The 42,984-nt window shown below is 70.4% G+C and carries 40 protein-coding genes and 1 tRNA gene; 9 read left to right on the top strand and 32 right to left on the bottom strand.

Annotated elements, in window-relative coordinates; all coding sequences use genetic code 11:
- Positions 1 to 440 precede the first annotated feature (440 nt).
- The 13 genes from EDF55_RS17205 to otsA form a co-directional block, all read right to left on the bottom strand.
- Positions 441 to 1,211 carry a fumarylacetoacetate hydrolase family protein gene (locus tag EDF55_RS17205; RefSeq protein ID WP_123656202.1) on the bottom strand — a complete coding sequence of 257 codons (771 nt, stop codon included), beginning with the start codon at positions 1,209 to 1,211 and terminating at the stop codon, positions 441 to 443.
- A 30-nt stretch (positions 1,212 to 1,241) separates the two neighbouring features.
- The gene (locus EDF55_RS17200) at positions 1,242 to 2,381 is read right to left on the bottom strand and encodes a branched-chain amino acid aminotransferase (RefSeq protein ID WP_123656201.1); all 1,140 of its coding nucleotides are present in this window, start codon (positions 2,379 to 2,381) and stop codon (positions 1,242 to 1,244) included.
- Positions 2,382 to 2,396: 15 nt separating this feature from the next.
- The gene (locus EDF55_RS17195) at positions 2,397 to 3,464 is read right to left on the bottom strand and encodes a 3-isopropylmalate dehydrogenase (protein WP_123656200.1); all 1,068 of its coding nucleotides are present in this window, start codon (positions 3,462 to 3,464) and stop codon (positions 2,397 to 2,399) included.
- 12 nt (positions 3,465 to 3,476) lie between these two features.
- Positions 3,477 to 5,066, bottom strand: a complete 1,590-nt coding sequence (gene serA, locus EDF55_RS17190) for a phosphoglycerate dehydrogenase (RefSeq protein ID WP_123656199.1) — start codon at positions 5,064 to 5,066, stop codon at positions 3,477 to 3,479.
- A 157-nt stretch (positions 5,067 to 5,223) separates the two neighbouring features.
- Positions 5,224 to 5,601: a hypothetical protein gene (locus EDF55_RS17185; RefSeq protein WP_123656198.1), complete on the bottom strand. Its 378-nt coding sequence runs from the start codon at positions 5,599 to 5,601 to the stop codon at positions 5,224 to 5,226.
- The gene (locus EDF55_RS17180) at positions 5,598 to 6,062 is read right to left on the bottom strand and encodes a hypothetical protein (protein ID WP_123656197.1); all 465 of its coding nucleotides are present in this window, start codon (positions 6,060 to 6,062) and stop codon (positions 5,598 to 5,600) included. Before EDF55_RS17180 ends, EDF55_RS17185 begins: the two co-directional genes overlap by 4 nt.
- A 65-nt stretch (positions 6,063 to 6,127) precedes the next feature.
- Positions 6,128 to 7,318 (bottom strand): mannitol-1-phosphate 5-dehydrogenase, encoded by a 1,191-nt coding sequence (locus tag EDF55_RS17175; RefSeq protein ID WP_123656196.1) that lies wholly within the window; start codon positions 7,316 to 7,318, stop codon positions 6,128 to 6,130.
- 213 nt (positions 7,319 to 7,531) lie between these two features.
- Positions 7,532 to 8,557, bottom strand: a complete 1,026-nt coding sequence (gene ilvC / locus EDF55_RS17170; RefSeq protein WP_123656195.1) for a ketol-acid reductoisomerase — start codon at positions 8,555 to 8,557, stop codon at positions 7,532 to 7,534.
- 46 nt (positions 8,558 to 8,603) lie between these two features.
- On the bottom strand, positions 8,604 to 9,104 hold the full coding sequence (ilvN, locus tag EDF55_RS17165) for an acetolactate synthase small subunit (protein ID WP_123656194.1): 501 nt from the start codon (positions 9,102 to 9,104) through the stop codon (positions 8,604 to 8,606).
- Positions 9,101 to 10,924 (bottom strand): acetolactate synthase large subunit, encoded by a 1,824-nt coding sequence (locus EDF55_RS17160; RefSeq protein WP_123656193.1) that lies wholly within the window; start codon positions 10,922 to 10,924, stop codon positions 9,101 to 9,103. The genes ilvN and EDF55_RS17160 overlap by 4 nt, the downstream gene beginning before the upstream one ends.
- A gap of 47 nt (positions 10,925 to 10,971) precedes the next feature.
- Positions 10,972 to 12,666: a dihydroxy-acid dehydratase gene (gene ilvD / locus EDF55_RS17155; protein WP_123656192.1), complete on the bottom strand. Its 1,695-nt coding sequence runs from the start codon at positions 12,664 to 12,666 to the stop codon at positions 10,972 to 10,974.
- 91 nt (positions 12,667 to 12,757) lie between these two features.
- Positions 12,758 to 13,555, bottom strand: a complete 798-nt coding sequence (gene otsB, locus EDF55_RS17150; protein WP_123656191.1) for a trehalose-phosphatase — start codon at positions 13,553 to 13,555, stop codon at positions 12,758 to 12,760.
- Positions 13,548 to 15,140: an alpha,alpha-trehalose-phosphate synthase (UDP-forming) gene (otsA, locus tag EDF55_RS17145; RefSeq protein ID WP_123656190.1), complete on the bottom strand. Its 1,593-nt coding sequence runs from the start codon at positions 15,138 to 15,140 to the stop codon at positions 13,548 to 13,550. Before otsA ends, otsB begins: the two co-directional genes overlap by 8 nt.
- Positions 15,141 to 15,273: 133 nt before the next feature.
- On the opposite strand from otsA, the gene EDF55_RS17140 reads away from it, so the two are divergent.
- Both EDF55_RS17140 and EDF55_RS17135 read left to right on the top strand, forming a co-directional pair.
- Positions 15,274 to 17,760, top strand: coding sequence for a hypothetical protein (locus EDF55_RS17140; RefSeq protein WP_123656189.1), 2,487 nt, complete (start codon positions 15,274 to 15,276; stop codon positions 17,758 to 17,760).
- Positions 17,761 to 17,782: 22 nt separating this feature from the next.
- The gene (locus tag EDF55_RS17135) at positions 17,783 to 18,754 is read left to right on the top strand and encodes a magnesium transporter CorA family protein (RefSeq protein WP_123656188.1); all 972 of its coding nucleotides are present in this window, start codon (positions 17,783 to 17,785) and stop codon (positions 18,752 to 18,754) included.
- A 41-nt stretch (positions 18,755 to 18,795) separates the two neighbouring features.
- Here the strand turns inward: EDF55_RS17135 and EDF55_RS17130 are convergent, their stop codons facing one another.
- Positions 18,796 to 19,947, bottom strand: a complete 1,152-nt coding sequence (locus EDF55_RS17130) for an SLC13 family permease (RefSeq protein WP_123656187.1) — start codon at positions 19,945 to 19,947, stop codon at positions 18,796 to 18,798.
- Between the two features lie 85 nt (positions 19,948 to 20,032).
- Here EDF55_RS17130 and EDF55_RS17125 point away from each other — a divergent pair, with 85 nt between their 5' ends.
- Entirely contained in the window at positions 20,033 to 20,224 is a 192-nt protein-coding gene (locus EDF55_RS17125; protein ID WP_123656186.1) for a hypothetical protein, read from the top strand.
- A gap of 114 nt (positions 20,225 to 20,338) precedes the next feature.
- On the opposite strand, the gene EDF55_RS17120 is transcribed toward EDF55_RS17125, so the two are convergent.
- The 4 genes from EDF55_RS17120 to EDF55_RS17105 form a co-directional block, all read right to left on the bottom strand.
- Positions 20,339 to 21,502, bottom strand: coding sequence for a mechanosensitive ion channel family protein (locus EDF55_RS17120; RefSeq protein ID WP_123656185.1), 1,164 nt, complete (start codon positions 21,500 to 21,502; stop codon positions 20,339 to 20,341).
- 70 nt (positions 21,503 to 21,572) lie between these two features.
- A complete protein-coding gene (locus tag EDF55_RS17115) occupies positions 21,573 to 22,487 on the bottom strand; it encodes a glycine betaine ABC transporter substrate-binding protein (RefSeq protein ID WP_123656184.1) in 915 nt (304 codons plus the stop codon).
- Positions 22,488 to 22,501: 14 nt separating this feature from the next.
- On the bottom strand, positions 22,502 to 23,479 hold the full coding sequence (locus EDF55_RS17110) for a proline/glycine betaine ABC transporter permease (protein WP_123656183.1): 978 nt from the start codon (positions 23,477 to 23,479) through the stop codon (positions 22,502 to 22,504).
- Positions 23,476 to 24,801: a glycine betaine/L-proline ABC transporter ATP-binding protein gene (locus tag EDF55_RS17105; RefSeq protein ID WP_123656217.1), complete on the bottom strand. Its 1,326-nt coding sequence runs from the start codon at positions 24,799 to 24,801 to the stop codon at positions 23,476 to 23,478. Before EDF55_RS17105 ends, EDF55_RS17110 begins: the two co-directional genes overlap by 4 nt.
- A 329-nt stretch (positions 24,802 to 25,130) precedes the next feature.
- Here EDF55_RS17105 and EDF55_RS17100 point away from each other — a divergent pair, with 329 nt between their 5' ends.
- Complete coding sequence (locus tag EDF55_RS17100; protein ID WP_123656182.1) at positions 25,131 to 26,672, top strand: amino acid permease; 1,542 nt, start codon at positions 25,131 to 25,133, stop codon at positions 26,670 to 26,672.
- A gap of 81 nt (positions 26,673 to 26,753) precedes the next feature.
- Positions 26,754 to 27,059 carry a hypothetical protein gene (locus EDF55_RS17095; RefSeq protein ID WP_123656181.1) on the top strand — a complete coding sequence of 102 codons (306 nt, stop codon included), beginning with the start codon at positions 26,754 to 26,756 and terminating at the stop codon, positions 27,057 to 27,059.
- Here EDF55_RS17095 and EDF55_RS17090 read toward each other — a convergent pair.
- On the bottom strand, positions 27,056 to 28,021 hold the full coding sequence (locus EDF55_RS17090; RefSeq protein ID WP_123656180.1) for an aldo/keto reductase: 966 nt from the start codon (positions 28,019 to 28,021) through the stop codon (positions 27,056 to 27,058). The genes EDF55_RS17095 and EDF55_RS17090 overlap by 4 nt on opposite strands.
- 74 nt (positions 28,022 to 28,095) lie before the next feature.
- Here EDF55_RS17090 and EDF55_RS17085 point away from each other — a divergent pair, with 74 nt between their 5' ends.
- The gene (locus tag EDF55_RS17085) at positions 28,096 to 28,671 is read left to right on the top strand and encodes a TetR/AcrR family transcriptional regulator (RefSeq protein ID WP_123656179.1); all 576 of its coding nucleotides are present in this window, start codon (positions 28,096 to 28,098) and stop codon (positions 28,669 to 28,671) included.
- An 11-nt stretch (positions 28,672 to 28,682) separates the two neighbouring features.
- On the opposite strand, the gene EDF55_RS17080 is transcribed toward EDF55_RS17085, so the two are convergent.
- From EDF55_RS17080 to EDF55_RS17040, 9 genes are all read right to left on the bottom strand, one after another.
- Positions 28,683 to 29,519, bottom strand: coding sequence for a VOC family protein (locus tag EDF55_RS17080; protein ID WP_123656178.1), 837 nt, complete (start codon positions 29,517 to 29,519; stop codon positions 28,683 to 28,685).
- Between the two features lie 78 nt (positions 29,520 to 29,597).
- The gene (locus EDF55_RS17075) at positions 29,598 to 30,215 is read right to left on the bottom strand and encodes a PepSY domain-containing protein (RefSeq protein WP_123656177.1); all 618 of its coding nucleotides are present in this window, start codon (positions 30,213 to 30,215) and stop codon (positions 29,598 to 29,600) included.
- Between the two features lie 48 nt (positions 30,216 to 30,263).
- A complete protein-coding gene (locus EDF55_RS17070) occupies positions 30,264 to 31,622 on the bottom strand; it encodes a cell wall metabolism sensor histidine kinase WalK (protein WP_123656176.1) in 1,359 nt (452 codons plus the stop codon).
- On the bottom strand, positions 31,615 to 32,292 hold the full coding sequence (locus tag EDF55_RS17065; protein WP_123656175.1) for a response regulator transcription factor: 678 nt from the start codon (positions 32,290 to 32,292) through the stop codon (positions 31,615 to 31,617). The genes EDF55_RS17070 and EDF55_RS17065 overlap by 8 nt, the downstream gene beginning before the upstream one ends.
- Positions 32,293 to 32,435: 143 nt before the next feature.
- Positions 32,436 to 32,648, bottom strand: a complete 213-nt coding sequence (locus EDF55_RS17060) for an SCO4848 family membrane protein (protein ID WP_123656174.1) — start codon at positions 32,646 to 32,648, stop codon at positions 32,436 to 32,438.
- 119 nt (positions 32,649 to 32,767) lie between these two features.
- Positions 32,768 to 33,691, bottom strand: a complete 924-nt coding sequence (locus EDF55_RS17055; protein ID WP_123656173.1) for a hypothetical protein — start codon at positions 33,689 to 33,691, stop codon at positions 32,768 to 32,770.
- A 5-nt stretch (positions 33,692 to 33,696) separates the two neighbouring features.
- Positions 33,697 to 34,173, bottom strand: a complete 477-nt coding sequence (locus EDF55_RS17050) for an ImmA/IrrE family metallo-endopeptidase (protein ID WP_185017505.1) — start codon at positions 34,171 to 34,173, stop codon at positions 33,697 to 33,699.
- Complete coding sequence (locus tag EDF55_RS17045) at positions 34,170 to 34,610, bottom strand: hypothetical protein (RefSeq protein ID WP_123656171.1); 441 nt, start codon at positions 34,608 to 34,610, stop codon at positions 34,170 to 34,172. Before EDF55_RS17045 ends, EDF55_RS17050 begins: the two co-directional genes overlap by 4 nt.
- A gap of 59 nt (positions 34,611 to 34,669) precedes the next feature.
- A tRNA-Lys gene (locus EDF55_RS17040) sits at positions 34,670 to 34,745 on the bottom strand.
- Between the two features lie 113 nt (positions 34,746 to 34,858).
- Between EDF55_RS17040 and bcp the strand changes: the two genes are divergently transcribed.
- Entirely contained in the window at positions 34,859 to 35,329 is a 471-nt protein-coding gene (bcp, locus tag EDF55_RS17035) for a thioredoxin-dependent thiol peroxidase (RefSeq protein ID WP_123656170.1), read from the top strand.
- Between the two features lie 72 nt (positions 35,330 to 35,401).
- Here the strand turns inward: bcp and EDF55_RS17030 are convergent, their stop codons facing one another.
- Positions 35,402 to 35,824: a hypothetical protein gene (locus EDF55_RS17030; RefSeq protein ID WP_123656169.1), complete on the bottom strand. Its 423-nt coding sequence runs from the start codon at positions 35,822 to 35,824 to the stop codon at positions 35,402 to 35,404.
- Between the two features lie 265 nt (positions 35,825 to 36,089).
- Here EDF55_RS17030 and EDF55_RS17025 point away from each other — a divergent pair, with 265 nt between their 5' ends.
- Positions 36,090 to 36,338, top strand: a complete 249-nt coding sequence (locus EDF55_RS17025) for a WhiB family transcriptional regulator (protein ID WP_017888820.1) — start codon at positions 36,090 to 36,092, stop codon at positions 36,336 to 36,338.
- Between the two features lie 560 nt (positions 36,339 to 36,898).
- Here EDF55_RS17025 and EDF55_RS17020 read toward each other — a convergent pair.
- A complete protein-coding gene (locus EDF55_RS17020) occupies positions 36,899 to 38,398 on the bottom strand; it encodes a sensor histidine kinase (RefSeq protein WP_123656168.1) in 1,500 nt (499 codons plus the stop codon).
- Between the two features lie 118 nt (positions 38,399 to 38,516).
- On the opposite strand from EDF55_RS17020, the gene EDF55_RS17015 reads away from it, so the two are divergent.
- Positions 38,517 to 39,029, top strand: coding sequence for an Rv3235 family protein (locus EDF55_RS17015; RefSeq protein WP_260236095.1), 513 nt, complete (start codon positions 38,517 to 38,519; stop codon positions 39,027 to 39,029).
- A 105-nt stretch (positions 39,030 to 39,134) separates the two neighbouring features.
- On the opposite strand, the gene secA is transcribed toward EDF55_RS17015, so the two are convergent.
- Together secA and hpf are read right to left on the bottom strand one after the other, a co-directional pair.
- Positions 39,135 to 41,915 (bottom strand): preprotein translocase subunit SecA, encoded by a 2,781-nt coding sequence (secA, locus tag EDF55_RS17010; RefSeq protein WP_123656167.1) that lies wholly within the window; start codon positions 41,913 to 41,915, stop codon positions 39,135 to 39,137.
- A 159-nt stretch (positions 41,916 to 42,074) separates the two neighbouring features.
- Positions 42,075 to 42,773: a ribosome hibernation-promoting factor, HPF/YfiA family gene (gene hpf, locus EDF55_RS17005; protein ID WP_123656166.1), complete on the bottom strand. Its 699-nt coding sequence runs from the start codon at positions 42,771 to 42,773 to the stop codon at positions 42,075 to 42,077.
- Between the last annotated feature and the right edge of the window lie 211 nt (positions 42,774 to 42,984).

Here is a 42,984-nt window from a genome sequence, read left to right as displayed (position 1 = left end):
ATTGTCTCCGGACGTCCCACAAGTGGAACGCCACGGGGTCAATAAATTGGCATTGACAATGTGCACGCTGTTGAGTTCTCAAGGACCAGACGCACCGAGCTTCTTCTCCCCTGGAGGAATGCCCGCTCGGGCAACTTCGGTACTGTACCACTACTTCAGTGGCGGTCGAATCGACCGGCTTCATTGGAGTGGGTGGTCCCGCTTGAGGTCGGCGTGGTCGGACTGCATCTTCCGGGGCTTTCGCTCCGGGTGACCGTCTCGGCTTCTCCGCCGCACCTTTGGGGTGACGAGTAAGAACTCTACGGGCGATCGGCGGATCCGGCAAACCGAGCGCGCACGACGGCGTGTCGCCCGGAACGACGGGGATCGTGTCGCGGGAACGACGAAGGGCCCGCTATCCGGGTGGATGACGGGCCCTCGGTCGAACGCAGAAGGAATGCTCAGCGACGCGCGATGACGGGGTTCTTCAACGTGCCGATGCCGGAGATCGTGACCTCGACGACTTCGCCGTCGCGGATCTCCCCCACGCCCGACGGGGTCCCCGTGAGGATCACGTCCCCGGGCAGCAGGGTCCAGATCGCCGACACGAACTCGATGAGCGACGGGATGTCGTGCACCATCTCGCTCGTCGAGGCGACCTGGCGCAGGTCGCCGTCCACACGGGTCTCGAGCCGGATGTCCGACGGGTCGATCTCGGTCTCGATCACCGGCCCGAGCGGGCAGAACGTGTCGAACCCCTTCGCGCGGGTCCACTGGCCGTCCCGCGCCTGGAGGTCACGGGCGGTCACGTCGTTCGCGATCGTGTACCCGAGGATCACGCTGGCGAAGTCCTCACGCTTGACGTTCTTCGCGAGGGACCCGATCACGATGGCGAGTTCGCCTTCGTGGTCGACGCGTCCGATGCCCTCGGGCAGGCGGATGGGGTCGTCCGGACCGATCACCGAGGTGTTCGGCTTGAGGAACACCACGGGGTCGTCGCCCGAGACGTCGTCCATCTCGGCGGCGTGTTCGGCGTAGTTGAGCCCGACGCCGATCACCTTCGACCTCGGGATCACCGGGGCCAGGAGCTTCGCCTCGGACAGGGGCACCCGCTCCCCCGTGGTCTCGAACCCCTGGTACATCGGGTCCCCCGCGAGCACCACCAGGGCGCGCTCGTCGAGGATGCCGTACCGGGGGTCTTCACCCTTGCTGCTGAACCGTGCGATCTTCACCGTTCGACCCTACCGACGCCCGAGCCCGGATCAGGACGCGTCGGTCAGCTTGGTCATCCACCCGTGCGGGTCGGGACGACGGCCGGACTGGATGTCCGTGAGCTCTTCGCGCAGGGACATCGTGAGTTCGCCGGCACCGACGGTCGGCGAACCGATCGTGAAGCCGTCGCCGCGGAGCTCCGCGATCGGGGTCACCACGGCGGCGGTGCCGCACGCGAAGGCCTCGGTGATGGAGCCGTCCGCGACGCCGTCCCGCCACTCGTCGAGGGTCACCCGACGGCGCTCGACCTGCAGGCCGCGGTCCTCCGCGAGCTGCAGGATCGAGTCACGGGTGATGCCTTCGAGGATGGACGGGGAGTCCGGGGTGACGAGCGTGCCGTCGGACTTCACGAGCACGACGTTCATGCCGCCGAGCTCCTCGAGGTACTTGCCCTCTTCCGAGTCGAGGAACATCACCTGCTGGCAGCCGTGCTCGTACGCCTCTTGCTGCGGGAGCAGGGACGCCGCGTAGTTGCCACCGGTCTTGGCCGCACCCGTGCCGCCACGGCCCGCGCGGGCGTAGTTCGACGACAGCCAGATGGACACCGGCTTCGGCCCGGACGTGAAGTACGCGCCGGCCGGGCTCGCGATGCAGTGGTACGCCACCGCCTGGGCCGCACGGACCCCGAGGAAGGACTCCGTCGCGATCATGAACGGCCGCAGGTACAGGCTGGTCTCCGGCGCCGAGGGCACCCAGTCCACGTCGGTCTGCACGAGCTGGCGGATGGACTCGACGAAGACCTCCACCGGGAGCTCCGGCAGCGCCAGTCGCCGGGCCGACCGCTGGAAGCGACGGGCGTTGGCATCCGGGCGGAACGTCCACACCGAGCCGTCGGCGTGCCGGTAGGCCTTCAGCCCCTCGAAGATCTCCTGCGCGTAGTGCAGGACACTGGCGCTCGGGTCGAGCGAGAGCGGACCGTACGGGTGGATCGAGGCATCATGCCACCCGGCGTCGATCGTCCACTCCACCGTGGCCATGTGGTCCGTGAAGTGCTTGCCGAACCCGGGGTCCGCCAGGATCACGTCACGCTCCGCCTCCGCCCGACGCTCGGCAGACGGGGTGGTGGAGAACTCGAGCCCGAAGACGGTCTCGGGGTTCGCGGTCTCGGTGCTGGCGGTGTCGGTGCTCATCGGTGTGGCTCCCTTTCAGGCGGTGGTGGTGCGCTCCGTGGCCGCGGCGGCGATGGCGTCGCCGATCTCGGCCGTGCTGCGCTGCGATGTGCCCCGGTCAGCCAGGTCCGCTTCGACGGCCCGCGTCACCGCCGTCGCCAGGTCCCCACGACCGATGTGGTCGAGGAGGAGGGCGACGGAGAGGATGGCGGCCGTCGGATCGGCCTTCTGCTGACCCGCGATGTCCGGCGCGGATCCGTGCACCGGCTCGAACATGCTGGGGAAGGTGCCGTCCGGGTTGATGTTGCCCGAGGCCGCCAGACCGATGCCGCCGCTGATCGCGCCGGCCAGGTCGGTGATGATGTCGCCGAAGAGGTTGTCGGTGACGATGACGTCGAACCTAGCAGGCTCCCGAACCATGTGGATGGTGACCGCGTCCACGTGCTGGTAGTCCACGGTGACGTCCGGGTACTCCTGCCCGACGGCCGCCACGGTCCGCTGCCAGAGCGCTCCGGCGTGGACGAGCACGTTGCTCTTGTGCACGAGCGTCAGGTGCTTCCGTGGGCGCCGGTTCGCCAGGTCGAAGGCGTACCGGACCGTGCGCTCCACCCCGTACGCGGTGTTCAGGGAGACCTCGGTCGCGATCTCGTGCGGGGTCCCGACGCGGATCGCCCCGCCGTTGCCGACGTAGGGCCCCTCGGTCCCTTCGCGGATGACGACGAAGTCGACGACCCCGGGTGCCGCGAGCGGCGTCACCACGGAGTCGTAGACCTTCGTCGGACGCAGGTTGACGTAGTGGTCGAACGCGAACCGGAGCTTCAGCAGCAGTCCGCGCTCGATGATCCCGCCGGCCAGGCGCGGGTCGCGGGGGTCCCCGCCGACCGCGCCGAGCAGGATCGCGTCGTGCGACGCCACGGCCGCCATGTCGTCCTCGGTGAGGATGTCGCCGGTCTCGAGGTACCGGGTGGCACCGAGCGAGAACGGGGTCTCGTCGATCACGAGGTCGTCCGGGGTGACGGCGTGCAGGACCTTGAGGGCCTCGTCGACCACTTCCGGTCCGATGCCGTCGCCGCGGATGACCGCGAGCTTGAGCGTCTGCGTCATGTGGGTGCTCCCCTACAGCGTGATGTCGATCTCGCGGAGCGAGGAGGCGTCGATCGTCTTGCGGACGTGCTCGAGGATCTCCGCGGGCACCGGCGAGTCGACGGTGAGGACGCTGAGCGCCTGTCCGCCGGCGGCCTGGCGCGCGATCTGCATGGCGGCGATGTTGATGCCCGCCTCGCCGAACTCCTTGCCGTAGACCGCGACGATGCCCGGGCGGTCCGTGTAGTCCATGACCACGTGGTGCTTGTCGAGGGCGACCTCGACGTCGTAGCCGTTGATCTCGACGAGCTTCTCGACCTGCTTGGGGCCGGTAAGCGTGCCCGAGACGCTGATCGCCGGGCCGTCGGACTGGGCGCCGCGGATCGTCAGGACGTTGCGGTACTCCGGGCTGTCCGAGTCGGTGATGAGCCGGACGCTGACCCCGCGCTGTTCCGCGATGAGCGGGGCGTTGACGTAGGAGACCTGGTCGCTGACGACGTCCGTGAAGACGCCCTTGAGCGCTGCGAGCTTCAGCACGCTGACGTCGAACTCGGCGAGCTCGCCGTGGACCTCGACGTCGATGCTGGTGACCGGGGAGGTGGCGAGGGCCGTGAAGACCTGACCGAGCTTCTCGACGAGCGGGATGCCCGGACGCACGTACGGGTCGATGACGCCACCGGCGACGTTGACCGCGTCCGGGACGAGCTCGCCGCCGAGCGCGAGGCGCACGGACTTGGCGACCGAGACGCCCGCCTTCTCCTGCGCTTCGTCGGTGGAGGCGCCGAGGTGCGGCGTGACCACGACGTTCGGCAGGGACACCAGGGGCGAGTCGGTCGGGGGCTCGGACACGAAGACGTCGAGGCCGGCGCCGGCGATCTGGTTGCTGGTGAGCGCACGGTGCAGTGCGTCTTCGTCGATCAGGCCGCCGCGGGCCACGTTCACGACGAACGCGGTCGGCTTCATGATCGCGAACTGCTCGTCCGAGATCATGCCGAGGGTCTCCGGCGTCTTCGGCATGTGGATCGTGACGAAGTCCGCGCGCTTGAGCAGGTCGTCGAGGGAGACGAGCTCCACCCCGAGCTGCTGCGCACGGGCCGTGGTGACGTAGGGGTCGTACGCGATGACCGAGACGCCGAACGCCTGCAGGCGCTGGGTGATCAGGGCACCGATTCGGCCGAGGCCGATGATGCCGACCGTCTTCTCGTAGAGCTCGACGCCGGTGTACGCGGAGCGCTTCCACGCGCCGGCCGCGAGCGACGCGTGCGCCGCCGGGATGTGGCGCGCGAGCGACAGGATGTGACCGACCGTGAGCTCGGCCGCCGAGATGATGTTCGACGTCGGCGCGTTCACGACCATCACGCCGGCCGTGGTGGCCGCCTTGATGTCGACGTTGTCGAGGCCGACGCCGGCACGGGCGACGACCTTGAGGTTCGGTGCTGCGGCGATCGCTTCGGCGTCGACCTTGGTGGCGGAACGCACCAGGATGGCGTGCGCGTCGGCGAGGGAGGCCAGGAGTGCGGGGCGGTCGGTGCCGTCCACGTTCCGGATCTCGAAGTCGGGCCCGAGGGCGTCGACTGTGGCGGGCGAGAGTTCTTCGGCGATCAGGACGACCGGCTTCGGCACAGCTGCTGTTTCCTCACACGAGACGGGCGGTATCCCACCATCGTATCGACGCGAGCAGGCCGTTACGACCGCAACCGGGGCTCTGTGGAGAACCACATGACGGACGGGAGGGTCGTGGCGGTGTCGCCACGAGCCTCCCGTCCGTCATGTGGTTCCGTCAGGAACCGATCCGCAGTGTCGAGGACACGTACTGCAGGAGCGTGAACCAGAGCGCGGAGACCGCGCAGAGCGCGGCGACGAACACCACGACGGTCCGGACGAGCTCCATCCGCCGCGACACCAGCCACGCGGCGACGAACCCCGCCGGCGCGATCGCGACGTCGAGGACGAGGGCCGGCCACGGGGTGGAGGTCTCGAGGCCGGAGCCGCCGTTCTTCCGGACGAACTCGTTGAAGGCGGACACCGACTGCGTGACACCGACCAGGTTGCCGACGGCCTGCCAGGTGACGTAGGCGAGACAGACGGCGGCGACGATCCAGACGACGAGCTTGCCGACGGTGAACACGCGCGGCTGCTCGGAGACGGCGGCGCTCACCCGAAGCTCCTGGTGAGGATGAAGGGCCACGGGATGAGGACGACCGCGCCCACCAGCAGCCAGATGAACTTGGTGCGGTTGCGGGTGCCCTGCCCGAGCCAGAGGGTCGCGGCGAACCAGAACGCCGGGGCCATGATCGCGAGGACGCGCATGATCTCCGACACGATGCTCGCTACGCCGGTGCCGGTGACCGTCAGGAGGCTCGCGCTGACGAGCCAGGCCACCGTGTAGAGGAGGTAGACGCCGCCGAAGACGCCCATGCCGACGAGCGCCCCGGAGCCGAGCGGCTCTTCGGTGTCGTGCTCGCGGCGCGCCTTCACCCGGACGGGGTTGTGGGCGGCGTCGACGTGGGTGGCGTCGTCCGCGTCGTCCCAGGAGAGGGCGGCTTCGTCGTCGTGGTCGACCGCGCCGTCCGGCGGGGACGCCGCGGCGCCGTCGTGTGCGGGAGGTGCCGGGGTCATGCCCTCGATTCTACGAGAGCACGGCGCGACGCGAGACCGCGAGGTCGCTCAGGCGTCGACGCGGCTCAGGCGTCGGCGGCCTGGGACTCGAGGACCTCGGCGACGACGTCGCGGACCGCCGGGAACAGCGGGTGGCTCTCCATGAGTCCGGTGAGGATCTCGGTGAGCGCGTGTGCGGTCGCGCCGGAGCGGAGCAGCGCGTGCAGCTCGATCGACTCGGGGTCGTCCTGGTCGTCGAAGGCGAGGGCCACGCGGATCGCGCCGACGAGGTGCTCGACGGGCATCCCGCGTTCGGCGAGCTGCGCGGCCGGGCCGACGAAGCGTTCCCGCCGGCCGAGCTTCCTGAGCGGGTTCCGGCCGACGCGGACGGTGGTGTCCGGCAGGTGCGGGTTCGCGATGCGGGACAGGTTCGCGGCGACGTAGCGCGCGTGCTCGTCCGGGTCGAAGCCGTGCTTGGCGATGAGGAGCTCGGTGGTCTCCGCCAGGACGCCGTCCACCTCGGCGCGGACGGCGGTGTCCTCGAGGGCTTCGCGGATGAGCCGGATCCCGCGGACGTAGCCGTGGTAGGCGGCCGTCGCGTGGGCGGTGTTCACCGTGTAGAGCTTCCGCTCGACGAAGGGCTGCAGGTCGTCGACCCACGTCACGCCGTCGATCTCCGGCGGCTCGGCATCGGAGGACGCGAACGGCGTTCGCTCGATGACCCACTCGTAGAAGGGCTCGAGGACCACGTCGAGGCCGCCGGACTGGCCGAGGACGCCGGACTGGTCCGGGACGATGCGGTCGATCGCGCAGTTCGCGAAGACCGCGGCGATGTCCCGGTCTTCGAGGATGGGGGCGCGGCGGATGCTGGCGTGCAGCGAGTCCGTCGCGTTGTAGGCGTTCTCGCACGCCACGATCGTGACGTCGCCGCGCTCGAGCGGGCGGGCTGCGAGGCCCTCCGCGATCACCGGGGCCACCAGCGGCAGCGTGCGTGCACCGACCGCGGTGGTGACGACGTCGGCTTCCGCGATGGCCTGGATGACGCGTTCACGGTCGGTCTTGCTGCTCAGCGCGCTGAACCCGTAGACCAGGTGCTCGACGGGCATGTCACCGACTTCGTGCACGACGAACTTGCCGGCTTCGTTGAGTGCCGCGACCACACGTTCGTCGACGTCGACGAAGGTCAGCTCGTAGCCGCTCGCCACGAGGAACTGGCCCACGAAGCCGCGCCCGATCTTGCCGGCGCCGATGTGGACCGCTCGCTTCGTCACCGCCATCCGATGATCATCCCATGCCGATCGGTACGGTTCTGCCACGTCGTGAGCGGTGCGCGCGACGCCTGTCGTGCAACGCCCCGGGGGTCGCCGGAGGGACGCCGGTCCGCGGCGTCGGGGGTGGTGAAGAGATGGTTCATGTCGTTCGGGTCACATCGAGAAGCGGCGGTGCACGGGTGCACACCGCCGCCTCGTCGTCGAGTGGTCTGGGGAAGACTACCGCGCGGCGGAACCGTCGACGTAGTCCGAGTCCGACTGCTTCCACGCGAAGAGCTTGCGGAGCTCGCGGCCGGTGGCCTCGATCGGGTGGCCCTCGCCCTTCTCGCGCAGCGCCTTGAACTCCGGAGCACCGGCGTCCTGGTCGTCGATGAAGCGCTTCGCGAAGGTGCCGTCCTGGATGTCGGCGAGCACGGCCTTCATGTTCTCCTTCACCTCCGGCGAGATCACGCGGGGGCCGGAGACGTAGTCACCGAACTCGGCCGTGTCGGAGATCGACCAGCGCTGCTTGGTGAGGCCGCCCTCCCAGATCAGGTCGACGATCAGCTTGAGCTCGTGGAGCACCTCGAAGTAGGCGATCTGCGGCTGGTAGCCCGCCTCGACCAGGGTCTCGAAGCCGTACTGGATGAGCTGCGACGTGCCACCGCAGAGGACGGCCTGCTCACCGAACAGGTCGGTCTCGGTCTCCTCGGTGAAGGTGGTCTTGATGCCGCCGGAGCGGAGGCCACCGATCGCCTTGGAGTAGGACCAGGCGAGGTCCCATGCGCTGCCGGACGCGTCGACCTCGACGGCGACGATCACGGGGACGCCACGGCCGGCCTCGTACTCGCGGCGCACGGTGTGGCCAGGGCCCTTCGGTGCGACGAGGGACACGTCGACACCGGCGGGCGCCTCGATGTAGCCGTAGCGGATGTTGAAGCCGTGTCCGAAGACGAGCGTCGCGCCCTGCTTGAGGTTCGGCTCGATGTCGTCCTTGTAGACGATGCGCTGGACCTGGTCCGGCGCGAGGATCACGACGACGTCGGCCCACTTGGTGACCTCGGCGGGCGTGAGCACCTCGAAGCCGGCCTCTTCGGCCTTCTGGCGGCTCTTCGAGCCCTCCTTGAGGCCGATCTTGACCTCGACGCCGGAGTCGCGGAGGTTGAGGGCGTGGGCGTGGCCCTGCGAGCCGTAGCCGATGACCGCGACCTTCTTGGCCTGGATGAGGGACAGGTCGGCGTCGGCGTCGTACACGATGTCAGTCACGGTGCGTGATCTCCTTGGTAGTGGTTCGTTCGGAGCCGGGTGGCGCTCAGCGCACCCGGTCGGTGATGCTCTTGGGTCCGCGGCCCACACCGAGGAGGCCGGCGCGCGCCAGCTCCTTGATGCCGTAGGGCTCGAGCACGCGGAGGATCGCCTGGATCTTGCCGGGGTCGCCGGTCACCTCGACGATGAGCGAGTCGTTCGCGACGTCGACGACCTGGGCGCGGAACAGGTTCACTGCTTCGAGCACGGCCGAGCGCGTCTGGTTGTCGACACGGACCTTCACGAGCATGTGCTCGCGCTGGACCGACTGCGAGAAGTCGAGTTCGACGATCTTGATGACGTTGACGAGCTTGTTGAGCTGCTTGGTCACCTGTTCGAGCGGCAGGTCCTCGACGTCGACGACGACCGTGATGCGGGACAGTCCCGCGACCTCGGTGTTGCCCACGGCGAGCGACTCGATGTTGAAGCCGCGTCGGGCGAAGAGCCCGGCGACACGGGTCAGGAGGCCCGGCTTGTCCTCGACGAGGAGGGAGAGGACGTGGCTCATGCGGTTTCCCCCGTCATGTCGGCGTCTTCGTCGTCCCAGGTGGGTGCGATCGTCTGGGCGTACTCGATGGACGAGTTGCTGACCCCCTGCGGGACCATCGGCCAGACCATCGAGTCACGGCTCACGACGAAGTCGATGACGACCGGACGGTCGTTGGTGGCGAGGGCGAGCTGGATCGCGGCGTCGACCTCGTCCTCCTTCTCGACGCGGATGCCGAGGGCGCCGTACGCCTCGGCGAGCTTCACGAAGTCGGGGACACGGCGCGAGGAGTGGCCGGTCTCGAGGTCGGTGAACGAGTGACGGCCGTCGTAGAACAGCGTCTGCCACTGGCGCACCATGCCGAGCGAGGAGTTGTTGATGATCGCGACCTTGATCGGGATGTCGTTGATGACACAGGTCGCGAGCTCCTGGTTCGTCATCTGGAAGCACCCGTCGCCGTCGATCGCCCAGACCACACGGTCCGGTTCGGCGACCTTGGCGCCCATGGCAGCGGGGACCGAGTAGCCCATGGTGCCGGCGCCGCCGGAGTTCAGCCACGCGTTCGGGCGCTCGTACTTGATGAACTGCGCCGACCACATCTGGTGCTGCCCGACACCGGAGGCGTAGATCGCCTCGGGGCCGGTGAGCTCACCGATGCGGCTGATGATCGCCTGCGGTGCCAGCAGTCCGTCCTGCGGCGGGGCGAAGCCGAGCGGGAAGTCCGCACGGACCTGCTCGAGCCGGGTCCACCAGCTGGCGATGCTCGCGCGGGAGTCCGTGGGGATCCCCTTCCAGGCGTCGAGGAGGTCGACCAGCACGTCCTTCGCGTCGCCCACGATCGGGACGTCGGCGAAGCGGATCTTGGAGATCTCCGCCGGGTCGATGTCGACGTGCACGACCTTGGCGTCGGGCGCGAACTCGTCCACCTTGCCGGTGACGCGGTCGTCGAAGCGGGCGCCGAGGGCGATGATGAGGTCGCTCTCCTGCAGCCCGAGGACCGCGGGCACGGTGCCGTGCATGCCGGGCATCCCGAGGTGCTGCTGGTGCGAGTCCGGGAACGCGCCGCGGGCCATCAGCGTCGTCACGACCGGGGCGCCGGTGGCCTCGGCGAAGGCGATGAGCTCGGCGGTCGCGCGGGAGCGGATGACGCCGCCGCCGACGTAGAGCACCGGACGGTTCGACTCCGCGAGGAGCTGGGCGGCCGCGGTGATCTGCTTGCCGTGTGCCTTGGTCACCGGACGGTAGCCGGGCAGGTCGACCTTCGGCGGCCAGACGTACGGCGCCGACTTCTGCTGCGCGTCCTTGGTGATGTCGACGAGCACCGGGCCCGGGCGGCCCGTCGTCGCGATCAGGTGCGCGGCGGCGAGCGTCGCGGGGACGTCGGCGGGGTCGGTCACCAGGAACGAGTGCTTCGTGATCGGCATCGTGATGCCGACGATGTCCGCTTCCTGGAAGGCGTCGGTGCCCATCAGTGTGGAGAACACCTGGCCGGTGATCGCGATGAACGGGACCGAGTCCATGTAGGCGTCGGCGATCGCGGTGACGAGGTTCGTGGCACCGGGGCCGGACGTGGCGATCGCGACGCCGACCTTGCCGGACGCGGACGCGTAGCCCTCGGCCGCGTGGCCGGCGCCCTGCTCGTGCCGGACCAGGATGTGCCGGATGGTCGTCGACGCCATGAGCTCGTCGTAGAAGGGGATGATCGCGCCGCCGGGCAGGCCGAAGACGTCGGTGATCCCGAGGTGCTCGAGCGTCCGCAGGACGGCTCCCGAGCCGGTCAGGACCTCCGGCGATCGACGTGCTCCGGTGGCCGCGGACAGCGGTGTGGCTTCCGTGGGCATGAAGGGTTCCTTGCCTTACGAGATGGCGGTGGTGCGGGTGTCGAACGCTAGCCCGTGACCGCGCCCTTGGCGGCGGACTGGACGAGCTTGGCGTACTTCGCGAGGACTCCGCGGGTGTAGCGCGGGGGCAGCGGTTCCCAGCCGTCACGGCGGGATTCCAGCTCGGCAGGGTCGACCAGTAGGTCGAGCGTGCGAGCCGCGATGTCGACACGGATGCGGTCGCCATCGCGCACGAAGGCAACTGGACCTGCGTCCACTGCTTCCGGTGCGATGTGGCCGATGCACAGGCCGGTTGTGCCGCCTGAGAATCTGCCGTCGGTCAACAGTAGTACATCCTTGCCGAGACCCGCGCCCTTGATGGCCGCCGTGATGGCGAGCATCTCGCGCATGCCCGGGCCGCCCTTCGGGCCCTCGTACCGGATGACGACGACGTCGCCCTTCTGGATCCGACCCTCGGTGAGGGCGTCCATGGCGGAGCGCTCGCGGTCGAACACCCGCGCGGGGCCCTCGAACACCGAGGCGTCGAAGCCCGCGGTCTTCACGACGGCACCCTCTGGTGCGAACGAGCCCTGCAGGATCGTCAGGCCACCGGTCTCGTGGATCGGGTTGTCGAGCTTGCGGAAGACCTCGCCGTCGAGCTCCGGCGGGTCGATCTCGGCCAGGTTCTCGGCGACGGTCTTGCCCGTGACGGTCATGCACTCGCCGTGCAGGAGCCCGGCGTCGAGCAGCGCCTTCATGATCACCGGGATGCCGCCGTTGCGGTCGACGTCGACCATGACGTACTTGCCGAACGGCTTCATGTCGGCCAGGTGCGGGACCTTGGAGCCGATGCGGTTGAAGTCGTCGAGGTCCAGCTCGACCTCGGCCTCGTGCGCGATCGCCAGCAGGTGCAGGACGACGTTGGTGGAGCCTCCGAGGGCCATCGCGACGGCGATCGCGTTCTCGAACGCCTCCTTCGTCAGGATCTGGCGCGCGGTGATGCCGTGCTTGAGCATGTTCACCACGGCCTCGCCGGAGCGGTGCGCGTAGTAGTCGCGGCGGCGGTCGGCGCTGGGCGGCGCGGCCGAGCCCGGGAGCGACATCCCGAGTGCTTCGGCGACCGACGCCATCGTGTTCGCGGTGTACATCCCGCCACAGGCGCCTTCGCCGGGGACGATCGCACACTCGATCTTCTTGAGCTCTTCCTCGCTCATGGTGCCGGCCTTGCAGGCGCCGACGCCCTCGAAGGAGTCGATGATTGTGACTTCCTTCATCGTGCCGTCGGCCTGCTTCACGTAGCCCGGCATGACCGAGCCCGCGTAGAGGAAGACGCTCGCGAGGTCGAGACGCGCGGCGGCCATGAGCATGCCGGGGAGCGACTTGTCGCAGCCGGCGAGCAGCACGGTGCCGTCGAGGCGCTCCGCGTTGACGACGGTCTCGACGCTGTCCGCGATGACCTCGCGCGAGACGAGGGAGAAGTGCATGCCCTCGTGGCCCATCGAGATGCCGTCCGAGACGGAGATGGTGCCGAACTGGAGCGGGTACCCGCCACCGCCGTGGACGCCTTCCTTGGCGCCCTGGGCGAGCCGGTCGAGGCTCAGGTTGCAGGGGGTGATCTCGTTCCAGGACGAGGCGATGCCGATCTGCGGCTTCTCCCAGTCCTCGTCCCCCATCCCGACGGCGCGCAGCATGCCACGCGAGGTGGTTGCTTCGATCCCGTCGGTGACGACTCGGCTACGCGGCTTGACGTCGATATCAGGCATGGAGCGAGTCTAGGACCGATTGGGATACCAATCGTGCACCTTCATGCATATGCATGGTTCCGATCATCGGACGGGAGGCTCGGCTCGGGTCTCAGCGCGTGGCCCGCAGGCGGGCGAGCTGCTTCAGGACATCGGTCAGGGCCGCAGGATCGCTCACGCGGTACCCCGCGAGCGTCTCGCCCTCCCCCACCTTCACGCCGACGTCACCGGCACCCAGCACGCGGAAGGCGTCCTCGTCGGTGACGTCGTCGCCGGCGAAGAACACCCCGTCCGCGCCACGGAGGTCCCGCAGCCGGGCGATGGCGTCGCCCTTCGTGACGTGCCGGACGGCGAACTCGACGATGTCCTTGCCGCCACGCTCGAGGACGTCCGGGTCGGCGTCGTGCGCCGCCTGGCTGGCCGCGGCGTTCGCCTCGGCCGCGACCTCGGCGCTCACACGTCGGGTGTGCACGCCGTGCCCGGCGGGCTTGTGCTCGATGACGACACCGGGGAACCGTGCGCCCACTTCGTCGAGGGCGGCACCGATGCGGGCCACCCGTGCCTGCTCGTCCTCGGTCAGCGCGGCTTCGTCATGGCCGTCGACGCGCCACTCAACACCGTGCGAGCCGACGAGCGACATGTCGTCCGGGGCGTGCGTGACCCGCGCGAGGCTGCCGAGCGGCCGGCCGGAGACCAGCACCACCTCGGTGTCCTTCGCGCGCTGCAGCGTCAGCACCGCGGCCCAGCTGCCCGGCAGGGCGCCGACCTGGGACGGGTCGTCCGCGAACGGCGCCAGGGTGCCGTCGAAGTCCAACGCGACCAGCAGGCGGTCGGCCGCAGCCAGGTCCGCGAGGGCCGTGTCGAGCTCTGGGGTCGTCGTCTCGTCGACGTTGGTGGTCGTCTCAGGCATCACGGGCCTCCCGGGTGTCCTCAGCAGCACGCGCCTTCTGGGCGTCCTGGTCGAAGATCGACATGTTGTCGGTCTGGGCCTCGCGGTGACGGTCCGCGGGATCCGTCGCCGACGGGTCGATGCGGGCGTTCCGTGGGGCGTGGCGGTCGAGCGCTTCGAGGAACGAGCGCGACCAGCGGGCCACGTCGTTGTCCCGGACACGCTTCCGGAGCGCGCGCATCCGCGTGGAGCGCTCGCGACGGGGCATCTCGATCGCGCGCTCGATCGAGTCCTTCATGGCGCCGATGTCGTGCGGGTTGATGATCACGGCCTGCTTGAGTTCGTCGGCGGCCCCGGCGAACTCGGAGAGGATCAGCACGCCGTCGTTGTCGAAGCGCGTCGCGACGTACTCCTTCGCGACGAGGTTCATGCCGTCGCGGAGGGCGGTGACGAGCATGATGTCGGCGGCCAGGTAGAGCGCGACCATCTCCTCGCGCGGGTAGCCGTGGTGCAGGTACGAGATCGGCTGGTGGCCGATCGTGCCGAGGTCGCCGTTGATCCGGCCGACGCTCAGCTCGATCTCGTCGCGGAGGGTCCGGTAGGTGTCGACGCGCTCACGGCTCGGGCTCGCGACCTGCACCAGGGTGGCGTCCTCGACCTTGATGCGGCCGTCCTCGATGAGCTCACCGAACGCCTTGATCCGGTGCCGGATGCCCTTGGTGTAGTCGAGCCGGTCCACGCCGAGGAGGACCGTCTTCGGGTTGCCGAGGCCCTCGCGGATCTCACGGGCACGTTCCTGGACCTCGGGCTTCCGCGCGATGTCCTCGAAGCTCTCCGCGTCGATCGAGATCGGGAAGTGCCGGGCCTCGACGTGGCGCACCGTGATGCCCTTGCGGCTCCGCGGAGCCTGCGGGTCGTCGACGGGGACGTCGATCGTGGTGCCCTTGGTCGTGTAGCCCTTGATGTGCCGGACGGCACGGAGGAAGTCGCTGGCGTCGTCGTGGCGCTGGAAGCCGATCACGTCCGCGCCGAGCAGCCCGTCGAGGATCTGCGCACGCCACGGGAGCTGCGCGTAGATGCCGACCGGCGGGAACGGGATGTGGTTGAAGAAGCCGATCGTCACGTCCGGGCGGAGTTCGCGGAGGAGCGCCGGGACGAGCTGCAGCTGGTAGTCCTGCACCCAGACGATGCCGTCCTGCTCGGTGATCTCGGCGATCTGCTCCGCGAAGCGCTTGTTCACGCTCTTGTACGCGTTCCACCAGTCGCGGTGGTAGCTCGGGTGCTCGATCACGTCGTGGTAGAGCGGCCAGAGGGTGTCGTTGCTGAAGCCCTCGTAGTAGTCCTCGACGTCGGAACCGCTGAGCGGGACCGGGACGATGTGGATGCCCTCGTTGTCGAACGGCTCGACCTCGACGTCGGGCTGGCCGACCCAGCCGACCCAGGCGCCGTCGTTCGCACGCATCACCGGCTCGAGCGCGGTGACCAGTCCACCGGGCGAGTGCCGCCAGCCTTCGTTGCCGTCCTCGTCGACGACGCGGTCCACGGGGAGCCGGTTCGAGGCGACGACGAAGGAGTACTTGCTGGACGAACTGTGAGGTGCTGACACGGGTCGAAACTACCAGCGCGCCGACAGCGGATTCCCGGTGGATCCGCGGCTTCCCATATGCTGCATCCCGTGTCGGGGGGACACAGCGTGCCGGAGGGCGGTGCGCGGCTGCCCGGCCGGAGAGGAATCCGCCGTGAGCGACAACCCTGGCGTGCCCGGTCCGCCCGCACCTGGCTCTGGTGCCGGTCCTGCCGGTTCCGGTGCGAGCGATCCGTTCGGACGGCTGCTCCGGTCGATCGGGGGCCGTGACTGGCTCGCCGCCGTGCTCGCCGGCGTCGGTGCCTGGGTCGCGGCGTACGTCGTCGCCGGGATCTCGCTCCTGCTGACGGTGGCCGTGGCGGCCGCCGGCGGCTCGGGCGACTCGTCCATCGGCGGCGCCACCCTGCCCGACTCAGGGTCGACGCTCGGCAGCGCCGCACCGGACGTGCAGAGCCTGCTCTCCGGCGTCAGCGTGCTGCTCGGCGCGCCCGCACAGCTCGTCGCCCTCGCCGACTTCGGTCGCCTGCACCTCGCCGGGTCGATCCCGCTGCTCGGGGTCTCCGGTGCCGCGTCGCTCGGGTTCGTCCCCGCGCTGGTCCTCGCCGCACAGGTCGTCCTCGCGGTGGTGCTCACCCGCCGGGTCCGCAGCCGTGCCCTCGGGACCTGGCAGCTCGTCGTCACGTCGGTCGTCACCGGCCTCGTGCTCACCGCCGTCACCACGCTCGCCGGCCTCGTGCTCGCGATCCGCTTCCCCTCGTCGTCCGGCGTCGCGATCAGTGCCGTGCACGCCGTCGGCGTCGGCAGCATCCTCGGCGCGTTCGTCGTCGGTGCGCTGTCCGCGTTCCTCGCGAGCCCCGCGGTGCTCGCTCGCGGTCGGGTGCTCGCCACCCGGGTCCTCGGCACCGCCCGGGTGGCCGTGTTCCAGATCGGGGCCGTCGTCGTCCTCGTCGCGGTCGTCCTGATCGTGGTCGCCCTGGTCGCCCAGCCGTCGTGGGGCGCCGCGCTCCCGCTCGTCATCGGCAACCTGTCGATCGCCCTCGTCGCCCTCGGGTTCCTCGGCGGGGTCGGCGTCGCGGGCGCCGGTGGCGTCACGCAGACCGCGTCCGTGTTCAGCGGGTCCTCCGGCTGGCTCTGGCTCGTCGTGCTCCTCGTCCTGGTCACCGCGGTCGCCGCGGGACTCGCGCTCGCCGTCCGCCGCAACGACCGGGCACGCACGACGCTCGACTGGGTCGTCACGCCCGCGGTCTGGCTCGTCGCCGGACTGGTCCTCTTCGTGCTCGGAACCGGGGTGTTCTCGTACAGCGCGACCGGGTCGAGCGCCGTCTCCGGGACCGGGTCGATGGGCGTCGCACCGTGGACGCCGATCGTGTTCGCGCTGTGGGGCGGGGCGATCGAGGTCGTCGCGCGGTACCTCGCGCCGGTGCTCCTCCCCCTGCTCGGTGGTCGCGTGCTGCTGGTGACGTCACGGCTCGTCGGGTCGGACCCGCGGGCCGTCGCCGTGCCGTCGTGGTCGGCCACGCCCGGTGCCGCGGGCGGGGCTGCCGCTGCCGGCGCTGCGGCTGCGGGCGCTGCGGCTGCCGGCGCTGATGCTGTCGGCGCTCCGACCGAGGGCGCTCCGGCCGGCTGGGGTGCCGGGACGTCCGCTCCGTTCGTCGGGGCGTCGGCGAGCGCCGCCGCGCCGATGTCGCCGCGGGCGAAGAAGGTCCTCGTCCGGTCCCTGATCGCCGGCGGTGCCGTCGTCGTCGTGATCGTCGCGGGCGCCGTCACCACCGGGGTGCTCCGCGCGAACGTCTGGGGACCGGCACCGACGGTCCGGAACTACGTCGACGCGATCGCACGCGGTGACGCCGCCACGGCCGAGGACATGAGCGAGGTCCCGGACGACGCCGCGATGCTCGACGCCACCGTCCTGAAGAGCGCGGAGAACCGCCCGAGCGACGTCCGCGTGGGCCGGGTCACCACCGCCGGGGACCGCGCCACCGCGACGGTCACCTACACGCAGGGCGGCAAGAACCGCTCCGGCCAGGTCGAGCTGCGCCGCACCGGGACGAGCTGGCTCGTGAAGGACGAGTGGCGTGTGACGACCCCGCTCGCGGACACCGTGTCGATCACCGCCGCGTCGGCGCTCGAGGGCGCTCCCGTGAGTGTCGGCGGGAAGCGGATCGGGAAGATCAGCGACGGTTCCTTCCGCTCGCTGGCGTACCCGGGCACCTACAGCGTGCAGGTCGGCGGGTCGAAGTACTTCACCGGCGGCACGAAGACGGTGTCCGTCGGCGCCTCCACCAGCCCGTACGTCGACTTCGAGCCGAAGGCCACGAAGCAGCTCACGACGGACGCGGAGGCGTTCGTCACGGACCAGATCACCGCGTGCGCCGCGAAGACCGACGTCTCCGCGCTGGACGGGTGCCCCTGGTACGGCCCCTACGACGCCGACGGCGCCGTGAAGTACCGGGTCACGACGATGCCGGAGCTCAAGGTCGAGACCTCGGGCTCCGGCAGCGTGCAGGTGACGAGCACGTCGGACGGGGTCGTCGCCTACGACTACAAGTCGTTCTTCGGCGACGCCGGTCACGACGAGGACTCCTTCGATGTCTACGAGTACCTGAAGGTCGAGGACGGCAAGCTCGTCGCCGGGTACTGAGCCCGTCAGTAGGCTCGGGCGCATGGTCAGCACACGCTCGTGGCGGAACGGTTCGGCATCGGAGCGGGACTTCCCGATCGAGCGGGTGTCGGACCTCGTCGCCGACGAGGACGTCGTCGTCTGGGTCGACTACACCGACCCCAGCGCCGCCGACCTCGAGCAGATCGAGCAGGAGCTCGGCATCCACGCGCTCGCCGTGGAGGACGCGGTGGAGCGCGGGCAGCGCCCGAAGCTCGACCGGTACCGTGACAGCCTCTTCCTCGTCGTCTACGACGTCAGCGGTCGGGACGACGAGGGAGAGCTCGTCACGCACGAGGTGAAGGCCTTCGTGACGCGGCGCGCCCTGGTCACGATCCACGGCGCCGACGTGGACGCGAGCGCGATGGAGCGGCGGCTCCAGGCGAACGTCGACATGTCGGACCACGGGGTTCCGTGGCTCGTGTGGGCGCTCCTCGATGCCGTGGTCGACCACGCCAGCGCCACGGTCGAGGCGATCGAGAAGGACATCGACACGCTCGAGGACGACCTCTTCGAGCGCGGTGATGCCCGCGAGAAGCAGATCCAGCGCCGCTCGTTCGGGCTGCGCAAGGCACTCGGGGTGCTCCGACGGCTGGTGGTCCCGACGAAGGACAGCGTCGGGTCGCTGCTGCACGGGGACGCGGAGACGATCTCGGACGGGATCCGGCCGTACTTCCGGGACGTCGAGGACCACCTCGTCACCATCGCGGACTCGGTCGACCAGCTGCGGGACGCCGTGTCGAGCGTGCTGGACACGAACCTCAACCTGGCGTCGAACCGCCAGAACACGGTGATGAAGAAGGTGACGAGCTGGGCGGCGATCATCGCGATCCCGACCGCGATCACGGGGTTCTTCGGGCAGAACGTCACGTTCCCGGGCGAGGGGCAGTGGAGCGGACTGCTCGTCTCGGTCGCGCTCATCGTGGTGTCGTCGCTCGTGCTCTACCGGGTCTTCAAGGCCCGCGACTGGCTGTAGCCACGGCACGCTGACGTCGCACGGTGCGAGGCGCAGCCGCGCTACAGCGCGAGCGCCAGGACGCCGGCGACCACCGTGAGCGGGGCGACCACGCAGCCGAGCGCCATGTAGCGCCCCCACGAGAGCCGGATGCCCTCCGCCGACAGCCGCGCGTGCCAGAGCAGCGTCGCGAGCGAGGCCCACGGCGTGATGAGGCACCCGGCGTTCACCCCGATGAGGAGCGCCGCGTAGCGCAGCGCATCATGCCCGGCAGCGGGCTCGAGCACCAGGTACGCGGGCAGGTTGTCGATCGCGTTCGCCGCCACCGCGCCCGCTCCCCCGAGCAGCAGCAGCGACCCGGTCCCGGTGCCGCCGGAGAGCGCCCGGACGATCGGGTCGGTGATGCCGGTGGTGTGCAGGGTCTCGACGACGACGAACAGCCCGGCGGCGAACACCAGCGTCGACCACGGCACGCGTGACGGCCGGAGTTCGGACGGGGCCCGGAACGCCGCGACGACGACGAGCAGCGCTGCCGCGGCGAGCGCGGCGATCCAGACGGTGACGCCGGCGGTCAGCGCGATGACGAGCGCCACGAGGACGACCGACGCAGCGCCGAAGAACACCGGGTCGGACGGCCGCCGGACCGCCACCGGCGTGTACCGGCCGAAGAGCTTCCCGCGGAACACGACGAGCAGCACGGCGCACGGGACGACGACGCCCGCGAGCGCCGGCCAGGCCATCAGCCCGGCGAACGGGATCGGCCCGTCGAGCCCGATCCGGTCCACGGCGAGCAGGTTCGTCAGGTTCGACACGGGCAGCAGGAGGGACGCGGTGTTGGCGAGCCAGACGGTCGTCAGCGCGAACGGCATCGGCGGCAGCCCGACCCGCCGGGCCAGGGCGATCACGATCGGGGTGAGCAGCACCGCGGTGGTGTCGATCGACAGGAACACGGTGCAGAGGACCGCGAGCACGACCACGGCGCCCCAGAGCCCGATCGTCCGGCCGCCACCGATCCGGGCGGCGACGTCGGCCAGGCGGTCGAAGACCCCGGCGTCGGCGGCGAGTTCGGACACGATGGTCAGCCCGAGGACGAACCCGAGGACGGGGAGCACCCGGTCTGCCAGCTCGGCGAGGTCGGGCAGCGGGAGCAGCCCGAACGCGACACAGACGGCTCCGACGAGGAGCAGGGCTCCCCCGATGACGGCTTGACGCAATGTGTCTCCTCGGTGCGCGGCCGCGACCGGCGGCGCTCCAATGTACAGACCAGTACGGTGGTCGGGACGACGACAGGAGGAATCCGTGCGCAAGTTCTTGTTCAACGGTGCGGTGTGGAGTTCGATCATCAGCGGCTACAGCGTGCTGCAGACGACCAGGCGGGGTCCGCGCGACTGGCGCCTGGCGCTGACGTGGGTGGCGTGGCTCTCGACGACGATCGTGGCGATCGGCACGGTCGTCGAGGACGACCGCGCGGTCCGCGCGAAGCAGCCGTGATCTGAGGTCACCACGAGACGGACGGGAGGCCCGGTGCCAGCTGGCACCGGGCCTCCCGTCCGTCCGTGGTGGCGACCGGATCAGCGCGGACGGCCGCGCCGGCTCCCGCGCCGTCTACCGCTCCGACGGCCGGATCCCGGACGTCTGGATCGGCCCGGTGAACAGGGCGGCGCGGTCCTGCTGGTCCGGCGTGAACAGCGCCGAGTCCGACGCGGTCGACGCGCCACGCCGCCGCGGCGTCGCGACCTCGTCCACCATGAGCACCCGCTGGACGGGCAGCGCGTCCGGGTGGGTGCGCTGGATCCAGTCGACGAGCTCCTCGCGGATGTAGCAGCGCAGGTCGAACAGCGACGGCGCATCGTGCGACGTCGCGAGGACCCGGACGCGCACGTACCCCTGCACGGCGTCGGTGACCTGGAGCACCTTGACCCGCTTGTCCCACAGCTCGGTGCGGTCGAGGATCCGGTCGAGCTCGACGCGCATCTCGCTGGGCCGCACCCGCCAGTCCAGGTCGAACTCCACCGCGCCGAGCAGTTCGCTGTTGGTCCGGGTCCAGTTCTCGAACGGCGTCGACGTGAAGTAGGTCGACGGCAGCACGAACCGGCGGTCGTCCCAGAGGTGCACGACCACGTACGTCAGCGTGATCTCCTCGATGCGGCCCCACTGGGTCTCGACCACGACGACGTCGTCGACGCGGATCGAGCCGGAGAACGCCAGCTGCATGCCCGCGAAGACGTTGCCGAGCGTGGACTGCGCCGCGAGCCCGGCGATCACCGAGATGAGTCCGGCGGAGGCGAGGACGCTCGCGCCCGCCGCCTCGACACCGGGGAACGTGAGCAGGATCGCGCCGACGCCGATGATGACGAGCACCGCGACCGTGAGCCGGCGGAGGATGAGCACCTGGGTCCGGATGCGCCGTGCGACGCGGTTGTCGGGGACGTCGACGCGGTACTTGTGGAGGCCGAGGCTCTCGAGGAAGATCGCGAGCCCGCAGGCGAACCAGGTGCCGACGCCGATCGTGACGACGAGGAACACGTGCGAGACGGTGTCCCGCCACGGGTACGCGTCGGTGTCCGGGATCGAGGACGCGAACGCCGTCCACAGCAGCGCGACGAGCAGCAGCGTCCTGGTGGGGTGCTTGGTCCGCCGGGACAGCGACGCGGCCCAGCGCTCCCGGCGGCCCAGCGCGCGGAAGACGAGGTGCAGGACGACGGCGGCGACCGCGGTCACGAGGAGGGCGAACCCGATCGCGACGAGGAGACGGAGGAGGATGTCCATCCCCCCATGGTGCCAACGGACAGGAGGCACGGTGCCAGCCGGCACCGTGCCTCCTGTCAGGGTGGTGCTGCTACTTCGACGACGTGAGCGAGTCCACGTAGTCCTGGTGCTCGGACGCCCACTTCTTCGTGATCGCGGGGTACTCGCTCGCCGTCGCGCCGCTGTTCACGAGCGCGTTCTCGAGCGAGTAGAGCGTGTCGGAGTCCATGGAGAAGTCCCGCATCCACTTCGACGCCTGCGGGAAGTCACTGGCGAAGTCCTTCTTGGCGATGGTGTGGATCTCCTCGTTCTTGCCGAGCGCGCCCTTCGGGTCCTCGAGGTCCTTGATCGGGAACGCGTCGTACGCCCAGTGCGGACGCCACAGGGTCACGACGACGTCCTCCTTCTTGGCGATCGCGGCCTTGAGGTCGGCGAGCATCGCCGGCGTCGAGCTAGTGATGAAGTCCATCCCGCCGAGGCCGTACTGCGGGATGACCTCGTCCTGCACGACCGCGGTCTCACCGGCGGCCGGCTCGATGCCGACGATCTTGTTCCCGAAGTCCGAGGCGTTCGCCTCGAGGTCCTCGATGGAGTCGATCTTCGAGTACTCAGGCACGGCGAGCTCGAGGGACGCCTGCTCGTTCCACGCGCCGAGGTCGGTCAGCTGGTCGCCGTACTTCTCCATGTACTGCTTGTGCGTGTTCGGCAGCCAGGTGTCGAGCACGACGTCGTAGTCCCCGGAGGACAGCCCCTGGTAGGCGGGTGCGACGTCCGCGTTGGTGAGCTGGACGTCGTAGCCCTTCTGGTCGAGGACGTACTTCCAGAGCTGGCTGGCGGCGGTGTCCTCGTCCCAGCCGTTGAACACGACGATGGACATCGACTTCTGGTCGCCGTTGTCGACGGTGCCGGATGCGCCGTAGTAGCCGGGCGGCATGCAGGCGGTCAGGCCGACGGCGGTCGCGGCGGCGAGGGCGAGGGTCGCGACGACCCGCTTGGTGCGCTTCATGGTGGGTTCCTTCCTCACGCGTCGACGGTCTGGCGGTCGGCGGCGGTCGCCTCCGCGGTGGCGGCGGTCTGGGCGGTCGCCGCGTTCGGCGTCGCGGTCACGGCCGGCTTCCGGCTGCGCTTCCACAGCCGGGAGGCTCCGCTCGCCCCGCCGCCGAGCGCTGCGGTCAGGCGGTCCAGCAGGATCGCCAGGACCACCACCGACAGACCGGCTTCGGCACCGAGTCCGACGTCGATGCGGTTCAGCGACGCGACGATCTGCTCGCCGAGGCCGCCGGCACCGACCATGCCGGCGATGACGACCATCGAGAGCGAGAGCATGATGACCTGGTTGACGCCGGCCATGATGCTGGCCTTCGCGAGCGGCAGCTGGATCTGGCGGAGGATGCGCCACGGGCTGGAGCCGAACGCGGCGCCGGCCTCGACGACCTCGCTCGGGACGCCGCGGATGCCGAGCTCGGTGAGCCGGACGCCCGGGGCCATCGCGAACACGATGGTCGCGACGATGCCGGGGACGACACCGACGCGGAACAGCAGCAGCGCGGGGATGAGGTAGACGAACGCCGGGGTCGTCTGCATGAAGTCGAGCACCGGCCGGATCACCCGGCTGGCACCGTCGGAGCGCGCGGCCCAGACCCCGAGCGGGATGCTGAACACCACGGCGAGCCCGGCGGCGACGATGACGAGCGCCAGGGTGTCCATCGCGTTGGTCCACTGCCCGACGCTGACGATGAACAGCAGGCCGATCGCCGCACCGAGGGCGAGCTTCCAGCCCTTCGCGACGAACGCGAGCGCGACGAGGATCAGCGTGATCACCCAGAACGGCGGCGTGGAGAGGAAGTACTCCATCCACGCGTCCATCCAGGTGAACACGTACCGGACGACGTCGAAGAAGCCGGACAGGTAGGTCGTGATCCAGTCGACGACCGCGGCGACCCACGTGCCGAGCGGCAGGTGGAAGTCCCCGAAGGAGTTGGTGCCGGGGGTGATCATGCGTTCGTCCCTTCCGTGGTGGCGAGCGTCTCGTCGAGGTCGTCGTTCGAGATGCGGGTCACCGGCTCGAGCGTCTGGATGGGGCTGGTCGTCGTCGGGACGTTGCCGAGCGCCGCGAGGAGCGTGATGCGCGGGACGACCCCGAGCAGGCGACCCTCGGCGTCGACGACCGCGATGGGCAGCGGCGACTCGACGGCGAGCTCGAACAGGTCGGTGAGCGCGGTGTCCGGCGCGACCCGGGCGTACTCGGTGTTCACGATCGCGTCGAGGTTCGTGTCGCCGGCCTTGACCTGGCGCATCACGTGGCGGTCGCGGACCCAGCCGTCGAGGGTGCGGCCGCGGCCGGTGACGAACACGGCGGCGGTCTGCAGGTCCCGCATGACGCGGAGCGCGCCACGGGGTCCGGCCGTGACCGGCACGACGGCGCGCGCCGGCTCCATCACGCTCGCGGCGGTGAGGACGCGGGCGCGGTCGACGTCCTGCACGAACTGGGCGACGTAGTCGTTCGCCGGGTCGGTGAGGATGTCCTCCGGCGTGCCGATCTGCACGATGCGGCCGTCGCGCATCACCGCGATCCGGTCGCCGAGGAACATCGCCTCGTTGAGGTCGTGCGTGATGAAGACGATGGTCTTGCCGAGCCGCTGCTGCAGGTCGACGAGCTGCTCCTGCATCTCGCGGCGGATCAGGGGGTCGAGGGCGCTGAACGCCTCGTCCATGAGCAGGACGTCGGTCTCCGCGGCGAGCGCGCGGGCGATGCCGACGCGCTGCTGCATGCCGCCGGAGAGCTCGTCGGGCTTCGCGTCCGCCCATGCGTCGAGGCCCACGAGGTCGATGACCTCCCGGGCCTTCGCGAGCCGTGCCGCCTTCCCGACGCCGTTCACCTCGAGGCCGTACGCGACGTTCTCGATGACGGTGCGGTGCGGCAGGAGCGCGAAGTGCTGGAACACCATCGAGACGCTCGACCGGCGGATGTCCCGGACCTCCTTCGCCGGGGCCTTCGTGATGGTCCGGCCACCGATCTCGACCGAGCCCGCCGTCGGCTCGAGCAGACCGTTCAGCATCCGGATGAGCGTCGACTTGCCGGAGCCGGAGAGGCCCATCACGACGAAGATCTCGCCGGGTCGGACGTCGAACGACGCGTCGATGACGGCAGCGGAGCCGAACTCGCGGACGTCGTCGCGCGATGCGCCGGCGGCGAGGCGGCGGACGGCCTCGCCGGGGCGGCGGCCGAACACCTTGGTGACGTCACGGACGCGGACGGCAGGGGTCGCGCTCGGGTCCTCCGGCGTGCGGAGGTCCTGCGCTTCCTGGGGTGGTGCGATGGTCAACGGGACTCCTCGCGTGATCGCGGCGCACGGGCGCACGGCGACACGGTGTGGTTGCGAACGGGTCGTCCGGCACCCTGTTCGTCGTGACCGCGTCGAGCCCGGCGCGTCAGCGCTGGGCGAGCGATCTCGCACGCGGGGGTCGTACTCGGGACGACCCCGGTCCGGCCGACCGTACGGCCCCCGCGGCAGCTGCTGCGGTGGACGCGTCCTGATCGTCGGTGTCCCTGAGGGGACGTTCAACGGTAACGACACTTGTCCCCCATCGCGAATCGAGGGTCCTCGTCGTGGCACCACGATTCCGCTGCACCTGTACCGTGACGGGAATGACAGCGCAGAACGACACCGGCGTGGACCGAGCGCCCGCGAACGACTTCTCGCACGAGCAAGAGGGCTACCAGCACGGTCTGAAGCCCCGGCAGTTGCAGATGATCGCCATCGGCGGCGCGATCGGCACCGGGCTCTTCCTCGGCGCCGGTGGACGACTGAACACCGCGGGCCCTGCGCTCGCGGTCGTGTACCTGATCGCGGGCGTCTTCGGCTTCTTCATCCTGCGTGCGCTCGGCGAGCTCGTGCTGCACCGTCCGTCGTCGGGGTCGTTCATCTCCTACGCCCGCGAGTTCTACGGCGAGAAGTTCGCGTACGCGGCCGGCTGGATGTACTTCCTCAACTGGGCGATGACGTCGATCGTGGACACCACCGCCGTCGCCGTCTACCTGCACTACTGGTCGGCGTTCACCTCGGCGCCGCAGTGGCTCCTCGCGCTGATCGCCCTGCTCGTCGTGCTCGCCGCCAACATGGTCGCGGTGAAGCTGTTCGGCGAGCTCGAGTTCTGGTTCGCGATCATCAAGGTCGCCGCGCTCGTCGCATTCCTCGTGATCGGGCTCATCTGGCTGATCTGGGCGTTCCCGGTGGAGGCCGGCGGCCAGCAGGTGCAGACCGGGTTCTCGATCTGGGCGGACAACGGCGGGCTGCTGCCGAACGGACTGCTGCCGACGGTGCTCGTCGTGCAGGGCGTCGTGTTCGCGTACGCCGCGATCGAGCTCGTCGGCACCGCGTCCGGCGAGACGCAGAACACCGAGAAGGTCATCCCCCGCGCGATCAACTCCGTGGTCTTCCGCATCGCGGTCTTCTACGTCGGGTCGGTCGTCCTGCTCTCGCTCCTGCTGCCGTACACGGCGTACAAGGAGGGGCAGAGCCCGTTCGTCACGTTCTTCTCCTCGATCGGGAACCCGCAGGTCGGCGCCGTCGTCGGCTCGATCATGAACTTCGTCGTGCTGACCGCGGCGCTGTCCTCGCTGAACGCCGGGCTGTACTCCACCGGCCGCGCCCTGCACTCGATGGGCATGAACGGGTCGGCACCGAAGTGGACCACGAAGATGTCCCGCGGCGGTGTCCCCTACGCCGGCATCCTGCTCACCGCCTGCTTCACGGTGGCCGGCGTCGTGCTGAACTACTTCGTCCCGAGCCAGGCGTTCGAGATCGCGCTGAACATCGCGAGCCTCGGGATCATCACGGCGTGGGGCACGATCATCCTCTGCCAGATGCGCCTGCGCTCCTGGGCGAAGCAGGGTCTGGCGAAGGAGCCGACGTTCAAGCTCCCCGGCGCCCCGGTGACCTCGTGGCTGACCCTCGCGTTCCTGGCGTCCGTCATCGTGCTGATGGCGATCGACTACCCCGTCGGCACGTACACGATCGCGTCCCTCGTGATCGTGATCCCGCTGCTCATCGTCGGCTGGTTCCTGCAGCGCGACCGGATCCTCCGCATCGCGGCGCTCCGCCAGGGCGTGACGGGTCCGTACCCGATCACCGGCCGCGACCCGGCGAACCAGGTGCGCCGAGCGCCGGAGGACGACGACCAGCACTGAACGCGTCCCCGGTTGTCCGCGCAGCGCGACGAGCGTCGCACGGTCGCCGGGAGGTCCGGCATCCGCCAGTACGATCAGCGGGTGCCGGACCTCTCTGCATCACCGACCCTCGACCTGCAGCTCACGTGGCGTGGGAGCGTCGGACGCGTCCGGGTGTTCCCGGACCGGGTGCACGCCGAGACGAGCTACGAGCGGGACGCGGTCACCGCGGTGCCGATGGACGCGGTGCGCGGCTGGCGCATCGAGCCGTGCGACTTCGACGCCGTGTGCGTCGAGTTCCTGACCCCGGACGACACCTACCGCGTGCTGCTCGACACGTCCGACGAGCAGGTCGCCGCCCTGGCGCTCCGTCGGGTGCTCGGCGCGCCGACACCCGCGTCGTCCTAGGCGGTCCACTCGGGTTCGGCAGCTGCCGCGTGCGCGTGCCGCTCGGCCCACACGGCGTCGAGTGCGGTCGTCTGCGCGGCGTCCAGCACGATCGACCCGACGGCGACGTTCTCCTCGAGGTGCTCGATGCTCGACGTCCCCGGGATGAGCAGGACGTCCGGTGCGTGGCCGAGGAGCCAGGCGAGTCCGACCTGCGCGGGCGTGACCCCGAGCTCCGCGGCGATGCGCTGCACGGCGGGCTCGTCCGCGACCTTCGGCAGCCCCGGGAACGCCCCGCCGAGCGGGAAGAACGGCACCCAGGCGATGCCCTCGGCGACGCAGAGGTCGAGCAGCTCCTCCGATCCGCGGGCGACCATCGAGTAGGCGTTCTGCACGCACACGATGCCGGCCGGGAGCGCCCGCCGGACGACGTCCGCCGACACCGCGCTGACGCCGATCGCGCCGATGAGCCCCTCGTCGCGCATCGCGGTCATCTCGGCGAGCTGGTCGTCGAGGTCGACGAGCTGCTCCCCCTCGGCGACGAGCCCCGGGCCGAGGTCAGCACGGCGGAGGTTCACCACGTCGATGCGATCGCGACCGAGGGTGCGGAGGTTCGCCTGGACCTGGGCACGGAGCTCGGCGGGTCGCTGTGCGAGGGCGAGCGGGACGGGAGCGTCGACCCGGACCGCGCCGACCTTGCTGACGACCGTCACGGCGTCGCCGCTGCCGAACGCCCGGCGGATCAGGTCGTTCGCCACGCTGTGCCCGTAGAAGTCCGCGGTGTCGACGTGGTCGACGCCGAGTTCGGCCGCCCGGTGCAGCAGGGCGACGCCGGCCTCCCGGTCGTCCGCGAAGCGCTCGAGCGCCATCGCGCCGTAGCCGATCCGGGCCACCTCGTGGGTGCCGAGCCGGGACGTGCCGCCCGGGCGGGTGCCGAGCCGGGACGTGCCGCCCGGGCGGGTGTTCTCGGTGTGCTGCTGCATGGGTGCCTCCGGTAGGGTGACGGGAAGCGGAGGAACCTCCGCTTGACTGCAGCATAACCGGAGGAGCCTCCACTTTGTCCAGCCCCGGCACGACGCGACGCCCCCGCGCGGATGCGGCACGGAACCGCGCCGCGCTCGTCGACGCCGCACGGACCGCGTTCACCACGGCGGGCGAGGACGCCTCGCTCGAGGCGGTCGCCCGCGCGGCGGGGGTCGGCATCGGCACGCTGTACCGGAACTTCCCGACGCGGGAGGACCTCGTCGCGGCGGTCTACGGCGCCGAGCTCGACGCGGTGCTCGGCACCGTCGACGCACTGCTCGCCGAACCGCCGGCCGACCGCGCGCTCCGGGCGTTCGCGGACCGGTACGCCCGGTTCGTGGCGGCGAAGCGCGGCATGGCGGAGACCGTCCGGGTCGGCGCGATCCGCGGAGCGGCCGAGACGGCACACACCCGGGAGCGCGTGAACGCCGCGGTGCAGCGGTTCCTCGACGCGGGGGCGCTCGACGGGACCCTCCGGAGCGACATGGTCGCGGACGACGTCACGGCGGCGCTCATCGGGGTGCTGCTCTCCACCCGGGACACCGAGGACCCGGAGCAGACCGGGCGGCTGCTCGACATCGTCGTCGGCGGGCTCCGCGCCCAGCCGTAGGCGGCCCGTGCTCAGCCGGCGTCGGGGGCGAACTGCGTCACGCGGAACGTCGCACCCTGGGGGTCTTCGAGCTCCGCGGCCCGGGTCCAGTAGCCCTCCCAGGTCCCGAGGAGCCGGCCGCCGAGTTCCACCACCCGGTCCGCTGCGACGTCCCGGTCGGCGACGCTGAAGGACACGTGCCAGTCGTCGGGCCCGTCATCGATCCGAGCCAGCGCACCGATGACGTCCGCGAACCCCTCCGGCGCGCCGAACTGGCGCTCCCGGATGTCCGGGTCCGAGGTCGCCGCGAGGTGGTCGCCGTACCCGGGCAGCCGCACCATCACGCTCGGCCCCTCGTCCATGCCGGACACCTGCCAGCCGAACAGCTGCTCGTAGAAGACGAATGCCTCGTCTGGCTCGCGGGACCGCAGGTCGCTGAACACCCACCCGCCCGGGGCGTTGATGTGCTGCGACCCGAGCCGCTCCCGCGCCTGCCAGAGCGAGAACGCGGCGCCGCGGGGATCGATGCAGTCCGCACCGCGGCCCGCACTGCCACCGGGACCGGCGTCCCACCGCTCCCCCGCGCTGCCGCCGAGCGCGACGACCCGGGCGGCAGTCAGGTCGGCGTCGTCCACGGCGATGTACGTGGTCCAGGCCGCCGGGTCCTCGCTCGTCGTGATCGCCCCGACGTCACGGCCGTCGATCGTGGCGATCCGGTAGGAGCCCGGCGCTCCGGGCGGCATCCGCTCCTCGAGGTCCCAGCCGAAGAGCGCGCCGTAGAACGCGGCGGCGGCGTCCGGGTCCGGGTGGCGGGCCTCGATCCAGCTCGGGACGCCCTGCGGGTAGCTGCGCGGTGTTGCATCGGTCATCGTCGGCTCCGATCCCGTCCGGGTGGTGTGCCCCGGTCTACACCGCTCCGCCGACACCGGGCGGCTCGCCGTGCGGGGTCAGTCGTCGGTGTCGACGGTGTTCGTCACGACGTCCCCGGAGCCGGCGTCGATGCGGATGCTGTGCTTCGTGCCGGAGGAGTCGCGGACGTCACCCTCCCAGACGACCGCGCCGGCGTGGTCGTCGAGACCGAGCTCCGTGACCGTCCCTGCGACGGTGTCCTGCAGCCGGCCGGCGGCGTCGACCACGTCGATCTCGGCCGCGTCCACGAAGCGCTGGTTCTCGGCGCGGTCCTCGGTGTCGGAGTCGTCCACGCGCGGCGTGCCCGTGGTCTCCTCCCCGCTGGCGTCCGTGTGGACCTCGTGCTCGGCGTGGTCGGCCGTCACGACGAGGACCTCCCACGCGGTGCCGTTCTGCTCCTGCTCGACCGAGATCACCGTGCCGGAGCCCACGGCGTCACGAGCGGTCGCGACGGCAGCGGCGAGGGCGTCGTTCGTGGCGGCGGTCGTCGTCGCGCCGCCGCTGCCCGCCGTGGCGGACGACGAGATGCGGGACCCGGCGGTCGAACCGGAGTCCGAGTCGGTGCCGGCGCAGCCGGTGACGGCGAGTGCCCCGGCGAACAGGACGGCGGCGGAGACGGTGGCCCGGCGGAGGCGGGGCGTGGTGGTGAGGTTCATGGGACGAGCGTGCCGTGGGAGTGCTGAAGCAGACCTGAAGCCGCCTGTTCAGCCACCGAGTGCGATGCGCACGACGAACCGCGCGCCTCCCGTCGGAGCGTCCTCGACCGTCACCGTCCCACCGTGCGCCACCACCGCGTCCCGCACGATCGCGAGCCCGAGTCCGGAACCGCCGTCGTCCCGGGCGCGCGCCTCGTCGAGCCGGACGAAGCGGTCGAAGACCCGCTGCCGGTCCTCGGGTGGAACCCCCGCGCCGTCGTCGTCCACGACCAGCTCGGCGGTGCCGCCCACCGCGCGGACGCCGACGGCGATGCCCGTGGACGCATGCCGTGCGGCGTTGTCGACCAGGTTCCGCACCACCCGTCCGAGGACCCGCTCGTCGCCGAGCACCCGGGCCGCGCCGATGCCCGAGCCGTCCACCCGGACGACGCCGGCAGACCGGATCCGGGCGACCTCCGCGAGCGCGATGTCGTCGAGGTCGACCGGCCGACGCTCCCCGATGCCCCGTTCGTCGAGGCGGGAGAGCTCGAGCAGGCCGTCGACCAGGGCCGCGAGTCGGTCGTTCTCCGCCAGGACCACGTCGGTCAGCTCCGTCATCTCCATCCGGTCCGGGTGCGCCCGTGCGACCGAGGCGTGCTGGCGGACCGAGGCGATCGGCGACCGGAGTTCGTGCGACGCGTCCGAGACGAACCGCCGCTGCGCTGCCGCGGACCGCTCCAGGCGGTCGAGCATGTCGTTCATCGTGGCGGCGAGCCGGGCGACCTCGTCCCCGGTGTCGGGCACGAGGACGCGCGCCCCACGGGACGCGCCGCCGACGTCCGCGACCTCGCGGCGGATCCGCTCCACGGGACGGAGCGACCGCCCGACGACGATCCACGTCCCGATCCCCATCAGCGTCACGAGCACCGGGACGCCCACCGCCAGCAGGGTCGTCACCGCCGTCGTCGCGGTGTCCGCCGCGTCGAGCGACGCCCCGAAGACCACGGTCGCCTCGGACCCACCGGGCAGGTCGACGTCGTCGGCGACGAGGAGCCAGCGTTCACCGTCGTGGTCGTACCGCGACTCGTCGGCGGTCGGGAGCGCGGGTGGGTCGGCGTCGTCGCCGTGGGCGATGACCTGGCCGCCCTCGCCGACGACCTGCACGAGGACCTCGTCGTACCCGTCGACCGCGGAGGCACCGTCGGCCTCGACGCGGGCGGACGCCTGCTCCAGCCCGCTCTCGGCGCTCGCCCGGACGCCGTCGACGAGGACCAGGCGCAGCACGACGACGAACGCGGCGGAGCCGACCACGAGCGCGGCGAGGACCAGGACGACCGCGGCGACGGTGGTGCGCGCACGGACGCTCCGGGGACGGCGGGCGTTCGGCCCGCCGGCGTTCGGCGGCCGGCGGCTCTTGCGCTCACGCATCGTCGGCCGTCAGCCGGTAGCCCGCGCCCCGGACCGTCTCGATGCTCGCCCGCCCGAACGGCCGGTCGACCTTCCGCCGCAGGTGCCCGACGTACACCTCGACGATGTTCGGGTCGCCGTCGAAGTCGACGTCCCAGACGTTCTCGATCACCTGGCGCTTCGAGCACACCTCGCCCGCTCGACGGACCAGGAACTCCAGCACCGCGAACTCCCGGCTCGTGAGGTCGAGCGGGACCTCGCCGCGCGATGCCGTCCGGGCGGCAGGGTCGAGGCGCAGGTCCCCCACCGTGAGCACGCTCGGCCGGGCACGGGCCCCGCGCCGGACCAGCGCCCGGAGCCGGGCCACGAGCACCGGATGCGAGAACGGCTTCGTGACGTAGTCGTCGGCGCCGGCATCGAGTGCCTCGACCTGGTCCCACTCGCCGTCCTTCGCGGTGAGCATGAGGACGGGCGTCCAGTTCTCCTCCGCGCGGAGTTGCTCGCAGACGGCCCACCCGCTCATGCCGGGCATCATCAGGTCGAGCACGACGGCGTCGTAGGTGAACTCGCGCGCGTGCCAGAGCCCGTCGATGCCGTCGTGGGCGACGTCGACCGCCCACCCCTCGGCCTCGAGCCCACGGCGGATGCCGTCAGCGAGGCGGACCTCGTCGTCGACCACCAGCACACGCATGGTCCGTATTGTCCCGGGCGGCGCTGAAGCGCGGCTGAAGCGGACCGCGCGGGCACGGGTGCGGGTGCGGGCGGGTGCGCGGGCGCGGGTGCGCGGGCGCGCGGGCGCGGGCGCGCGCGTGCGCGTGCGCGTGCGCCGTCGGCTCAGACCAGCAGCAGGATGCCCGCGACGATCGAGGCGGCCGTGATCGCCAGCGCGACGAGCAGCAGCACGAGGTGCACCGTGTAGAACGTGGTCGGGCGACCGGCGGCGTCACGGGCCCGAGTGTCCTTCGCGACCCGCTGGAAGAAGCGCGGCCAGGCGATCAGGTTGAACAGGGCACCGACGAACAGGACGACTGCGGCGAAGACGAACACCCCAGCAGCCTACCGAGGAGATCGGTGGTGCTCGGCCGCCCCCAACGCGGCCGAGTCCCACCGGCGATCACCACAGGGAAACGTAGCAATTGCTACAGACCCTACACGGCCGGAGGGTGCTACGCGACGTCCAGTGCGGCTTCGGCACGCGCGAGCACCGCGCGCTCCCGGTCGCTGAGGGCTGCGCGGGAGCTCCGAGCGCCGTCGTTGATCTCGACGATGAGCCGGCTGAGGCGAGTCGCGGGGTCGTCCGACGCCGGGTACTCGTTGTCGGTGCCGAGCCGCGTGTGCAGGGGCTCGAGCGTCCGGATCGCGGACTCGACGGCGTTCGCACGCCGGGCGCGGGCGACGCGGTGCCCGATCACCAGGAGGAGCATCCCGGACGCGACGCAGATCACGGCGCCGGGCGTCGTGATGTCGTACGGCGTCGACAGGGCCCGCGTGACGGCGAGGTCGCCACCAACGTGCGCGAGGTCCATCACCACGACGACGACCATCCGGACGACGCCGAACAGCCCGCCGACGACGAGCACCCACAGCCCGACGAGGTCCGTGCGGGTCCGCGCTTCACGGACGCGGAGGATGCAGATCACCCCGGTGGCGCCGAGGGCGACGCCGAGGTACAGCGTCTGCGCGATCGAGTACACCGCCGCGGCGGCGTGGTCACCCGCCACGAGCATGAACGTCGTCGTGGTCGGCGGCTTGTCCAGCACCACGAACGCGGTGACGATCACGACGCCGACGACCGCGCAGGAGACGATGATCGCGTTCCGGAGCCAGGGGCCGGCGACACCGACGGCCTTCGCCACACCCCACAGCAGCGTGCTGGTCCCCGCGATCATCAGGCAGTCGCTGATCACCGTCACGACGTTGAACCCGCCGAACAGCGGGTCGAGCCAGCGGTACAACGGGTCCACGTTCGTGACGATCGTCGCGCAGAAGAGCAGGAACGTGACGGCGAGGGTCCGGTCCTGCCCGCGCTGCAGCACGAACAGCGTCACGGCCCCGGCGACGAGCAGGACGGCCTGGACGACGGCGAGCACCGCCGTCACCCGAAGACCCCCCGGAAGGCGCTCGGCCGGTCACGGTGACCACGGATGAGCTGTGCGAGGCGGTCGGCGAACAGCTCGGCTTCGCGCTCGAACTCGTTCTCGAAGAGCCCTCGGGCCATCGCTCGCTCGACCTTGTACTCCGGCAGGTCCGGGATGACGTCGCGGATGTACGCGGACTGCGCCGACGCTTCCTGGTGGGCGTGCAGGACGTGGCCGAGCTCGTGGCCGATCACGAACGACCGGAAGGTGCCGGACGAGGTCGGGGAGATCATGATGAGGTGCGCCCGCTCGAGCGTCGCCACGAACCCGCAGACCGGCTCGGACGCCAGGAACGCTTCTTCGCGCACGACGATCGGCTTCCCGACGATCTCGGCGGCGGCGGTGACGGCCTGGTCGACGTCCGCCCAGCCCTCGGCGCGTCCACGCTCCCAGAACGCGTCGAGCCGCGCGGAGTCCCCGGCGCGCGTTCTCACGGGACGATCCCGCGCTGCGATTCCTCTTCGATCACCGCGGCGATGCGGCGGAGCGCCTCCGGGGAGAGCTCCCCCGGGAACGTCCGCGCGGCGAACCCGCTCACGCGTGCCGACCGGAGCGACCGCACGAGGGCGAGCTGCGCACTGATCCGCTCCGGGACGTCACTGTCCTCGAGCAGGAAGCGCTCGTCGACCTCGAAGAAGCCGGCGAGGAGCTGCAGGAGCTCGGTGTCGCGGTTCCGACGACCGGCGCCGGAGATCATGTACGTCCACTTCGCACGGGAGAGCGATCCGCCCCGGGCGTCGACGTACTCCTCGATCGCGGAGAACGGCACCGGCGCGCCGCGCTGCGACTCCTCGAAGTCGAGCAGGAGGTTCAGACGCCGCGCGAGCTCCGCCGCGTCGAGCGCTCCGCCCTTGGGCTCCCTGGTGATCATCGTTCCCCGATCCCCCTCCGGATACACGAGAACCCCTGCCGGAGCAGGGGTTCGGATCGTGGTGCACCCCCTCGGACTTGAACCGAGAACCCACTGATTAAGAGTCAGTTGCTCTGCCAATTGAGCTAGAGGTGCATGCACCGGTCACCCGGAGCTTGTCTTGGCTTGTGTGCCGCAACGGGAATCAACAATAGCATGGGATCCGCGTGCCCGTGACCACCGCCGGGCACCGACCGAACAGGAGCCCCATGACCGACCGCCTCGCCGCCGGCGACACCGCCCCAGACTTCACCCTGCAGGACCAGGACGGGGTGGAGCACACCCTCGGATCCCTGCGGGGACGCAAGGTCATCGTGTACTTCTACCCCGCCGCGTCGACCCCGGGCTGCACCACCGAGGCGTGCGACTTCCGCGACAACATGTCCTCGCTCCAGGCCGCCGGGTACGAGGTCCTCGGCGTGTCGAAGGACGAGCTGCCGGCGCTCAAGGAGTTCCAGCACGAGCAGGCCCTGACCTTCCCGCTGCTGAGCGACCCGGACCTGGCAGTGCACAAGGCCTACGGTGCCTGGGGTGAGAAGAACAACTACGGCAAGATCGTCACCGGCACGATCCGGTCGACGATCGTCGTCGCCGAGGACGGCTCCGTGCAGCTGCCGCTCTACAACGTCAAGGCCACCGGGCACGTGGCCAGCCTGCGGAAGAAGCTCGGCCTGGTCTGAACCCGGCCCACAGACGGACGGGAGGCCCGGTGCCAGCTGGCACCGGGCCTCCCGTCCGTCTGTGGTGACGACCTACTCGACGCGACGCGCCAGGGCGGTCGTCACCGACTTCGAGAGCACGAGCGTGATGGCGACGAGCGCCGGCAGGAGCAGCGCCCACCCGACGGCCGGGACGCGGAAGACCCCCTGGAACGCACCGATCGCCAGGGCTCCCTGCAGTACCTGCCAGACGATGATCCCGCTGCGCACCCAGGAGCGGCCACGCCAGAGGCCGACGAGCATCGACCCGAGCCACAGCGCCGCGATGGCGGTCAGGACCACGAGGGCGATGCCGGACGCGACGCTCGACGCCGGCGACACGAGCAGCTCCACGATGAGTGCGACGGTCGTGACCACGAGCGCGAGGAACTCCAGCGCGAGGACCACGAGCAGCCCGAGCATGGCCCGAGACCTCGGTTCGGGGGCCTCGGGTGAGTTCGAGGTGGGCTCAGACACAGTGATCCTCCAGGATTGCAACCCTTGATTTGGCCATACCAGTATGGAACGATGTTCGAGGTCGTTTGGACGGCACGATGTGGTGTGCGTCTCCCGTGGTTCGACGCTCTTCTCCCGAGCGTTCGCGGGCGTCGGACTCTCCCCGCACGGTTTCTCCTCCCCACAGGATCCCCCCGTACGTCACATGATCATGTGCAGAGTCCTCGAGCCCCGAACCACGGCCCCGGCCTGCCGTTCGAGCATCGACATCAAGGAGCACCACCACATGGATTGGCGTGACAAGGCTGCCTGCCTCACCGCGGACCCCGAGCTCTTCTTCCCCGTTGGGAACACCGGGCCGGCCGTGGACCAGATCGAGAAGGCGAAGTCGGTGTGCGCACGGTGCACCGTGACCGAGATGTGCCTGCAGTACGCCCTCGAGAACAACCAGGACTCGGGCGTCTGGGGCGGTCTCAGCGAGGACGAGCGTCGCGCGCTCAAGCGCCGCGCCGCTCGGGCTCGCCGCGCCTCCTGACGCAGCAGCAGTACTGACGACGACGCCCGCCGGGCCCTTCGGGGCGCGGCGGGCGTCGTCGTGCGCGGCGCGCCGCGGCGGGCGGTGGGCGCGGCGTGCGCTCCTCGCCGCCGGGCGGTGCGGCGCCTTCGCACAACCAAAAGCAGCCCGAACCACACGATCCCGTGGTTCGGGCTGCGTTCGGTTGTGCGGGGTCACCGCGACCGCCTGGAGGACCGGTGCCAGCCCGCCGGGCGCGCGCCGAGCCTCCAGGCGGTCGGGTTGCACCCCACTACGAACGCCGCGCCCCCACGCACCGGGGCGCGACGTCCACGCGCGGGCGCGTCCCCGCGCACGCTCCGCGCGACGGACACCACTCGCGCCGACGCGCGATGCGACAGCGCACCGCGCGGTGCGGTGCGGTGCGGTGCGGTGCCTTTGCACAACTGAAAGCAGCCCGAACCACGGAATTCCGTGGTTCGGGCTGCTTTCGGTTGTGCGCCGCCGCCCGGCGCCAGCGCCGCGCGCCGCGCGCCCCGCGCCCCGCGCCAGCGCCGCGCGCCGCGCGCCCCGCGGCGCCGCTACGCGGCCGCGGTCTCCCAGCGGAACGGGATCGAGATGGTGACCTCGGTGCCGCTGCCGGTCAGCGTGTGCCAGTCGATCGTGCCGCCGAGCTCGCCCTGGATGAGCGTGCGGACGATCTGCGTGCCGAGGCCCGAGCCGACCTTGCCTTCCGGCAGCCCGACGCCGTTGTCCCGCACCTGGATCGACAGGTGGTCGTCGGAGCGGCGGGCGACGATCTCGACCTCGCCGTCGCGGCCGTCGAGCCCGTGCTCCACCGCGTTCGTGACGAGTTCGGTGAGCCCGAGCGCGAGCGGCGTCGCGGCCTCCGACGGGAGCACCCCGAACTCCCCCGTCTTCTTCGGGTGGACCGTGGTGTTGTGGGAGGCGGCGACCTCGGTGACGAGCTTCAGGACGGAGTCGAAGACCTCGTCGAAGTCGACGTTCTGGCTGAGGCCCGTCGACAGGGTGTCGTGCACGACGGCGATGGCGGCGACGCGGCGCATCGCGTTCTGCAGTGACGTCCGTGCTTCGTCCGAGTGGGTCCGGCGCGCCTGGATGCGGAGCAGGGACGCGACGGTCTGCAGGTTGTTCTTCACCCGGTGGTGGATCTCCCGGATGGTGGCGTCCTTGGTGATGAGCTCGCGCTCCTGGTGCCGCATCTCGGTGACGTCGCGGCAGAGCACGACGGCGCCGATGCGCTCACCGTGGTCGCGCAGCGGGATCGAGCGGAGCGTCACGGTGACACCCTTCGACTCGATGTCGGCTCGCCACGGGGCACGGCCGGTGACCACGAGGGGCAGGGACTCGTCGACGTCGAGCTGCTGCCCGAGGAGCTCGGTCGTCACCTCGGCGAGGGACTTCCGCTCGAGTTCGCCCTCGAAGCCCATCCGGTTGAAGGCGCTGAGGCCGTTCGGGCTCGCGAACGTGACGATGCCGTTCGTGTCGAGGCGGAGCAAACCGTCGCTGGCACGCGGCGCGCCACGACGGGGTCCGGCCGGCGCGCCGAGGTCCGGGAAGTCGCCGGTCGCGATCATGCCGAACAGGTCGTTCGCACTCGCGGTGAAGTTGAGCTCCTGGCGGCTCGGCGTGCGCATCTCGTCCTGGTTGGAGTGCCGCGTGACGACCGCGATGGGACGGTCGGTCGTCTGCTTGCTCTTCGGGCTCAGGCGGCGCAGCACCGGGATCGCGCGGACGCGGGTCGGGGTGTCCTCGTACCAGTCCGGCTCGGCGGAGTCGACGACCTTCGAGCCAGCGAAGCTCTCGGTGACCTGCTCGCGCCATTCCTCGCGGATCTCCTGGCCGACGATGTCGCGGTAGAACAGCGTCGCCGCGGACGACGGTCGGGCGTGCGCGACGGCCACGAACGAGCCGTCCTCGGCGGTCGGCACCCACAGGACCATGTCCGCGAAGGACAGGTCCGAGAGGAGCTGCCAGTCCCCCACGAGCAGGTGGAGCCACTCCACGTCTGCTTCGGAGGATCGGCCTTGTGCGAGGACGAGATCACTGAGGGTCGACACCGGCCCAGTCTAGGTGCGACGGACTGTGGACAGATCTGCTCCGTCCACAGGCATCGAGCTTCGGAATTTCTCATGTTGCATACGCCTTACGCTCAGCCCACCAACGAAAGGGGCCGGGGTGGCGCGGGAAGCACAGCGGATCGAGGACGATGCGGGCGGGTCCACGCAGCCGGAGCAGACGGCCGTCGGGTCGGCGGTGGTCGCCGCCACGGAACGGCTGTCGAGCGCGCAGGACCTGTCGAGCGCGCAGGACCCACCGAGCGCCGACGGGGCCTCCACGGCCGAGGACGTCCTCCCCGATCCCGCGGAGACCGCGCGGGCACTCGCCCTGTGCGTCGCGGAGATCCTCTCCGGTGCGCGGGAGGTCGACAGCATCGCCCGGTGGATCACCGAGGACGTGCAGCGCCACCTGCAGCAACGGGCAGCGTTCGCCGCGCGGGCCCGCTCGGTCGCCCGGCGTCGCAACCGACGGCCGTCGATCCGCGTCGGGAGCGTGCTGGTCTGCCGCCCGGTGGACGGTGTCGCCGAGGTGAGCGTCGTCGTGCACACCCGCTCGCATGCGCGCGCCGTCGCCATCCGGCTCGAGGAGCGAGCCGGCCGGTGGCGCGCGACGGCCATCGGCATGCTCTGACGCGTCGGGCTCGGCTCGTTCCGATCGGGGCGTGGGGCGCGGGGCGCACGGACGGGAGGCCCGGTGCCAGCCGGCACCGGGCCTCCCGTCAGGAGCGTTGTCGCGTCAGCCCTTCTTGGCGGCCTGACGACGGTCGGCGCGGTTGGTCGCGGCGGCCTGGCCGGTCGCCGTGGCGGCCGAACCGAACGCGGACCCCTTCTCGGGGACCGCTGCCGCCTCTTCCTCTGCCTGCGCACGCTGCGCGAGCGCCGTCGCGGCCTGCTCGAGGCGACCGCGTTCGTCGCGGACCTCGACCTCACCGTCGATCGACGGTGCCGAGAACTCGAGACCGGCGACTTCTTCCTCGGCGAGGCCCTTCGCCTCGATCACGGCGTTCTCGCCGTCGGACTGGACCTGCACCTCGAGGTTGAACAGGAAGCCGACCGACTCTTCGCGGATCTGCCCCATCATGTTCTGGAACAGGGCGTAGCCCTCGCGCTGGTACTCGACGAGCGGGTCGCGCTGGGCCATCGCACGGAGGCCGATGCCGTCCTTGAGGTAGTCCATCTCGTAGAGGTGGTCGCGCCAGCGGCGGTCCACCACGGAGAGGACCACGCGACGCTCGAGCTCGCGCATCGCTTCGTCGCCGAGGGTCTCCTCGCGCTGCTGGTAGGCCAGCTTGGCGTCGGAGAGGATCTCGCGGCCGAGGAACTCCCGCGTGGCCTTGCCCTTCGAGCCGGCTTCGGTGATGACCTCGTCGATGGTGATCGAGATCGGGTAGAGCGTGCCGAGCTCGGTCCACATGGCGTCGAGGTCCCAGTCGTCCGGGGAGCCTTCGCCGGTGTGGGTGTCGATCACGTCGTCGATGACGCTCTTCAGGAACGACTGCGTGCGCTCGTGGAGGTCGTCGCCTTCGAGGATGTGCCGGCGGTCGCTGTAGATCGCTTCGCGCTGGCGGTTCAGGACGTCGTCGTACTTGAGGACGTTCTTGCGGATCTCGGCGTTGCGGCCTTCGACCTGCGACTGTGCCGAACGGATGGCACGGCCGACGAGCTTGTTCTCGATGGCGAGGTCGTCCGGGACGTTCGAGCGGCCCATCAGGCTCTCGGCGGCACCGGAGTTGAACAGGCGCATCAGGTCGTCGGTGAGCGAGAGGTAGAACCGGCTCTCGCCCGGGTCGCCCTGACGGCCGGAACGACCGCGGAGCTGGTTGTCGATGCGGCGCGACTCGTGGCGCTCGGTGCCGAGCACGTAGAGACCGCCGGCGTCGCGGACCTTGTCGCCCTCTTCCTCGACGACGGCCTTCTGGCTGGCGAAGACCTCGTCCCAGGCGGCTTCGTACTCGTCCGGGGTCTCGGTCGGCGAGAGGCCCTTGGCGTGCATCTCCTGCACGGCGAGGAACTCCGCGTTGCCGCCGAGCATGATGTCGGTACCGCGACCGGCCATGTTCGTCGCGACGGTCACGGCGCCGAGGCGACCGGCCTGGGCGACGATCGCGGCTTCACGTGCGTGGTTCTTCGCGTTGAGGACCTCGTGCTTGACGCCCTTCTTCGCGAGGAGCTTCGAGAGGTACTCCGACTTCTCGACGCTCGTGGTGCCGACGAGGACGGGCTGGCCCTTCTCGTGGCGCTCTTCGATGTCGTTGGCGACCTGCTCGAACTTCGCCTTCTCGTTCTTGTAGACGAGGTCGGTCTGGTCGAGGCGCTGCATCGGGCGGTTCGTCGGGATCGGGACCACGCCGAGCTTGTACGTCGACATGAACTCGGCCGCTTCGGTCTCCGCGGTACCGGTCATGCCGGAGAGCTTCTGGTACAGGCGGAAGTAGTTCTGCAGCGTGACGGTCGCGAGGGTCTGGTTCTCGGCCTTGACCTCGACGCCTTCCTTCGCCTCGATCGCCTGGTGGATGCCCTCGTTGTAGCGGCGGCCCATCAGGATGCGGCCGGTGTGCTCGTCGACGATGAGCACCTCGCCGTTCATCACGACGTAGTCCTTGTCGCGCTTGAACAGCGAGTCGGCCTTGATCGCGTTGTTCAGGAACGAGATCAGCGGGGTGTTCGCGGACTCGTAGAGGTTGTCGATGCCGAGGTAGTCCTCGACCTTCTCGATGCCGGGCTCGAGGACACCGACGGTGCGCTTCTTCTCGTCGACCTCGAAGTCCTCCCCCGCGGTGAGGCGCTTGGCGATCGAGGCGAACTCGGTGAACCAGCGGTTCGCTTCGCCGGAGGATGGGCCGGAGATGATCAGCGGCGTGCGGGCTTCGTCGATGAGGATCGAGTCGACCTCGTCCACGATCGCGAAGAAGTGTCCGCGCTGCACCATGTCGGCGGCCTGCCACGCCATGTTGTCGCGCAGGTAGTCGAACCCGAACTCGTTGTTCGTGCCGTAGGTGATGTCGGCGGCGTACTGCTCGCGACGCTCCGCCGGGGACTGGTTCGCGACGATGCAGCCCGTGGTCATGCCGAGCGCGCGGAAGACGCGGCCCATGAGCTCGGACTGGTACGACGCGAGGAAGTCGTTCACGGTGATGACGTGGACGCCGCGCGACGGGATGGCGTTGAGGTACGCGGCCGTCGTCGCGACGAGGGTCTTTCCTTCACCGGTCTTCATCTCGGCGATGTTGCCGAGGTGGAGCGCGGCGCCACCCATCAGCTGCACGTCGAAGTGCCGCATGCCGAGGGTGCGCTTCGCGGCTTCGCGAACGGCGGCGAACGCCTCGGGCAGGAGGTCGTCGAGGGTCTCGCCGTTGGCGTACCGCTCGCGGAGCTCCTTGGTCTCGTCCTGGAGTTCCTCGTCGGTGAGGGTCGAGAAGTCGTCCTCGAGGTCGTTGATCGCCGAGGCGTACGCCTTCAGCCGACGCAGGGTGCGTCCTTCGCCGATGCGGAGGACCTTCTCCAGCACGTTTGCCACGTGAACTCCTTACAGGTCGTCGCGCGCGGTCGGCGCGTCCGATCAGCCAGTCATGCTAGCAACCCGGTCGAACCTTGGGCTGTGAACACCGGCCCCGGACACGGGTGTGCGCGGCCCGCGAACGGACCGCGCACCCCCGGTTCGGGTGGTCCCGGACGCTCAGGCGAGCGCCGCGGCCGGTTCCTGAGCGGTGTCGGAGTCGGCGGCAGCGGTGCCGTCGAGCCCGATGACGCCGTAGTCCCAGCCCTTCCGGCGGTAGACCACGCTCGGTCGGTGGGTCTCGGCGTCGACGAAGAGGTAGAAGTCGTGTCCGACGAGTTCCATGAAGTAGAGCGCGTCGTCGACGGTCATCGGCGCTGCCTCGAACACCTTCTCCCGGATCACGACGGGCGAGTAGACCTCGTCCTCTTCCTCGTGCGGTTCCTCGTCGACGACCGTGACGGCACCGGTGGCGACGTCGTCGATGAGCTTGCCGTCGGCCGGGGTGACGTCCATGCCGTCGAAGGCCGTCCCCGCGGCTTCGGCCACCGAGGTCGGGCGGTGACGCCCACGGTGCACCTTCCTGCGGTCGCGCGCTCGGCGCAGCCGCTCCATGATCCGAGCGAACGCCAGGTCGAACGCGGCGTACTTGTCCGACGCCGCGGACTCCGCTCGGACGAGCGGCCCGGGACCGATCAGCGTCAGTTCGACCCGGTCCTCGCCCTGGTTGCTGCCGCTCTTCTCGTTGTGGCGACTGATGCGCACCTCGAACGCGAGGGCGCGGTCGGCGAGCACGTCGATCTTGTCGGACTTCTGTTCGACGTAGGTGCGGAATCGGTCGGTGATCCCGACGTTCCGGCCCGTGATCGTCACGTCCATGGCGGCTCCCATCCAGACTCGGCGCGTCGCCTCCATCCGGCGATCGTCAACGCCTTGTCCCAGCGACGCTAGACCCGCCGGGGCACTCGCGTCACCGGTTCGCCGTGAGTCGTGCCGGACACCCACCGGATGCACAGAGGACACCGGGTGTTCACGCACGAGGCAACCGGGCGGGTCGCGCCGCGCACTGGTAGGCGGCAGGCCCGCGCAC

The sequence above is a fragment of the Curtobacterium sp. ZW137 genome (genome assembly GCF_003762905.1).
GTDB lineage: Bacteria > Actinomycetota > Actinomycetes > Actinomycetales > Microbacteriaceae > Curtobacterium.
This window is presented reverse-complemented; position numbering and strand designations above follow the sequence as displayed.

Coding starts and splice junctions, on each gene's coding strand:
- EDF55_RS17135 (WP_123656188.1), top strand. CDS start 17,783: ATGGTCAGCACACGCTCGTGGCGGAACGGTTCGGCATCGGAGCGGGAC.
- ilvN (WP_123656194.1), bottom strand. CDS start 9,104: ATGAGCCACGTCCTCTCCCTCCTCGTCGAGGACAAGCCGGGCCTCCTG.
- EDF55_RS17195 (WP_123656200.1), bottom strand. CDS start 3,464: ATGACGCAGACGCTCAAGCTCGCGGTCATCCGCGGCGACGGCATCGGA.
- EDF55_RS17115 (WP_123656184.1), bottom strand. CDS start 22,487: ATGAAGCGCACCAAGCGGGTCGTCGCGACCCTCGCCCTCGCCGCCGCG.
- EDF55_RS17100 (WP_123656182.1), top strand. CDS start 25,131: ATGACAGCGCAGAACGACACCGGCGTGGACCGAGCGCCCGCGAACGAC.
- EDF55_RS17070 (WP_123656176.1), bottom strand. CDS start 31,622: ATGCGTGAGCGCAAGAGCCGCCGGCCGCCGAACGCCGGCGGGCCGAAC.
- EDF55_RS17200 (WP_123656201.1), bottom strand. CDS start 2,381: ATGAGCACCGACACCGCCAGCACCGAGACCGCGAACCCCGAGACCGTC.
- EDF55_RS17045 (WP_123656171.1), bottom strand. CDS start 34,610: ATGATCACCAGGGAGCCCAAGGGCGGAGCGCTCGACGCGGCGGAGCTC.
- EDF55_RS17075 (WP_123656177.1), bottom strand. CDS start 30,215: ATGAACCTCACCACCACGCCCCGCCTCCGCCGGGCCACCGTCTCCGCC.
- EDF55_RS17090 (WP_123656180.1), bottom strand. CDS start 28,021: ATGCAGCAGCACACCGAGAACACCCGCCCGGGCGGCACGTCCCGGCTC.
- EDF55_RS17080 (WP_123656178.1), bottom strand. CDS start 29,519: ATGACCGATGCAACACCGCGCAGCTACCCGCAGGGCGTCCCGAGCTGG.
- EDF55_RS17025 (WP_017888820.1), top strand. CDS start 36,090: ATGGATTGGCGTGACAAGGCTGCCTGCCTCACCGCGGACCCCGAGCTC.
- EDF55_RS17065 (WP_123656175.1), bottom strand. CDS start 32,292: ATGCGTGTGCTGGTGGTCGACGACGAGGTCCGCCTCGCTGACGGCATC.
- EDF55_RS17110 (WP_123656183.1), bottom strand. CDS start 23,479: ATGATCACCCCCGGCACCAACTCCTTCGGGGACTTCCACCTGCCGCTC.
- ilvD (WP_123656192.1), bottom strand. CDS start 12,666: ATGCCTGATATCGACGTCAAGCCGCGTAGCCGAGTCGTCACCGACGGG.
- bcp (WP_123656170.1), top strand. CDS start 34,859: ATGACCGACCGCCTCGCCGCCGGCGACACCGCCCCAGACTTCACCCTG.
- otsB (WP_123656191.1), bottom strand. CDS start 13,555: ATGCCTGAGACGACCACCAACGTCGACGAGACGACGACCCCAGAGCTC.
- hpf (WP_123656166.1), bottom strand. CDS start 42,773: ATGGACGTGACGATCACGGGCCGGAACGTCGGGATCACCGACCGATTC.
- EDF55_RS17175 (WP_123656196.1), bottom strand. CDS start 7,318: ATGGCGGTGACGAAGCGAGCGGTCCACATCGGCGCCGGCAAGATCGGG.
- EDF55_RS17180 (WP_123656197.1), bottom strand. CDS start 6,062: ATGACCCCGGCACCTCCCGCACACGACGGCGCCGCGGCGTCCCCGCCG.
- EDF55_RS17160 (WP_123656193.1), bottom strand. CDS start 10,924: ATGCCCACGGAAGCCACACCGCTGTCCGCGGCCACCGGAGCACGTCGA.
- EDF55_RS17120 (WP_123656185.1), bottom strand. CDS start 21,502: ATGGACATCCTCCTCCGTCTCCTCGTCGCGATCGGGTTCGCCCTCCTC.